The 56867-nt window shown below is 66.0% G+C and carries 52 protein-coding genes (1 of these 52 running past the window's edge); 31 read left to right on the top strand and 21 right to left on the bottom strand.

Annotated elements, in window-relative coordinates:
- The 3 genes from acs to AUL30_RS04010 form a co-directional block, all read right to left on the bottom strand.
- A protein-coding gene (acs, locus tag AUL30_RS04020; RefSeq protein ID WP_062226583.1) for an acetate--CoA ligase crosses the window boundary here: on the bottom strand, positions 1 to 285 show its 5' end (the start). Its footprint begins 1671 nt before the window's first position; 285 of the gene's 1956 nt are visible here — the first part of the coding sequence; it begins with the start codon at positions 283 to 285; the stop codon falls past the left edge of the window.
- A 133-nt stretch (positions 286 to 418) separates the two neighbouring features.
- A complete protein-coding gene (locus AUL30_RS04015; RefSeq protein ID WP_062226582.1) occupies positions 419 to 1468 on the bottom strand; it encodes an AI-2E family transporter in 1050 nt (349 codons plus the stop codon).
- 27 nt (positions 1469 to 1495) lie between these two features.
- Positions 1496 to 2239, bottom strand: coding sequence for a YggS family pyridoxal phosphate-dependent enzyme (locus AUL30_RS04010; protein ID WP_083507660.1), 744 nt, complete (start codon positions 2237 to 2239; stop codon positions 1496 to 1498).
- A gap of 145 nt (positions 2240 to 2384) precedes the next feature.
- On the opposite strand from AUL30_RS04010, the gene leuS reads away from it, so the two are divergent.
- The 3 genes from leuS to holA are packed head-to-tail and all read left to right on the top strand — an operon-like array spanning position 2385 to position 6639.
- A complete protein-coding gene (leuS, locus tag AUL30_RS04005) occupies positions 2385 to 5033 on the top strand; it encodes a leucine--tRNA ligase (protein WP_062226581.1) in 2649 nt (882 codons plus the stop codon).
- Positions 5020 to 5595, top strand: a complete 576-nt coding sequence (gene lptE, locus AUL30_RS04000; protein ID WP_192843006.1) for an LPS assembly lipoprotein LptE — start codon at positions 5020 to 5022, stop codon at positions 5593 to 5595. The genes leuS and lptE overlap by 14 nt, the downstream gene beginning before the upstream one ends.
- Positions 5596 to 5601: 6 nt before the next feature.
- Complete coding sequence (gene holA, locus AUL30_RS03995; RefSeq protein ID WP_062226579.1) at positions 5602 to 6639, top strand: DNA polymerase III subunit delta; 1038 nt, start codon at positions 5602 to 5604, stop codon at positions 6637 to 6639.
- A gap of 281 nt (positions 6640 to 6920) precedes the next feature.
- Here holA and AUL30_RS03990 read toward each other — a convergent pair whose 3' ends face one another.
- The 5 genes from AUL30_RS03990 to mnmE form a co-directional block, all read right to left on the bottom strand.
- On the bottom strand, positions 6921 to 7886 hold the full coding sequence (locus tag AUL30_RS03990) for a ParB/RepB/Spo0J family partition protein (RefSeq protein WP_062226578.1): 966 nt from the start codon (positions 7884 to 7886) through the stop codon (positions 6921 to 6923).
- A gap of 72 nt (positions 7887 to 7958) precedes the next feature.
- Positions 7959 to 8744, bottom strand: a complete 786-nt coding sequence (locus tag AUL30_RS03985; RefSeq protein WP_062226577.1) for a ParA family protein — start codon at positions 8742 to 8744, stop codon at positions 7959 to 7961.
- A gap of 77 nt (positions 8745 to 8821) precedes the next feature.
- Entirely contained in the window at positions 8822 to 9466 is a 645-nt protein-coding gene (gene rsmG, locus AUL30_RS03980) for a 16S rRNA (guanine(527)-N(7))-methyltransferase RsmG (RefSeq protein WP_244490708.1), read from the bottom strand.
- Positions 9450 to 11321, bottom strand: coding sequence for a tRNA uridine-5-carboxymethylaminomethyl(34) synthesis enzyme MnmG (gene mnmG / locus AUL30_RS03975; protein WP_062226575.1), 1872 nt, complete (start codon positions 11319 to 11321; stop codon positions 9450 to 9452). Before mnmG ends, rsmG begins: the two co-directional genes overlap by 17 nt.
- A 51-nt stretch (positions 11322 to 11372) precedes the next feature.
- Entirely contained in the window at positions 11373 to 12698 is a 1326-nt protein-coding gene (mnmE, locus tag AUL30_RS03970; protein ID WP_157069881.1) for a tRNA uridine-5-carboxymethylaminomethyl(34) synthesis GTPase MnmE, read from the bottom strand.
- 149 nt (positions 12699 to 12847) lie between these two features.
- Here mnmE and AUL30_RS03965 point away from each other — a divergent pair, with 149 nt between their 5' ends.
- Positions 12848 to 14854 carry a thioredoxin domain-containing protein gene (locus AUL30_RS03965; protein ID WP_062226573.1) on the top strand — a complete coding sequence of 669 codons (2007 nt, stop codon included), beginning with the start codon at positions 12848 to 12850 and terminating at the stop codon, positions 14852 to 14854.
- 65 nt (positions 14855 to 14919) lie between these two features.
- Here the strand turns inward: AUL30_RS03965 and rho are convergent, their stop codons facing one another.
- The 4 genes from rho to hemE form a co-directional block, all read right to left on the bottom strand.
- Entirely contained in the window at positions 14920 to 16185 is a 1266-nt protein-coding gene (gene rho, locus AUL30_RS03960) for a transcription termination factor Rho (RefSeq protein WP_039194969.1), read from the bottom strand.
- Positions 16186 to 16426: 241 nt separating this feature from the next.
- Positions 16427 to 16945, bottom strand: coding sequence for a gluconokinase (locus tag AUL30_RS03955; protein ID WP_244490707.1), 519 nt, complete (start codon positions 16943 to 16945; stop codon positions 16427 to 16429).
- A 45-nt stretch (positions 16946 to 16990) separates the two neighbouring features.
- Complete coding sequence (gene hemJ / locus AUL30_RS03950) at positions 16991 to 17497, bottom strand: protoporphyrinogen oxidase HemJ (RefSeq protein ID WP_062226572.1); 507 nt, start codon at positions 17495 to 17497, stop codon at positions 16991 to 16993.
- A 90-nt stretch (positions 17498 to 17587) separates the two neighbouring features.
- Positions 17588 to 18616 (bottom strand): uroporphyrinogen decarboxylase, encoded by a 1029-nt coding sequence (hemE, locus tag AUL30_RS03945; RefSeq protein WP_062226571.1) that lies wholly within the window; start codon positions 18614 to 18616, stop codon positions 17588 to 17590.
- A gap of 596 nt (positions 18617 to 19212) precedes the next feature.
- Between hemE and AUL30_RS03940 the strand changes: the two genes are divergently transcribed.
- From AUL30_RS03940 to dnaQ, 5 genes are all read left to right on the top strand, one after another.
- Positions 19213 to 19812 carry a Maf family nucleotide pyrophosphatase gene (locus AUL30_RS03940; protein ID WP_062226570.1) on the top strand — a complete coding sequence of 200 codons (600 nt, stop codon included), beginning with the start codon at positions 19213 to 19215 and terminating at the stop codon, positions 19810 to 19812.
- The gene (locus AUL30_RS03935; protein ID WP_062226569.1) at positions 19805 to 20656 is read left to right on the top strand and encodes a shikimate dehydrogenase; all 852 of its coding nucleotides are present in this window, start codon (positions 19805 to 19807) and stop codon (positions 20654 to 20656) included. The genes AUL30_RS03940 and AUL30_RS03935 overlap by 8 nt, the downstream gene beginning before the upstream one ends.
- A 2-nt stretch (positions 20657 to 20658) precedes the next feature.
- Positions 20659 to 21066 (top strand): DUF4440 domain-containing protein, encoded by a 408-nt coding sequence (locus AUL30_RS03930; RefSeq protein WP_062226568.1) that lies wholly within the window; start codon positions 20659 to 20661, stop codon positions 21064 to 21066.
- Positions 21067 to 21072: 6 nt separating this feature from the next.
- On the top strand, positions 21073 to 21669 hold the full coding sequence (coaE, locus tag AUL30_RS03925; protein ID WP_062226567.1) for a dephospho-CoA kinase: 597 nt from the start codon (positions 21073 to 21075) through the stop codon (positions 21667 to 21669).
- Positions 21670 to 21752: 83 nt separating this feature from the next.
- Complete coding sequence (gene dnaQ / locus AUL30_RS03920) at positions 21753 to 22484, top strand: DNA polymerase III subunit epsilon (protein WP_062226820.1); 732 nt, start codon at positions 21753 to 21755, stop codon at positions 22482 to 22484.
- A gap of 53 nt (positions 22485 to 22537) precedes the next feature.
- On the opposite strand, the gene secB is transcribed toward dnaQ, so the two are convergent.
- Together secB and AUL30_RS03910 are read right to left on the bottom strand one after the other, a co-directional pair.
- Positions 22538 to 23032: a protein-export chaperone SecB gene (gene secB / locus AUL30_RS03915; protein WP_062226566.1), complete on the bottom strand. Its 495-nt coding sequence runs from the start codon at positions 23030 to 23032 to the stop codon at positions 22538 to 22540.
- Between the two features lie 120 nt (positions 23033 to 23152).
- Positions 23153 to 23689 carry an FxsA family protein gene (locus AUL30_RS03910; protein WP_062226565.1) on the bottom strand — a complete coding sequence of 179 codons (537 nt, stop codon included), beginning with the start codon at positions 23687 to 23689 and terminating at the stop codon, positions 23153 to 23155.
- A gap of 166 nt (positions 23690 to 23855) precedes the next feature.
- Between AUL30_RS03910 and AUL30_RS03905 the strand changes: the two genes are divergently transcribed.
- The 3 genes from AUL30_RS03905 to AUL30_RS03895 are packed head-to-tail and all read left to right on the top strand — an operon-like array spanning position 23856 to position 25495.
- Positions 23856 to 24554, top strand: coding sequence for a Tim44/TimA family putative adaptor protein (locus AUL30_RS03905; RefSeq protein WP_062226564.1), 699 nt, complete (start codon positions 23856 to 23858; stop codon positions 24552 to 24554).
- Between the two features lie 15 nt (positions 24555 to 24569).
- Positions 24570 to 25118 carry a Smr/MutS family protein gene (locus tag AUL30_RS03900; RefSeq protein WP_062226563.1) on the top strand — a complete coding sequence of 183 codons (549 nt, stop codon included), beginning with the start codon at positions 24570 to 24572 and terminating at the stop codon, positions 25116 to 25118.
- Positions 25115 to 25495, top strand: a complete 381-nt coding sequence (locus AUL30_RS03895) for a helix-turn-helix domain-containing protein (RefSeq protein WP_062226562.1) — start codon at positions 25115 to 25117, stop codon at positions 25493 to 25495. Before AUL30_RS03900 ends, AUL30_RS03895 begins: the two co-directional genes overlap by 4 nt.
- 256 nt (positions 25496 to 25751) lie before the next feature.
- Here the strand turns inward: AUL30_RS03895 and AUL30_RS03890 are convergent, their stop codons facing one another.
- From AUL30_RS03890 to AUL30_RS03880, 3 genes are all read right to left on the bottom strand, one after another.
- Complete coding sequence (locus AUL30_RS03890; RefSeq protein WP_062226561.1) at positions 25752 to 27044, bottom strand: SAM-dependent methyltransferase; 1293 nt, start codon at positions 27042 to 27044, stop codon at positions 25752 to 25754.
- Positions 27045 to 27160: 116 nt separating this feature from the next.
- The gene (locus tag AUL30_RS03885) at positions 27161 to 27487 is read right to left on the bottom strand and encodes a DMT family transporter (RefSeq protein WP_062226560.1); all 327 of its coding nucleotides are present in this window, start codon (positions 27485 to 27487) and stop codon (positions 27161 to 27163) included.
- A 129-nt stretch (positions 27488 to 27616) separates the two neighbouring features.
- The gene (locus AUL30_RS03880) at positions 27617 to 27817 is read right to left on the bottom strand and encodes a DUF1674 domain-containing protein (protein ID WP_062226559.1); all 201 of its coding nucleotides are present in this window, start codon (positions 27815 to 27817) and stop codon (positions 27617 to 27619) included.
- 129 nt (positions 27818 to 27946) lie between these two features.
- Here AUL30_RS03880 and htpX point away from each other — a divergent pair, with 129 nt between their 5' ends.
- From htpX to purH, 5 genes are all read left to right on the top strand, one after another.
- On the top strand, positions 27947 to 28909 hold the full coding sequence (gene htpX / locus AUL30_RS03875) for a zinc metalloprotease HtpX (protein WP_062226558.1): 963 nt from the start codon (positions 27947 to 27949) through the stop codon (positions 28907 to 28909).
- Positions 28900 to 30312 carry an RsmB/NOP family class I SAM-dependent RNA methyltransferase gene (locus tag AUL30_RS03870; RefSeq protein ID WP_062226557.1) on the top strand — a complete coding sequence of 471 codons (1413 nt, stop codon included), beginning with the start codon at positions 28900 to 28902 and terminating at the stop codon, positions 30310 to 30312. The genes htpX and AUL30_RS03870 overlap by 10 nt, the downstream gene beginning before the upstream one ends.
- Positions 30313 to 30397: 85 nt before the next feature.
- Complete coding sequence (locus tag AUL30_RS03865) at positions 30398 to 32083, top strand: heparinase II/III family protein (protein WP_083507659.1); 1686 nt, start codon at positions 30398 to 30400, stop codon at positions 32081 to 32083.
- A gap of 75 nt (positions 32084 to 32158) precedes the next feature.
- Complete coding sequence (locus AUL30_RS19645) at positions 32159 to 32314, top strand: hypothetical protein (protein WP_157069878.1); 156 nt, start codon at positions 32159 to 32161, stop codon at positions 32312 to 32314.
- Positions 32315 to 32446: 132 nt separating this feature from the next.
- Positions 32447 to 34060, top strand: a complete 1614-nt coding sequence (purH, locus tag AUL30_RS03860; RefSeq protein WP_062226818.1) for a bifunctional phosphoribosylaminoimidazolecarboxamide formyltransferase/IMP cyclohydrolase — start codon at positions 32447 to 32449, stop codon at positions 34058 to 34060.
- A 68-nt stretch (positions 34061 to 34128) separates the two neighbouring features.
- Here purH and AUL30_RS03855 read toward each other — a convergent pair whose 3' ends face one another.
- Positions 34129 to 39006, bottom strand: coding sequence for an NAD-glutamate dehydrogenase (locus tag AUL30_RS03855; protein WP_062226556.1), 4878 nt, complete (start codon positions 39004 to 39006; stop codon positions 34129 to 34131).
- Between the two features lie 155 nt (positions 39007 to 39161).
- On the opposite strand from AUL30_RS03855, the gene AUL30_RS03850 reads away from it, so the two are divergent.
- The 13 genes from AUL30_RS03850 (at position 39162) to lpdA (ending at position 53552) form a co-directional block, all read left to right on the top strand.
- Positions 39162 to 39419: a hypothetical protein gene (locus tag AUL30_RS03850; protein ID WP_083507678.1), complete on the top strand. Its 258-nt coding sequence runs from the start codon at positions 39162 to 39164 to the stop codon at positions 39417 to 39419.
- Positions 39420 to 39435: 16 nt separating this feature from the next.
- Positions 39436 to 40332, top strand: a complete 897-nt coding sequence (gene pdxY, locus AUL30_RS03845; RefSeq protein WP_062226554.1) for a pyridoxal kinase PdxY — start codon at positions 39436 to 39438, stop codon at positions 40330 to 40332.
- A 65-nt stretch (positions 40333 to 40397) separates the two neighbouring features.
- Entirely contained in the window at positions 40398 to 41087 is a 690-nt protein-coding gene (locus AUL30_RS03840; protein ID WP_062226817.1) for a carbonic anhydrase, read from the top strand.
- Positions 41088 to 41207: 120 nt separating this feature from the next.
- Entirely contained in the window at positions 41208 to 41747 is a 540-nt protein-coding gene (locus AUL30_RS03835; RefSeq protein WP_083507658.1) for a protease inhibitor Inh/omp19 family protein, read from the top strand.
- Between the two features lie 78 nt (positions 41748 to 41825).
- Positions 41826 to 43013: a cell division protein ZapE gene (gene zapE, locus AUL30_RS03830; protein ID WP_062226816.1), complete on the top strand. Its 1188-nt coding sequence runs from the start codon at positions 41826 to 41828 to the stop codon at positions 43011 to 43013.
- Between the two features lie 225 nt (positions 43014 to 43238).
- Positions 43239 to 44201 carry a malate dehydrogenase gene (gene mdh, locus AUL30_RS03825; protein ID WP_062226552.1) on the top strand — a complete coding sequence of 321 codons (963 nt, stop codon included), beginning with the start codon at positions 43239 to 43241 and terminating at the stop codon, positions 44199 to 44201.
- 104 nt (positions 44202 to 44305) lie between these two features.
- Positions 44306 to 45493 (top strand): ADP-forming succinate--CoA ligase subunit beta, encoded by a 1188-nt coding sequence (sucC, locus tag AUL30_RS03820; protein WP_062226551.1) that lies wholly within the window; start codon positions 44306 to 44308, stop codon positions 45491 to 45493.
- 35 nt (positions 45494 to 45528) lie between these two features.
- On the top strand, positions 45529 to 46431 hold the full coding sequence (gene sucD / locus AUL30_RS03815) for a succinate--CoA ligase subunit alpha (protein WP_062226550.1): 903 nt from the start codon (positions 45529 to 45531) through the stop codon (positions 46429 to 46431).
- Between the two features lie 175 nt (positions 46432 to 46606).
- On the top strand, positions 46607 to 49606 hold the full coding sequence (locus tag AUL30_RS03810; RefSeq protein ID WP_062226549.1) for a 2-oxoglutarate dehydrogenase E1 component: 3000 nt from the start codon (positions 46607 to 46609) through the stop codon (positions 49604 to 49606).
- Between the two features lie 41 nt (positions 49607 to 49647).
- Positions 49648 to 50907: a 2-oxoglutarate dehydrogenase complex dihydrolipoyllysine-residue succinyltransferase gene (gene odhB / locus AUL30_RS03805; protein ID WP_062226548.1), complete on the top strand. Its 1260-nt coding sequence runs from the start codon at positions 49648 to 49650 to the stop codon at positions 50905 to 50907.
- A gap of 15 nt (positions 50908 to 50922) precedes the next feature.
- Positions 50923 to 51681 carry an SDR family oxidoreductase gene (locus AUL30_RS03800; RefSeq protein ID WP_062226547.1) on the top strand — a complete coding sequence of 253 codons (759 nt, stop codon included), beginning with the start codon at positions 50923 to 50925 and terminating at the stop codon, positions 51679 to 51681.
- 38 nt (positions 51682 to 51719) lie between these two features.
- Positions 51720 to 52124 (top strand): MAPEG family protein, encoded by a 405-nt coding sequence (locus AUL30_RS03795; protein WP_062226546.1) that lies wholly within the window; start codon positions 51720 to 51722, stop codon positions 52122 to 52124.
- Between the two features lie 18 nt (positions 52125 to 52142).
- Positions 52143 to 53552: a dihydrolipoyl dehydrogenase gene (gene lpdA / locus AUL30_RS03790; protein ID WP_062226545.1), complete on the top strand. Its 1410-nt coding sequence runs from the start codon at positions 52143 to 52145 to the stop codon at positions 53550 to 53552.
- Between the two features lie 65 nt (positions 53553 to 53617).
- Here lpdA and AUL30_RS03785 read toward each other — a convergent pair whose 3' ends face one another.
- Together AUL30_RS03785 and AUL30_RS03780 are read right to left on the bottom strand one after the other, a co-directional pair.
- Complete coding sequence (locus tag AUL30_RS03785) at positions 53618 to 54643, bottom strand: TraB/GumN family protein (protein WP_062226544.1); 1026 nt, start codon at positions 54641 to 54643, stop codon at positions 53618 to 53620.
- A 3-nt stretch (positions 54644 to 54646) separates the two neighbouring features.
- On the bottom strand, positions 54647 to 55621 hold the full coding sequence (locus tag AUL30_RS03780) for a tyrosine recombinase XerC (RefSeq protein WP_062226543.1): 975 nt from the start codon (positions 55619 to 55621) through the stop codon (positions 54647 to 54649).
- 153 nt (positions 55622 to 55774) lie between these two features.
- Between AUL30_RS03780 and AUL30_RS03775 the strand changes: the two genes are divergently transcribed.
- Complete coding sequence (locus tag AUL30_RS03775; protein ID WP_062226542.1) at positions 55775 to 56209, top strand: OsmC family protein; 435 nt, start codon at positions 55775 to 55777, stop codon at positions 56207 to 56209.
- Here AUL30_RS03775 and AUL30_RS03770 read toward each other — a convergent pair whose 3' ends face one another.
- Complete coding sequence (locus tag AUL30_RS03770; RefSeq protein ID WP_062226541.1) at positions 56210 to 56644, bottom strand: Fur family transcriptional regulator; 435 nt, start codon at positions 56642 to 56644, stop codon at positions 56210 to 56212. It abuts the gene before it with no gap.
- Positions 56645 to 56867: the final 223 nt, after the last annotated feature.

The raw sequence follows: 56867 nt of genomic DNA, 5'->3' as shown, positions 1-56867 counted from the left end.
CAGAATGGCGGTCTGGTCGCCGCGCGTGGCAAGGTGGCGGTCGATGCAGTTGGCCGAAACGTTCAATGTCCCGTCCTCGAACCACCGGATCGAGACATTGCCCGGCGCGAAGGAGGTGTCCTTCACCCGCGTATAGGGTTTGATCCAGTCGATCCGCTTGCCATGCTCGCCCCAGAACCCATCCGGGTCTGAGATGCTGCGCTCATACCACTCCTTGTACCGATCAGCGTCGAGAAGCGTATCCTTCTTCCATGCGTCCTTCGTGGCGACGACCGCGGACTCCATTCCATTCCTCCCGAATACAATTTCCACGGAGCATGCGCCCCGCCTGCCCGCCAATCTAGTGGCACCGGGCGGCTATGGGAATTGCCGGAAGCGCAATCGGCGCACTTGGCGTGGAGCAGTTTTGCGACAGGCGTCAGTCCTGTGCCTCGACGGGACCGCCCAGAACATCCTTCACATAGAGCTCATGCACGAGGGTCTGGAACACGGCCAGCATGGGCACGACGAGGATCAGGCCGAGTAGCCCGAACAGAACGCCGAACAGAAGCTGTGCGCCGACCATGAGTGCGGGCGCGATGGAGGATGTGAAGCGCTGGGCGATGGGTTCGGCCACATTGCTTTCCACGCCCTGGATCAGAAGGTAGACGCCAAGCGCCCAGAGGGCCATGTCCAGCCCTTCGGAGAAGGCGGCCAGCACGATGACGACGCCGGCGATGAAGGGGCCGATGGTGGGTATGAAGGCGAGGAACCCGGCCTGGAGCGCCAGGAGGAACGCATAGGGCATGCCGATCGCCCACAGTCCGATCCATGAGACGACGAAGACGATCAGCATGGAAATGCCGACCCCGGCGAGCCACAGCATCAGGGACCGTGCGGTCTTGCGCAGGACATCGTCCAGCCGCGTCCGCTTGTCCTTGGGCACCAGGCTGACGATCCCGCGGCGGTAAAGACCCGGTTGCCAGGAGACGAAGATCGCCAGGAAGAGCATGATGAAGATGTTGCCGAGGCCCCCCATGACGGAGAAGAGCGCCTGGCCGGCACTGGTGAAGACTCCGGCCGGATTGGGGAGCATGCCGGCAAGGCCACCGGCATCGCCATCCTCCGGAACCGGCAGCCCGCTGTCGCGCAGCATAGTGACGAAGCGGTCGAACTGCGTCGAAACGGCCGAGAAGAGTTCACTCGACTGCTGAACCAGGGCAACCCCGCCCCAGGCGATCGGCACCGCAAAGAGCGCGAAGATGAGAAGATAGGACAGGAGAAGGGCCAGCGGCCGTGGCAGCCCGATGTATCGGAAGGCTTCCGAAAAGCCGTGGAATATCGCCGCCAGAACCAGCGCGGCGAAAATGATGAAGATGGCCGAAGAACCGGCATACAGGGTCAGGAGCGCCGTCAGCATCGCCAGGACGATCGCCGTGACGATCACGGTGCGGCGCGCAAGTTCCGCATGGCTTGAACGGGTGAGCAAGGGCGCCGCCTTCCGGGGTGTCGTGTGTCAGCGCAGGGAGATAGGGCGCGCTGGCAAGGTGGCGACGGCGTGGCTCAGCCTTGTTTCACGTGGAACGCTCGGCAGCGCCGGCCGGTGCCCGAAGATCGCGCTGCCCACGCGCACGCTCGTCGCACCGAAGGCGACGGCGATCTCGTAGTCGCCCGACATGCCCATGGACAGGCGCTCGACCCTGCATTCGCGTGCAAGCTGGCGCAGCAGCGCGAAATGCGGGCCGGGATTTTCGTCGGCCGGGGGAATGCACATGAGGCCCTCGATCGCCAGGCCATGGACGCTGCGGCACCGTTCCACGAAGGCGACGGCGTCGCCCGGCGCGATGCCGGCCTTTTGCGGCTCCTCCCCCGTATTGACCTGGACATAGAGGCGCAGCCTGCGTTGCTGACGTTCCATCTCGCGGGCCAGTTCGCGGGCGATCTTCTCGCGGTCGACGGTCTCGATCACGTCGAACAGAGCGACGGCATCGCCGGCCTTGTTCGACTGCAACGGTCCGATCAGATGCAGTTCGAGGTCGGGATGGTCTTCCCGCAAGGCCGGGAACTTTGCTGCGGCCTCCTGGACCCTGTTCTCTCCGAAGATGCGGTGTCCGGCCTCCAGAAGCGGGCGGATCGCGTCGATCGGATGGGTCTTCGATACGGCGACTAGGCGAACGTCGCCGGCATCGCGGCCACTCTCGGCCGCGCAGGCGGCGATCCTGGCCCTGACATCCAAAAGCCGCGCGATCGCGTCACTCATATCCTGTCACCGTGCCTGAAGGTTGGGGCCCGTCCATAGCCGAGATTGGACCGGACTTGAAGCGTTCGCAGTGTTGACGGCACGGCGTGGGCATGGTGAAGCATCAGGGCCTCAATCGAATTGCTGGAAAGAACGCCGCTCCACCATGGCCATCGAACGCTATAACCCCCGCTCAGCCGAACCGCGTTGGCAAGAAGCCTGGTCTTCGGCAGGTCTTTTCGAGACCAGAGACGATGCCGCGGGGGAAAAATACTACGTCCTGGAAATGTTCCCCTATCCGTCGGGGCGGATTCATATCGGCCACGTCCGCAATTATGCGATGGGCGACGTGGTTGCACGCTACAAGCGCGCCAAGGGCTTCAACGTCCTGCATCCGATGGGCTGGGATGCCTTCGGCATGCCTGCTGAAAACGCGGCCATGCAGAACAAGGTGCATCCGCGCGAATGGACCTATGCCAATATTGCGGCCATGCGCGCACAGTTGAAGTCCATGGGCCTGTCTCTGGACTGGTCGCGCGAATTCGCGACCTGCGATGTCGATTACTATCACCAGCAGCAGATCCTGTTCCTGGACCTCTTGAAGGCCGGCCTCGCCTATCGCCGCAAGAGCAAGGTGAATTGGGATCCGGTGGACCGGACGGTCCTGGCCAACGAGCAGGTCATCGACGGCCGCGGCTGGCGCTCCGGCGCGCTCGTCGAGCAGCGTGAACTGACGCAATGGTTCTTCCGCATCACCGACTACGCGGACGATCTCCTTGCCGCGCTGGACGAGCTGCCGGGCTGGCCCGACAAGGTCCGCATCATGCAGAAGAACTGGATCGGGCGTTCGGAAGGCCTCATGCTGCGCTGGGGACTTCAGGACAATGAGCGCCTGTCGGTCGCGGAGATGTCGGGCGAAGGCGTCGGCCGGGAGGTGGAGGTCTTCACCACTCGGCCCGATACGCTCTTTGGCGCGTCCTTCATCGCGGTTGCGGCGGATCATCCGCTGGCGCGCGCCGCCAGCGCGACGGACCCGGCCCTGGCCAGCTTTATCGCCGACATCCAGCGCGGCGGCACGAGCACCGAATCCATCGAAACCGCCGAGAAGCGCGGCTACGACACCGGGCTACGGGCGATCCATCCGCTGGACCCGAACTGGACCGTGCCGGTTTATGTCGCCAATTTCGTGCTGATGGATTACGGCACTGGCGCCGTCTTCGGCTGCCCCGCGCATGACCAGCGGGATCTGGACTTTGCCCGTTCCTACGATCTGCCGGTACGCCCCGTCGTGCTGCCGCAGGGCGCCGATGCGACGAATTACACGATCGGCACGGAGGCCTTTACCGGCGACGGGCGCCTGTTCCATTCGGACTTTCTGGACGGCATGACGCCGGACGAAGGCTTCGAGGCCGTTGCGCAGCGCCTGGAGCAGCAGACGCTGTGGAATCGACCGCAGGCAACACGCAAGGTGAATTTCCGCCTGCGCGACTGGGGCATCTCCCGGCAACGTTACTGGGGCTGCCCCATTCCGGTCCTGCATTGCGACGCCTGCGGTGTGGTGCCGGAAGCGGTCGAGAACCTGCCGGTGGTCCTGCCCGACGATATCGACTTCGATACGCCGGGCAATCCGCTGGACCGGCATGCGCACTGGCGGCAGACGACGTGTCCGCATTGCGGCGGCCCCGCCCTGCGCGAGACCGACACGATGGACACCTTCGTCGATTCCTCGTGGTACTTCGCCCGCTTCACAGCCCCCCGCGCCGCCACGCCGACCGTGCCGGCCGTTGCGGATGCCTGGCTGCCGGTGGATCAGTATATTGGCGGGGTCGAGCATGCGATCCTGCATCTTCTCTACTCGCGCTTCTTCGCGCGGGCAATGAGCGCCTGCGGGCATATGGACGTCACGGAGCCATTCAAAGGCCTGTTCACGCAAGGCATGGTCGTCCACGAAACCTATCGCGACGGCCGCGAGTGGATCGCCCCGTCCGATATCACTATCGAGGAAGTCGACGGCACGCGCCGCGCGCGCCGACTGTCGACGGGCGAGCCGGTGGAGATCGGCCCCATCGAGAAAATGTCCAAGTCCAAGAAGAACGTGGTGGACCCGGACGACATCATCGCCTCCTACGGCGCAGATACGGCGCGCTGGTTCATGCTGTCGGATTCCCCGCCCGACCGCGACGTCATCTGGACGGAAGCCGGCGTGGACGGCGCCTTCCGCTTCGTCCAGCGCCTCTGGCGGCTGGTCAACGAGGCCGCGGAAGCGCTGGCGACCGAGCCGGCCGGTGGCGCCGAGGGCGGTGATGCGCAGGCAGCGCTCGGCATCCGCCGCGCGGCGCACCGCGCCGCTGCGGGCGTGGGCGACGACATCGAGCGGCTCGCCTTCAACAAGGCCGTGGCGCGGCTCTACGAACTGGTGAACAGCCTGTCGGCCGCCTTCTCGCAGCCCGGTTTTTCCACCGATGCCGCCCTGCGGAACGCGGGTCGGGAAGCCATCTCGATCCTGATACGCCTGGTTGCGCCCATGATGCCGCATCTGGCAGAAGAGTGCTGGCAGGTCATGGGGCTCGAGGGTCTGGTCGCGGCGCAGAGCTGGCCGGAGGCGGAGCCGGAACTGCTGGTGGACGACGAGATCGTCCTGCCCGTACAGATGAATGGAAAGAAGCGCGGTGACCTGCGCATCGCCAAGGATGCCGATGCGGCGTCCATCGAGGCGGCCGCACTCGCAATGGATGTGGTGCGCGATACGCTGGCGGGCGCAAGCCCCAAGCGGGTCGTCGTGGTACCTGGAAGGATCGTCAATGTCGTATACTGATGCCAAGCGCATGGCACGCGCAGGTCTGGCTGCCGGCGGCCTCGCCGCGCTGACGCTTCTGGCGGCCTGCACTTCGGGGCCCGCCTATGCGCCGCAGACCAGCACGCCGCAGACGCCGGACGTGTCCGGGCCGCCGCTCCTGTCCGAGCTGCGCGGCCGCGTCGCTGTGCGGGAGGCCAATTCGCGCACGGAACAGATATTTCGCAACGCGCTTCTGTTCCGCCTGAACGGCTCGGAACCGGTGCGCGATGCGCGCTACCAGGTTAATTACAGCATCACGGCGCTCGACTCCGTCACTTCGGTGGAGAGTGGGTCCGGCATTCCCTCGGCCGCCAGCTACCGCATGCAGGCGGACTACACGATCGTGCGCCTGTCGGACAATGAGACCATCGGCGCGGGTTCGCGCTTCAGCACCGTGCCCTATGACCGCAATTCGCAGCTCTACGCCTCGCAGAGCGCGGTGGAGGACGCCCGGGCGCGCGCCGGCAAGGAACTGGCCGAGCGCGTTGGCATGGCGCTCCTGCCGGTCCTGAAGCGGGAGCCCGGCGCCGGGATCAACTGACGGGCCATGGCACAGAAAAAGGCCGGAGAGGTCGACGCCTTCCTGTCACGACCGGACACATCCTTTCCGGTCGTGCTTGTCTACGGCCCGGATACCGGCCTCGTGTCGGAGCGGGCCGCACGGGTGGCGAGCCTGTCCGACGTGGATCCGGCCGATCCTTTCGCCAGCGTCGTCCTGATGGCGGACGAGCTGGAGAAATCCATCGGGCGCCTGTTCGACGAGGCGCGGACCGTGTCCATGTTCGGTGGACGCAGGCTCATTCGGATCAAGGGCGCGGGCAACGGCAAGGCGCTGGCTGAGGCGGTGACGGAGCTCGCCGCGGACCCGCCAGCCGACGCCGTGATCGTGATCGAGGCCGGCGAGCTGCGCAAGAACGCGCCCTTGCGCGTGGGCGTCGAGCGCGGCCGGGCGGCCATGGCGCTTCCCTGCTATCCCGATGAACAGCGCGGGCTGGACAAGCTCATCGACGAGGAGCTCGCCGCCGCGGGAACAAGCATCGACCGTGCCGGCCGCGACGCCCTGAAGGCCCGGCTCGGGGGCGACAGGCTTGCCTCACGCGGGGAAGTCCAGAAGCTGTGCCTCTATGCCCATGGGCAAGGCGCCATCACGCAAGCCGACGTGCTGGCGGTGGTGGGCGATGTTTCGTCCGAGACGGTCGAAGAAGCGGTGGATGCCGCCCTGGCCGGCGAGGCGCGCCGGCTGCCGCACCTCGTCGAGCGGCTGCAGGCCTCCGGCGTTTCGAGCTACCAGATCCAGGGGCCGCTCCAGCGCCAGTTCCAGCAACTCCTGTCCATGCGGCAGGAGATGGACGCACAGGGCAGCAGCGCCGCGGACATCGTGGCGCGACGCCGCGTCCATTTCAGCCGCGCGCCGGCCATGACACGCGCGCTGCAAAGCTGGACCGTCGAGGCGCTCGCGCGTTCCCTGGCCCGGATCGAAGCCGATATTTTGAAAAGCCGCAAGGAAGCCGCCCTGCAGCAGGTCATCACCTATCGGCTCCTGCTGGAGCTGAGCGTGGAAGCGGCGCGCAGCCGCGCACGTTGAGGCTAGCCCCCGCGGCCGTCCCGGCCGCCTCCGCGTTATGGCGCGTCGCATTAGCGCTGTGCGCTCTTAAACTGATACAGCCGGAAGGACGATTACGTGGGCCAGCTTCGCAACGGGCTTTCCCAAGACCCATGATACGCGGCTTGCCCGCCCCGGCGCTGCATCCGTCCGCCGGTACCGGCCGTCTGCGAGGCTATTGGGTCTAAGAGCGTGCTGCTTTGTACCGAACGCCGATGCGAATGGCGAAGACAGATCGGAGTACCGGGCCCAGCCGGACCAGATCATTCCGCCGTCGCGGAACCCCCTTGCAGGCGCCGGCAGAGCTCGTCCAACTGCTCGAGGGTCTGGAAGTCCAGCGTGATGCGCCCCCCCTCACCCTGTAGGTCGATCGTCACGACCATGTCGAGCGCCTCGGCAAGGAGGCGTTCCAAGGCGATCGTATCCTCGTCCTTCTGCCGGGCCACCTGCGGCTGAGCCACTGTGCCGGCCTTATCCGCCTTGCCCTTGCGGGGGCGATTGGCCGGTGCCGCCCCCTCACCGCGCGCCATCTGCTCGGCGTCCCGCACTGTCAGCCCCTGGCTGATCACCGTGCGCGCGAAACTCTCCGGATCCTCAACTCCAAGCGCAGCTCGCGCGGCGCCGGGGGAGATGTCCCCCCGCTGAACAAGCGCTCGCACACTGTCCGGCAGTTTCAAAAGGCGCAGGGTGTTGGCGACATGGCTTCGGCTCTTGCCCAGAATGTCGGCAAGGTCCGCCTGGGTGTAGCCATGCTCGTCGATCAGCATTTCGTAGCCGAGCGCTTCCTCGATGGCGTTCAGATCGGCGCGCTGGACGTTCTCTATCAGCGCGATCTCGAGCGATTCCCGGTCCGTGATATCCCGCAGGACAACGGGAACCTCTGTCAGCCCGGCCGCCTTGGCTGCACGCCAGCGCCGCTCGCCGGCCACGATCTCTAGCCCGGCCTGGCCCGGAACTTTGCGCACCAGGATCGGCTGCACGACGCCGTGGTTGCGGACAGAGGCGACGAGTTCGCCATGATGGACGTCGTCGAAGGTGCGGCGTGGGTTCTTCGGGTTGGGCACGAGGGAATCGACGGGCACCTTGCGCTCGCCCGCCTGCGGCGGCTGCGCGACGAAACCGCGGTTCACGCCGGCGGATGCCGCGTCCTGGGCGCTGCCATTCGGCGCTCCGCCGATCAGGGATGCAAGCCCCCGTCCCAGGCGTGCGCGCGACTTGTCTTCCCTCATGAGGTCCTCTTACCGTTGCAGTTCCGGGCGCCCGGCATTGAACATGACATTTGACCGACCGTGGGGCTGGCCCTATGCGGCCAGCATCTCACGCTCGCGCTGTATGACTTCCGAAGCCAGGCGGATATAGGCTTGGCTGCCCGAGCATTTCATATCGTAGAGAATGGCAGGCTTGCCGAAGGATGGGGCTTCCGACACGCGGACATTGCGTGGGATGACGGTCTCGTACACATGATCGCCCATATAGGTGCGCACATCCGCGACCACCTGCTCGGCCAGATTGTTGCGCCCGTCATACATGGTCAGGACGATGCCGTGCAGCGCCAAAGTCGGGTTCAGCGTATCGCGAACCTGTTCCACAGTCTCCAGAAGCTGGCTAAGCCCCTCCAGCGCAAAGAACTCGCATTGCAGCGGCACGAGGATCGAATCGGCCGCGGCCATTGCATTGATGGTCAGAAGGTTGAGCGAGGGTGGGCAATCCACCAGAACGAAGTCGAAGCGCGCCTGGGTCAGGCTGTGCTCATGCAGCGCATCGCGCAGGCGGTAGGCGCGCTCAGCGGCAGAGGCGATCTCCATCTCCACGCCAAGCAGGTCGAGCGTCGAGGGAACGAGCGCAAGGTTGGGAACGATCGTGTCCACTGCAGCCTGGCCGATGGAGGCGTAACCCAGGAGGACGTCATAGGACGAGCGCTCGCGCACGGCCCTTTCGACACCCAAACCGGTGGAGGCGTTCCCCTGCGGGTCCAGATCGATCAGCAGGGTTCGCTTGCCGATGGCTGCCAGCGCCGTGGCAAGGTTGATGGCGGTCGTCGTCTTGCCGACGCCACCCTTCTGATTGGCGATGGTGATGACGCGCATACGCCCCGGCGTGAAAGTGTCCACAGACTGCTCCGGTCACGACATCGATAGGGTGCCGAGTGTTTCACGTGAAGCATTCACGCAGCTTGCGCCGCGATGTTCGACAGCTCCAATATGACGGATTCGGCATCCGTTCTTGACGTATGCTTTACCATGTCGAACCGCCAATGGGCAGTGGCATCCTCGATTTCCACCGGATGCGTGCGGCCTTTTAGGAAATAGCAGTGGCCATCTGCCAGCAGCGCCGGCGCGACGTAGCCGCACAGCGCGTCCAGGGATGCGAGGGCGCGGGCGCTCACCGCATCGGCGCCTGCGATCACCGCTGACGCCTGCTCGATCCGGGTATGATGGACGGTCGCAGGAAGGGCGAGTTCCCGAACGACGTGCCGCAGGAAGGCGCATTTCTTGCCGTTGGCTTCCACCAGCGCCATGGACCGGCCCTCATCGTCCGCAAGGCAACAGGCAACGACGAGCCCCGGAAACCCCCCGCCGGAGCCAAGATCGACCCAGGCGCGACGGTTCTTGCCGATCGAATGGAGCCACAGTCCATCCTCGATATGGCGGGTCCAAAGGGTCGGCAGCGTCGAGGGTGCGACGAGGTTCATGCTCTTCTGCCATTGCCGTGTCAGATCGGCATAGGCGACCAGGCGGTCGCGGGTTTCACGTGAAACGTACCAGCGGGTCAGAACCTGCTGGGCGTCATCCTCAAGCGGCTTGGACAAGATCATGCTTTCTCAAGGCAACGAGGAGGATCGCCATGGCGGCCGGCGTCATTCCATCCATGCGCTGTGCTTCGGCAATGGTCGTCGGGCGACGCTTCGCCAGCTTCTGGGCGATCTCCGTCGACAGGCCGCGCAGAACGGCGAAATCGAAGTCCGACGGAATAGCGCGCGCCTCGTCCCGTTGCAGGCTAGCCAGGTCACGCCGCTGGCGATCGAGATAGACATCGTATGAAGCTTCGATCTCCACCCGCTCTGCAATGCGGCCGGATATGTTCGAAAGGGCCGGCCAAATCTGCGCCAGGCGCGCCAGCGAAACCTCATCCTGCGCCAGGAGTTGCCAGGCTGTGCGCCGACGGCCGTCTTGATTGATGCTGAGCCCATGCCGGGCCGCCTCGTTCGGCGTCAAGGCTAGGGACTTCAGCATATCTTCCGCCTGGCCTATGGCGGCCATATCGCGTTCGAAGACTGAGCGGCGAGCTCGGTCGATAACGCCGAGCGAGAGGCCGAGCGGGGTGAGCCGACGATCTGCATTGTCCGCCCGCAAGGACAGGCGAAATTCCGCGCGCGAGGTGAACATGCGATAGGGCTCGGTGATCCCGGTCCGCGTCAGATCATCCACCATAACGCCGATATAGGCCTGCTCGCGCCCCAGGATGATCGGGGCGGAACCGGCGGCTCGTGCCGCGGCGTTGAGCCCTGCCAGAAGCCCCTGCGCCGCGGCCTCCTCATATCCCGTCGTCCCGTTGATCTGCCCGGCCAGGAACAGGCCGGGTTGCTGGCGCAATTCCAGAGCGCGGGTCAACTCCTGCGGATCGACGTGATCATACTCGATGGCGTAACCCGGCTTCAGGATGCGCACCTGCTCCAGTCCGGGTATGGAGCGAAGGAAAGCCTCCTGCACATCCTCCGGGAGGGAGGTCGATAGGCCGTTCGGGTAGATCGTATCATCATCCAGCCCTTCTGGTTCCAGGAAGATCTGGTGCCCCTCCCGATCTGCAAAGCGGACGATCTTGTCTTCGATGGACGGGCAGTATCGGGGCCCCGTCCCCTCGATCCGCCCACCATACAGAGCGGACTTTGACAGATTGTCCCGGATGATCCGATGCGTCTCCGGCGTGGTCCGGGTGATGCCGCACTCGATCTGCGGGTTGGCCAGCTTCTCCGTCATGGTGGAGAAGAAATAGGGCTCGTCATCCGCCGCCTGCCGGTCGAGGCCCGACCAGTCGATGGTCCGGCCGTCCAGACGCGCCGGCGTGCCGGTCTTCAACCGCCCGAGCCGCAGGCCAAGCCGGGCCAGCGTGGCGGAGAGCCCAAGCGATGGCGCCTCCCCCACGCGACCGGCTGGAATCTGCTGCTCGCCGATATGGATGAGACCGCGCAGGAAGGTCCCCGTGGTGATGACCACATTGCCGGTGGAAAGCTGCCTTCCATCGGACAGAACGACACCCCGCACGGTCCCGCCGGCAATCTCCAGATCGAACACATCACCTTCGATGACGCTCAGGCCATCGCACTCCGCTATCGCCGCCTGCATGGCGGCGGCATAGAGGCGCCGGTCGGCCTGTGTCCGCGGCCCCCGCACGGCGGGACCCTTGCGTCGGTTCAGCAGTCGGAACTGGATGCCGGCCGCATCGGCCACCCGGCCCATCAACCCGCCTAGGGCATCGACCTCCCGGACGAGATGGCCCTTGCCGATCCCGCCGATGGCGGGGTTGCAACTCATGGCGCCGATCGTGTCGGCACGGTGGGTGATCAGTGCGGTCCGCGCGCCCATGCGCGCGGCGGCATGGGCCGCTTCGCAACCTGCATGCCCGCCGCCGATGACCACGACATCATATGTCAGCGCTTCGCTCATGGCGGTGTTTAAGCGCCCTCCCCGATCCGCTGTCAATGACCCGGCCCATCCCTACTTCCCGATGCAGAACTGCGAGAAGATCACGTCGAGCAGATCCTCCACGTCACGCTGCCCCACCAGCGCGCCGAGCCGCTGCGACGCCAGCCGCAGAAGCTCTGCCTGCACCTCCACCGGCAGGCCCGGTACCAGAGCCTCGTCCAGCATATGTGCCGTATCCTGCAGAAGGGCCCGATGGCGCGCCCGCGTGGGGACGACCGACGCGGTGGATCGCGTGGCAGCGCGTGCTCGCTCCGCAATGGCTTGGACGAGCGCGTCCAGGCCTGCCCCCGTCCGCACGGAAATGGCCAAGGCCTCGTTCGGTGCAGGGTTCACCAGGTCGCATTTGGTGGCAACCGACAGGATGGGAGAGTCTATGCCTGGCAAAAGGTCGGACGCATCGCCTTCCCCCGTTGCCGCAGGCCGCAGATGCAGGACGAGATGGGCTGAGCGCGCCGCTTCGCGTGCGCGCTCGATGCCCTGTCGTTCCACGGCGTCTTCGGTCTGCCGCAGTCCGGCGGTGTCGATCAGACGGACGGGCACGCCCGCAAGGTCCAACGACACTTCGATCCTGTCCCGCGTCGTTCCCGGAATATCGGAGACAATGGCCGCGTCACGATCCGCCAGCGCGTTCAATAGGCTGGACTTGCCCGCATTGGGCGGACCGACGATCGCCACCTGGAACCCGTCGCGCATGATCTCGCCGCCCTGGGCATTCTCCAGGTGATCACCGATCGCTTGGTGCAGTGCGTGCATTTCACGTGAAACATTGTGGGCGACATCTTCGGAGACGTCGTCCTCGTCCGAGAAGTCGAAGTCTGCTTCGAGCATGGCGCGGGCATGCGTCAAACGCTCCATCCAGTCTTCTACCACGCGTCGAAATGCGCCGCCGGCATGGTCCAGGGCCTGCTGCCTCTGCCCCTCCGTCTCGGCCGATAGAAGATCCGCCAGCCCTTCCGCTTCCGTCAGGTCGATGCGTCCATTCTCGAAGGCGCGCCGGGTGAATTCCCCAGCCTGCGCCAGCCGCAATCCCGGGCGCGACGTCAGCGCAGCCAGGACGGCCGCCACGACGGCCCTTCCCCCATGCAGGTGGAACTCTGCCAGGTCCTCCCCGGTCGCGCTCCCCGGGCCCGGAAACAACACCAGAAGCCCATGGTCGAGGATCCGGTTGCTCGTTGGATCCCGAAACCGCCTGAGGCTGGCGCGGCGCGGCGCAGGCAATGACCCGCTCAGGGCCTGTGCCGCGGCGAAGGCATCCGGACCAGACAGTCGCAGCACAGCGAGGCCTGCAGGAAGCGCACCGCTGGACAGTGCCACGATCGTATCGTCCATTTGGGTCATGGGTTCCGGTGCCATGCCGGACTGTCGGCGTCAATCGCATCGGCAACGGAGGGACGTTGTATAGCCAGCTAAGGTCTGTACTGGAACCTCCGGCACGGGCGCGGCTTGTAACCCTCGACGGGACGCGCGTCGACTTTGAAGGATACGATATGGATGGCAACCGGCTCGACCGGGCGCTCAGCCCTTACCTCTTGGATCATGCGGAGAACCCTGTTCACTGGTGGGAATGGTCTCCGGAGGCTCTCGAAGCAGCCAGGACACTGGATCGCCCCATCCTTTTGTCGATCGGCTACGCCGCCTGTCACTGGTGCCATGTCATGGCCCATGAGAGCTTCGAGGACCCGCAAACGGCGGAGGTGATGAATCGGCTCTTCATCAACGTGAAAGTGGACCGGGAAGAACGGCCTGATATCGACCAGCTCTACATGAACGCCTTGCATGCCATGGGCGAGCAAGGTGGCTGGCCGATGACCATGTTCCTGACACCGAAGGGCAAGCCGTTTTTCGGTGGGACCTACTTCCCGCCACGACCGGCTTTCGGCCGCCCGTCTTTTCGTCAGGTGCTCGAAAGCGTGGCCGCAGCCTGGGACGACAAGCGCAGTGGGATCGAGGACAGCGCGGACCGGCTGACCGACGGGCTTTCCCGTTTCCTTGGTCAGGAGGCGGTGCCGGCCGCCGACGAGGTCCCGCCGGTACGGATGGCCGACATGGCGGCCGCCGTGCTGCGCATGACCGACCCCCAGATTGGCGGCATGTCGGGCGCTCCGAAATTTCCCAATGCGCCCTATTTCGAGCTTCTGCTCCGGTATGGCTGGCCTTCGGGCGCTGCGCAAGCGCGGCAAGCCTTCCTGCGGACGATGACGAGCCTGTCGCAAGGCGGCATCTACGACCATCTGGGTGGCGGGCTGCATCGCTACGCCGTCGACGGAACCTGGCTCGTCCCGCATTTCGAGAAGATGCTCTATGACAACGGCCACTTCCTGCGCCACGCGGCCTTTGCCTACCGGGCGACCGGAGAGGCCCTCTTCGCGCGGCGGATCACCGAGACTGTCGCCTTCCTGGATCGGGAGATGACCGTGGACGGCGGCGGCCTTGCCGCGTCGCTCGATGCCGACAGCCTGGATGCCTCAGGCCGTCTGCACGAAGGCGCTTTCTACGCCTGGACCGAAGCGGAGATCGACGCGGAGCTCAAGGATGCCGCGCCCGCCTTGAAGGCGGCCTATGGCGTGACGCGGGAGGGCAATTTCGAAGGCGCCAATGTCCTCAACCGTCCCCTGCAGGAGGTGGATCCTGCCGACGCGCTGGAGGATGCACGCCGGCTGCTCCTGGCCGTGCGCGCTAGACGATCACCCCCCAAGCGGGACGACAAGGTCCTGGCGGACTGGAATGGCATTGCCATTGCCGGCCTGGCAGAGGCGTACCGTGCAACGGGCGACAGGCTGGCGCTGCAGCTTGCGCAAGGCGCGCTGGATTTCGTCTTCTCCGCGCTGATGGAGGACGGCCGCCTGTATCATGCCATACGCCAGGGGCGACGCTCGGGGCCGGCGCTGGCGGGCGATTACGGTGCCCTGATCGGTGCCTGTGTCAGCCTCTATGCCGTGACCGGGGACAGGACGCGGCTGGACCAGGCCGGCATTCTGGCCGATGGGCTCGAACGCTGGCATGCGGACGGCCAGGGCGGCCATTGGCTGACGGCCTCCGACTGCGAGGACATTCTCTTCCGCCTGCGCGGCGATCAGGACGACGCCATAACCTCCGCAACGGGCCTCGTTCTGGACGGCCTCGCCATGCTTGCGCAGGTCAGCACCGATCCACGCCACCTCGGCATGGCACGGGATGCGGCGATGAGCGCGGCCGGGCGGATCGGGGATAAGGACCTTGTCCTGCCGGGGATCGCGGTGGGGCTGGACAGGCTGGAACGCGGTTCGGAACTCGCCATAATCGGCGCCGGCAGCGTTGCTGACAGGATGCGCGCCACAGCCCTCGCCCGGCCGGACGCGAACCGGCTGGATCTCCTGGAAGGGACGACGGACGCGATGGGAGCCCCCGTCCCGACGGCGGATAGAGGGTATGCGCTCCTGTGCCGGCAGCAGAGCTGCCTTCCGCCCCTGCAGGATGCCGAGGCTCTCGAACAGGCGCTGACAACCAGCGGCTGAAAGGCAAAACGGGCGCGGGGTTGCCCCGCGCCCGTTCCGGCATGGCAGTGACGGCGACTGCCGGCTCATGTGTTCATGGAATCGAAGAAGTCCGAATTGGTCTTGGTCTGCTTCAGCTTGTCGATCAGGAACTCGATCGCATCCGTGGTTCCCATCGGGGCCAGGATACGGCGCAGGACGAAGATCTTCTGCAGGTCCTGGCGCGGTACGAGCAGGTCTTCCTTGCGCGTGCCGGATTTGAGGATATCCATCGACGGGAAGATGCGCTTGTCGGCGACCTTGCGGTCGAGCACGAGCTCCGAGTTACCGGTGCCCTTGAACTCTTCGAAGATGACCTCGTCCATGCGCGAGCCCGTATCGATCAGTGCGGTCGCGATGATGGTCAGCGAGCCGCCTTCCTCGATGTTGCGGGCGGCACCGAAGAAGCGCTTGGGGCGCTGAAGCGCATTGGCATCCACGCCGCCGGTCAGCACCTTGCCCGAAGACGGCACGACCGTGTTGTAGGCGCGGCCGAGGCGGGTGATCGAATCCAGAAGGATGACCACGTCGCGGCCATGCTCGACCAGCCGCTTGGCCTTTTCGATGACCATTTCGGCCACTTGGACGTGGCGCGTGGCAGGCTCGTCGAAGGTCGAGGAGACGACCTCCCCCTTCACCGAGCGCTGCATATCCGTCACCTCTTCCGGCCGCTCGTCGATCAGAAGAACGATCAGGTAGCATTCCGGATGGTTGGCCGTGATGGAATGGGCGATGTTCTGCAGGAGCACCGTCTTGCCGGTCCGCGGCGGCGCGACGATCAGCGCGCGCTGGCCCTTGCCGAGCGGAGCCACCAGATCGATCACGCGTGCCGACAGATCCTTGCGCGTGGGATCGGCGATTTCCATCTTGAACCGCTCATTGGGATAGAGCGGCGTCAGATTGTCGAAGTGGCTCTTGTGCCGGATTTTTTCCGGATCGTCGAAATTGATGGTGTTGACCTTCAGAAGCGCAAAATAGCGCTCCCCGTCCTTCGGCCCGCGGATGGGGCCTTCCACCGTATCGCCCGTCTTCAGGGAGAAGCGGCGTAGCTGGGACGGTGAAATGTAGATGTCGTCCGGCCCTGGCAGGTAATTCGCCTCGGGCGAACGCAGAAAACCGAAGCCGTCCTGCAAGACCTCCACGACACCTTCGCCGATGATTTCGACGTCCTGTGCCGCAAGTTGCTTGAGAATGGCGAAGAGAAGTTCCTGCTTGCGCAGGACGGAAGCGTTTTCGACACCGTTCTCTTCGGCGAAGGCGATGAGTTCGGGTGCGCTTTTGTTCTTGAGGTCCTGGAGTTTGATCTCAGGCATGGATTAGGAGCTCCGACCCCCGCAACCGGTCGGTTCGGACAGGGGTTATTCGATCAGGGGAAGATGACGCAGGCCGGAAACGCTGGGATGTCTGTTCGGCGATGCTGGCGGGCGGGCAACCCTCATGGGTTCCACGCCCTGAAAGGTGGGTCGTTCGCATATAGCCCCACATATGCGGGCGCGCAAGTCCCCTGCCCGCCTTCACTCCGCGCTGTCTGCTCAAGGGACAGCCGGCTCTCCATCAGCCCTGTTGCAGCGCGGCGATGGCCGCGGCGATGACCTTCTCGGGCGAGGCTTCGACGCTGACGACCGAACCAGCCTCCTCCGGCAGGAGCGGCTCGAGCGTCTCGTACTGGGATTTGAGGAGCGAGGCCGGCATGTAATGGCCCTTGCGCCGCGCCATCCGCTCGCCGATCACCTCGATCGGAGCGTCGAGCTCGATGAAGCGCACGTCGGCATCCGCTTCGCGCAGCACGTCGCGGTAGGCTTTCTTCAGGGCGGAACAGGTCACCACCACGCTGCGACCGGCCTCCGCCTCCCGCGTGATCCAATCACGGATCAGCCGCAGCCAGGGCGCCCGGTCTTCGTCGTTCAGCGGTATGCCGGCCGACATCTTGTCGATATTGGCCTTGGGGTGGAATTCGTCGGCTTCCGCAAAGACCCAGCCGAGCCGCTCCGCAATGCCCTTGGCCGTCGTCGTCTTGCCGACGCCGGACGGGCCCATCACGATGGCGGCGATCGGTCGGCTATGAACGGTCATGCAGGGCGTACTCCAGGCTGTTTCGTACGGGTTTGCGTGTCGGGGTCAGAACGGCTTGACCACGACCAGGATGACGATCGCGACCATCAGAAGCGTCGGAACCTCGTTCATGGTGCGCCAGAATTTGGCGCTCATCCGGTTCTCGTTGCGCTCGAAGCGGCGCTGCGATGCGGACAGGTAGCCGTGCACGCCGGACAGGACGAGGACCAGTGCGATCTTGGCGTGCAGCCAGCCGCCCTGGAAGGCGAAGGTGGACCAGGCAAGCCACAGGCCGGCGGCCCAGGTGACGACCATTGCGGGGTTCATGATCCCCTTCAAGAGGCGCCGCTCCATGATCTTGAAGGTTTGCGCCTGTTGCGAGGCCGGTTCGGACTGCGCGTGGTACACGAACAGGCGCGGCAGATAGAGCATCCCCGCCATCCAGGCGATGACGGCCAGGATGTGCAGCGCCTTGACCCAGAGCATGGCTTCGGGCGGGACGAGTGCAAAGAGCGCCACCACGAGGACGGCGCCAACGATCAGGGCATACAAGAGGGCACGGTTGCTCTTCATCACCACCTCCGGGCGCCGGCCAGACAAGACGGCGGCGCGCCGCCCACCTGTAGATCAGCAAGGCACTGAACGGAAGACAGCCTTCATGGTTTAGGACGCCTGCCCCCGGACGCGGCGCAGCAGCGCCTCGACATGGGCGATCGGCGCGTCGGGCGTGATGCCGTGGCCAAGGTTGAAGACGAGCGGCCCTGCCTTGAGCTCCGACAGGATGGCGTCGACGCCCTCGTCCAGCGCGGCCCCGCCCGCGATCAGCCGCAGAGGATCGAGATTGCCCTGAACGGCCCCGTCCTTCTGCAGCATGCGGGCCTGGGTCAGCGGAACGGACCAGTCGAGCCCGATCATGTTGACGCCCGTCTCGGCACGATAGGCCGACAGCATGCTGCCGGCTCCCTTGGCAAAGCCGATGATCCGGGCGTCCGGCACGGCCTGGCGCACGCGGTCGACGATGCGGCGGGTCGGCCCGATGCTGAAACGGCGGAAGCTCGCCTCGTCGAGGATGCCGGCCCAGCTGTCGAAGATCTGGACGCAGTCCGCGCCGGCGCGCAGCTGGCGAATGAGGTACTCGGCCGACATGTCTGCCAGGAGCGCCAGGAGCTGGTCCATGGCCTGCGGTTCGCGGTAGGCGAAAAGGCGCGCCGGCGCCTGGTCCGGCGTTCCACGCCCGGCGATCATATAGGTGGCGACGGTGAACGGCGCACCGCAGAAGCCGATCAGGGCTGTCTCCTGCGGCAGGGCTTCCCGCAGGCGGGCCACCGTGGCGATGACGGGCGCCAGATGCGTTTCGGCGCGGGTCGGATCCAGCCGGTCGATGTCGGCCACCGTCAGCGGGTCCATCCGGGGCCCTTCACCGGTCACGAAATGCACGTTGCGATCCAGCGCATCCGGAATGACCAGAATATCCGAAAACAGAATGGCCGCGTCGAAGCCGAAGCGCCGGATCGGCTGCAGGGTCACCTCCGTAGCGAGGTCCGGATTGTAGCACAGCTCCAGGAAGCTGCCGGCCGCGGCGCGGGTCTGCCGGTATTCCGGCAGGTAGCGACCGGCTTGCCGCATCAGCCAGACCGGCGGCGGATCGAGCGTCTCTCCGTCGATGGCACGAATGAGCCGGCGCGTCTGCATTGCGTTCTTCCAGTTCCGCTTGGCCGAGGGCGAGGCGTTTCCAACAGGTCCTCCCAGAAAAGAATCTCGATTGAATTGGATTCTGATTCTGTATGCCGGTGGATTGCAGGGATCCTCATTAGCCCGGGGTTAACCATGGATTTCAGGCCGGTAACATCCCTGCCGCGGTGCGGCAAGGAAAGGGTTTGGAAAACTGTGGGGGCAGCGGGCGATCGACATGTGTTTTCAAGGGCCTGCGCGGACAGGCGCATGATGCGGGCCTGTGGATCGTTGGGGGAAGTGCGCCGGACGTAAAGCCACTTATCCCCATTGTTCAAGATCGCGTCAGCACAAGCGCCGTCCCGGTCTTCTCTGTGGAGGAATCGGTGGTTTTCCCGGGAGGGCGGCAGGCACCGTGCAAGGCCGCCGATCCATCCAGTGATTCCCACAGCGTCGTCAGAATGTCGGGCATGCCGGGAAGGTTCCGCTTGCGCCGATCTGGAGAATCGAGTCCGCACCTCTGGAAGGGGCCGCCGGGTGCCGATAGATAGGACGACAGGGGCTCCCGTGGCGGGCCCGAAGGGGCTCGAAGCGGGCCCAATGGGGGGAGACGGTCCATGGATTTGCCCATCATCCTGGCTTCTGGCAGCGCACATCGCCGCGGCCTTCTGGCCAATGCCGGCATCGCGGTCGAAGTGTTGCCCTCCACCATCGACGAACGCGCCGTCGAGGATGCGCTGGACGCATCGGATGTCACGCCGGACGACGTGGCCGCCATCCTGGCGGAAGCCAAGGCCGTCGAGGTCTCGGAGCGCAGCCCGGGCCGCATTGTCCTGGGTGCAGACCAGACTTTGGCGCTGGGGGACGAGATCCTCCACAAAGTATCCTCGATGGAAGAGGCGCGCCGCACGCTCCTCAAGCTGTCCGGCAAGAGCCACCGCCTGCACAGCGCCTATGCGCTGGTGCGCGATGGTTCCGTCCTGCAGCGGCGCGTGGAAACGGCCACCATCACCTTCCGCGATCTGTCACCGGCCGCGATCGGCCATTACCTGGCGCGCGTGGGCGACACGGCCCTATCGAGTGTCGGCTGCTACCAGGTGGAGGGGCAGGGGCTCACCCTCATCGATCGGATCGACGGCGACGTCTTCACGATCATGGGCCTGCCCATGCTGCCGCTCCTCAACGATCTGCGGCAATTGGGGGCTTTGAATGACTGACGTTGCGGTGCCGGGTCCCGTCGCCTTCGTGACGGGTTGGCCGGTGTGGCATTCGCGTTCGCCACTGATCCATTCCACCTGGCTGGAACGCCATGGCCTCTCCGGGCGCTACGAGCGCGTTGGCGTGCCGCCGGAAGAGATCGAGGACTTCCTGGCACGCCTGCCGGACGGCCCCTATGTGGGGGGAAACGTCACGATCCCGCACAAGGAGGCCGCCTTCCGGGCCGCCCACCGGCTCGACGGGGCGGCCAAGGCCATCGGCGCGGTCAACACGCTGTGGCTGGAGGATGGCCGGCTGATCGGCGGCAATACGGATGCCTACGGCTTTTCCGCCAATCTGGACGATGGACTGCCGGGCTGGCGCTCGGCCGAGCAGGTGGTGGTGCTGGGCGCCGGCGGTGCGGCGCGCGCCATCGTCCATGCGGTCCTATCGGCCGGGGCATCGCGGGTCAGCATCGTCAACCGCAATCCCGAACGGGCGCGGCGTGTCGCCGAGGGCTTCGGGCCGGGCGTCTTGGGGCTTGGCCTCGGGGATGAAGCCCGCGCACTCGAAGCGGCGGACCTTGTCGTCAACACCCGCCCCGCGCAGGAGGACGGCGTGCCGCTGCCGGTGCCTGATCTCACCCTCCTGCCGGACCATGCCCTGGTGACCGACATCGTCTATGTGCCGCTCGAAACGCCGTTCCTGGCGGCCGCCCGTGCCCGTGGCCTCGTGACGGCCGATGGGCTGGGCATGCTGCTGCACCAGGCGGTGCCGGGCTTCGAACGCTGGTTCGGCTTGCGGCCGGGCGTGGACGCAGAGCTTCGCCAGACCATCCTGAACGATATCGAGAAGGGGCATTGACGATGATGGATACGGATCTGGGCGGGTCAATCACCGTACCGGCGGACGTACAATCGGTCCTCGACGCCTATGCGGCAGGCTTCGACGATTTCGACGCCGAGGCGGTGGCGGAGTGTTTCGCCTATCCGGCCACGCTGTGGCAGGGCGGCCGCGGCAATGTCTTCGACGACGAGGAAGACCTGATCGAGAATGTCGAAGCGCTCCTGGATATCTTCGAGCGGGAGGAAATCGTCCACTCGACCTTCCGGATCGAGGATGCCGCCTTCGGCCAGGACAGCGGCGCAGCGCTCCTGTCCTGGCGGCAGGAGCGCGCCGACGGGGAAGCTGCGCTGGAGTTCACCTGCCGCTACCTCTTCATCCGGGACGGCGAGGACGGCGCCTGGCGCATCGCCACGACGGTGACGGACTAGAGGCCGGTGCACATCCTCGGTCTGACCGGCTCCATCGGCATGGGCAAGAGTACGACCGCCGGCCTCTTTGCCGAGCTGGGCGTTCCCGTCCATTCCGCCGACGAGGCGGTCCATGCCCTCTATTGCGGGCCCGATGCGGCGCGGGTCGAGGCCCGCTTTCCCGGGGTCCTGAAGGATGGGCAGATCGACCGCGCGGCCCTGTCGAAAGCCGTGCTCGCAAGCCCGCAGGCGCTGCGGGACCTCGAGGCGATCGTCCATCCGCTCGTCCGGCAGGCCGAGGACGCATTCCTGACAAAGGCGCGGGAGGCCGGGGAGCCGCTCGTCGTCCTCGATATCCCGCTCCTGTTCGAGGCTGGTCGGGCAGACGATGTCGATTCCATTCTCGTCGTCACGGCACCGCTGGCGGTGCAGGAAGAGCGTGTCCTGCAGCGCCCGGGCATGACGGCAGAGAAGCTGCGGGCGATCCTGGCCCGACAGATGCCCGACAGTGAGAAGCGCCGCCGGGCCGACTATGTGATCGATACGGCGTCCGGGCTGGATGCGGCGCGCCACGCCGTCGCCGCCCTTGTCGCAAAGCTTGGGGTAGATCCGAAGAGGGGATGAAACCCGGCCGGCTTTGGCCTATGACGAAGCCGTCGCGGGCATATTTGTTCTGCGATGCGCGACGGTTCGGGGGAATGAGCGCCATGCGGGAAATCGTCTTCGATACGGAAACGACGGGCCTTGATTTCGATGCCGACCGGGTGATCGAAATCGGCGGTATCGAACTGTGGAACCACATTCCGACCGGGCGGGAATATCACTGCTTCATCCGCCCCGCCGGACGCCGGGTCGATCCCGGCGCCTTCGACATTCACGGCATTTCCGACGACTTCCTGAAGGATAAGCCGCTTTTCCAGGACATCGTCGAGGATTTTCTCGACTTCTTCGGCGGCGCCACGCTCATCGCGCATAATGGCAGCTTCGATATCCGCTTCCTGAATGCGGAGCTGCGCCGCGTCGGGCGGCCGGAACTCCCGGGCCATCTCCTGATCGATACGCTGCCCATGGCGCGGCGCAAGTTCCCCATGGCGCCGGCGACGCTGGACGCGCTCTGCTCCCGCTTCCAGATCGATACGTCCAGGCGCAACAAGCATGGCGCCCTGGTCGACTCCGAGCTCTTGGCGCAGGTCTATATCGAGCTGATCGGTGGCAAGCAGGCCGCGCTTGTCCTCGATCCGCAGGATCGCGGGGGCGGCGAGGGCGCGGCCGATCAGGAGATCGCGGCTGCGCGGCCCCGGCCGCAGCCCTTGGCGCCCCGCCTTTGCCCGGAAGAAGCGTCGCGGCACGCGCAGTTCGTGGCATCGCTGGGCGAGGGCGCCCTGTGGAACCGCTATCTGGGTGCACAGGCTGAAACGGCATCGGCCGAACAGGCATGAAAAAGGGCGCCGCGTGAACGGCGCCCGATAATGCTCCACCGAAGCGACAGCGCTTAGGAGGGCTGGACCTGCTGGCGGGCGCGCTCTTCGGCCATGCGCTGCTGGAACAGGACCGCAAAGTCGATCGGATCGACCATGAGCGGCGGGAAGCCGCCATTGCGTGTCACGTCGGCAATGACCTGCCGCGCAAAGGGGAACAGCAGGCGCGGGCACTCGATGAAGAGGACCGGCAGGATGTGTTCCTGCGGGAAGTTCTGCAGGCGGAAGACGCCGCCATACTGAAGCTCGACCAGGAACATGGCTTCGCTGCCTTCGCCGGCGCGGGCGTTCAGCGTCAGCTTGACGTCGTACTCGCCCTCCGAACCGTTGACGGGCAGGGCACTGACATTGACGCCGATATTGATGGCCGGAGCCTTGGTCTGTCCCCGCAGGACCGCCGGCGCATTGGGGCTCTCGAAGGAGAGATCCTTAATGTACTGGGTAAGAACGTTGAGGCTGGGCGCCGCTGCCGGGGCGGCCTGGCCGTTGGCCGTTTCGGTTTCGGACATCAAATTCCCTCATCTGCCGTTTGAGCGCTGGATCGGGGGATGCGCTATCACGCCCACCCGCAGGAGACAAGGCGAGCACTGTGAGGCCCGGCTGGCCGGGGCCTTTGGCAGCGTCGAGCGTCAGTGCAGGGTGCGGGGCGGGGTGTCGTCCTCGTCGGCGCCCGACCAGGGCGAACTGCCGCCATCCCGGCGCGTGAATTCGCCCTGCGACAGATCGATCACCTCCGCCGGCTGCGCTGGGTGGGCGGGGTGTCGGGCAGGGTGCCGGACCGTGCCCTGCGGTCCGGTGGCATAGCCCGACACGACCACACGCCCGCGAATGGACCGCCAGATCCAGTTGCGCACCGGCGGCAGGAAGAGAAGGAGACCGAACACGTCGGTCACGAAACCGGGCACCATCAACAGGATGGACGCAAGCACGATCATCGCCCCGTGCAGGATCGGCCCTTCCGGAACGATGCCGGCGCGCGCCTCCGCCTGCGCGGCGCGCAGCACGGAGAAGCCCTGGCGCCGCAGGAGCACGATGCCGAGGACGAAGGACAGGATCACGAGCAGGAGGGTCCAGCCGATGCCGATCTGGCTTCCGACCGCGATAAAGACGCCGATCTCGACGAGCGGCAAGGCGATGAAGCCGATAAGGAACAAGAGAGCGGGCATCCCGCGTTGTGTCTCCGTTGATGTTTTAAGGCCGGAGCGAACCTCCGGGCAGGGCAAAACTATACGATCCATTAGTTAGGGACGAGACTGCGTGATTTGAATGCCGTGCGGCCCGTGTCTATATGCATCAGAATAAACTTCGACGTGAAACAGGGGTCCGGTTGGCATGGGTTTTGGGACGATCTTCTTTATCGTGGTGACGGTGATCGTCCTCTATCAGCTCTGGACCGTGCTGGGCCGTCGTACGGGCAACGAACGGCCGCCCTATGACCCCTACAGCCGCGGCGGGGAGGGCGCGGCGCCGCAACAGCCCGGAAACGTGGTGACCCTGCCCAGCCGGCGCCTGCCGGATGCCGAACCGCCGGCTGATGTCTATGCGTCCATCGACAAGCTGGCGGAACCGGGCAGCCCGCTCAACAGCGAGTTGCGGCGCATCCGCGATGCCGATCCGTCCTTCGATCCGGCGCAATTCCTGGATGGCGCCAAGGCCGCTTATGAAATGATCGTGACCGCCTTTGCGGATGGCGATCGCAAGCTCCTGCGCAACCTCCTGTCGCCGGAGGTCTACCAGGGCTTCGAAGGCGCGATCGAGGATCGGGAGAAGCGCGGCGAAAAGATGCAATCTTCCTTCGTCGGCATCGATGATATCCAGTTTGCCTCGGCGGAGCTGAAGGGAACCGAAGCCTTCGTGACGCTGCGCATCGTCTCCCAGCTCATCTCCGCCGTGCTGTCGCCCAGCGGTGAGGTCGTCGACGGCGATCCGGAAGCGGTGGCCGAGGTTCGCGACGTCTGGACCTTCGCGCGTGACACCCGCTCGCGGGATCCGAACTGGAAGCTGGTGGAGACCGAATCCGAAGAAGGCTAAGGAACCGCCTTCGCCATGAAGCGTCGCCGCCTCCTGAACGAAGAGGACCGCCGGTTGTGGCTGGCCGTCGCCCGGACGACGGCGCCGATGCCGGGCCGCGCCCTGCCGCCGGAAGAGCCCGCACCCTTGCCCGCAATGGCGCATGCGCTGGACCTGTCGACAACGACCTCCCGCCTCGTCTCCGATGCCGGCGCCCCAGCTCCGGCCGAGCCGCGCGAGCGGCTCTCCAAGGTGCCGCAGGACCGGCTGGACCGTCCTGTGCGCCGCAAGCTCGGCAAGGGCCGCATCGAGATCGAGGATCGGATCGATCTGCATGGCAAGACGGAAGCCGTCGCCCATTACGCACTCCTGAATTTTCTGCGGAGCGCCCGCCAGGCGGGCTTGCGGCATGTCCTGGTGATCACCGGGCGCGGCGCGTCGCTCGGCTCGACCGGCGTCCTGCGGCGCGCCTTCCCGCACTGGATCGCCACGGAAGCCTTTCGCGGGCTCGTTTCCGGCTTCGACGTCGCCGAACGTACGCATGGCGGGGAGGGAGCCTTCTACGTTCGGCTCCGCAAGGGATGACGCCGTTCGGCGCCAGGGTGCGGGAGCTGCGCAAGGCCAAGGGTGTCACGCAGGCCGACATGGCCGCGGCGCTGGGCGTGTCCGGGGCCTATCTGTCGGCGCTCGAACATGGGCGGCGGGGCCGCCCGAGCTGGTACCTCCTGCAGCGCATGATCGGCTATCTCGGCATCATCTGGGACGAGGCCGAGGAACTGGAACGTTTGGCCGATCTGTCCCACCCCCGCATCACCGTGGAGACGGGTGGCCTGTCGCCGGAGGCGACCCTTCTTGCCAACCGCCTGGCGGATGGTATCGGCCGGCTTACCGCGGACGAAATCGAGCGGATCATGGCCATCCTCGATGCGGCGCCCGGAACCGGCAAACGGGAAACGTCATGATCCCCTTGCAGGGGCTTCGATCCTTCACCATCTTGGGTCTCATGTTCAACGCAGCGAAAGGAGGTGGTCCTATGTCGAGTGGTTTCCATTTGCCGGCAGGGCCGGAAGGTTCGAATATCACGCGGGAGCAGCCTTTCGCCTGATACCGCCTTCGCCGTTCCGGCAATTGCCGGGATGGACGGTCGTCCGGTCAAGTCCGGAATATCACGGGCCGTTCCCGCCATGCGGGGATGGCCTTTGCATGTCAGCCACCGGGTCAGTCGCGCGGGGCATAGAGGTCACGCCGCGTCGGTGGAACCTTGCTCGGCCCCTTCACCTTGCGGGATGCAAGCGTCTGCTGGATCAGGGCGTCTCCGCGCTCGAAGCTGATCGCGCAGCCGACCAGGTAGGCGATCCAGAGCCGTGCCCGCGGCTCGCCGATCATGGCGACGGCGGCGTCAAAATTGGCATAGAGCCGATGCGCCCACAGCGTCAGCGTCCGCGCATAGTGCTCACGCCACCCCTCCACGTCATGGACCTCGAAACCATAGGCTTCCAGCTTCTGGAGCGAATGGCCGATGAAATCCAGTTCGCCACCCGGAAAGATGTAACGCGTGATCGCGCGGTACTCGGCCGATTTGCGATGGAACTTGCGCAGGCTCTTCTTGGCCGGCCGGGTGATTGCGTGATGAAGATACAATCCGCCGGGCTTCAAGAGGCTGTGGACCGCGCCGAAATATTCGTCGTGATGCGCGAATCCGACATGCTCGAACATGCCGATGGAGGAGATCTTGTCGAAGACGCCCGTCAGCTCCTGGAAGGGCTTCAGCTCGATGGTGATCCGATTGGACAGGCCCGCGGCGGCAATGCGTTCGACAGCCAGATCGTACTGCGCCTGGCTCAGCGTCACGCCATGGCCGATGACGTCGTAATTCTGGACGGCATGGATGAGCAGGGCCCCCCAGCCGCTGCCGATATCCAGGAGCCGCTCACCGGGCTGCAGTCGCAGCTTGCGGCAGATCATATCCAGCTTGTCGTGCTGCGCTTTTTCGAGATCGTCGTGCCAGCCGTCGAAATAGGCGCAGGAATAAAGCATCCGCTGGTCGAGGAAGAGCCGGTAGAAATCGTTGGAGACGTCGTAGTGATACTGGATCGCCTCCCGCGTCGAGCCGCTCCGGCCCGCCCCGTCCGCAGGCGGCGCGGTGACGGTCTTGCCATGGCGCTTGAGGCGGTACAGGGCCGGCAGCGCCCGCGCCACCTGCCACTTGCTCAACTCCTTCAGCGCGACCTTGGTCTTGACCCGGCTCTTGACCCTGGCAAGGTCGAAGAGGGTCCCGTCCTCCAGGTCGATGGCCTTGTCCATCCAGAGTTCGACCAGCATTCCGATGTTCGGCCGGAACGCCAGATTGGCGAGCGCCGTCGGGTCCTTCAGGACGATGACGGGACCGGTCTCCGGCCCCAACCGTTCGCCCGTCCAGAGGCGCAGCGCGATGCTCGGCTGGAAGCTGCGATAACCATCGCGGATGATCTTCGCCAGTGCTCCGGCCCCCGGAACGTCATCCGTGCGCATCACCTCGTGTCTCACGTGAAACACTCCTGCTTGATAAGGACAACTGAGGATAGCATGACGAACGGCCCGCGAAAGGCCGGGCCGCGAAATCGATCAAATCGTCGCGATCAGGCCCGTCAGCGCGGCGCAGCGGAGGCGAGCTTCATGAGGACGATGCCGCCGACGATCATGGCAGCAGCCAGCAGGCGAAGCGCCGAGGCATCTTCCTTCAAGACCAGGATGCCGACCGCAAAAGCTCCGACGGCGCCGATGCCGGTCCAGATCATGTAGGCCGTGCCGAGGGGTAGGCTGCGCATGGAGATGGACAGAAGCCCGAAGCTCGCCGCCATGAAGACGAAGGTGGTGACGCTCGGCCACAGGCGTGTGAAGCCGGCCGATTGCTTCATGGAAAAGGCCCACACGATTTCGAGAAGGCCGGCGACGATCAAATACATCCAAGCCATGGATCACTCCCTGGCCGGGTCGTCCCGGTGATTGCGCCCGATGGGGGAGGTCGTCCTCGATCCGGTACGTATCACCGGATGGCGACGGATATGGTGATCGCAAACGGGGGGTCAAGCCCGGCCAAAGCGTCAGAAGTCGGAGGCGATGCCGTTCTTCTCCCAGTCGCCGTAGCGGACGGGCTCGGGCCCGTTGCGCCCGTTGACTTCCACCGGGCGGGCCGCGTCGTCCTTCTGCTCGGCGCGGCGTGCCTGCGCTTCGCGCAGCGCACGCTGCGCGGCGGGAGGCAGGTCCTCGAAGCGGCGCTCGGCGCCGGATGTCTCGTCGTTCATCGTCGTCCCTCCTGCGGTGGTACGGTCTGCCGGGCAGTGGCGCGCATATTGAAGCGGACTGCGGGTGATACCAGATTTCCAGCCAGGCATGATATCGTCCTGCCCTGTCCAACGGAGATACGTACGTCCATGAACATGCTCAAGACCGCCATGCTGATCGCGGTGATGACCGCCCTCTTCATGGGCGTCGGACTGTTGATCGGCGGACGTGGCGGCATGATGATCGCCTTCTTCGTCGCGCTGGCCATGAACATCGTCGCCTACTGGAACGCCGACAAGATGGTTTTGCGCATGCACCATGCGCATGAAGTGGATGAGCGCACGGCGCCCGACTACTACCGTCTTGTCCAGGGATTGGCGGCCAATGCCGGCCTGCCCATGCCGCGCGTCTATCTGATCGAGAACGATCAGCCCAACGCCTTCGCCACGGGGCGCAATCCACGCAACGCAGCCGTTGCGGCCACGACGGGCCTCTTGCAGCGGCTGACGCCGGAAGAGGTCGCCGGGGTGATGGCGCACGAGCTGGCGCATGTGGAAAACCGCGACACGCTCATCATGACCATTACGGCCACGCTGGCCGGCGCCATCTCCATGCTCGGCAACTTCGCCTTCTTCTTCAGTGGCAACCGCGACAACAACAACCCGCTCGGCTTCATCGGCGTGCTCGTGGCCATGCTGGTGGCGCCGTTCGCCGCCATGGTCGTGCAGATGGCCATTTCCCGCACACGGGAGTATTCAGCCGATCGACGTGGTGGCGAGATCGTCGGCAATCCGCTGTGGCTGGCTTCGGCCCTGGCGAAGATTTCCGCGGCGGCGGGACGGACCGTGAATGTCGATGCGGAGCGCAATCCGGCGACGGCCCACATGTTCATCATCAACCCCCTGAACGGGCAGCGCATGGATAATCTCTTCTCGACCCATCCCAATACGGCGAACCGCATTGCCGCCCTGCAGGCGCAGGCAGCGCAGGCCGGCACGGCAGCCGGACCGGCTTCCGGCGGCTTCCTGTCCGAGGCGCAGCGGCGCGGGCCGTGGGCGGGCCGCCCGGGCGCACCGTCGGCAGAGCGTGGCCGCAGGGGACCATGGGGTTGAGCGCCCCGGCCGGGAAGCGCTCCCGCAGCACACAGCCGCGTTCGGTGGATCCGCTGGAAGCCGAAACAAGGCCCGGCCTGCCGGCGCGCCAGGTGGCTGCGCGCCTCCTGTCCGCCGTCCTGGCCTCCCGCACCTCGCTCGATGCCCTGACGGACCGCCAGAACGGCCATCCCGATTTCCGCCGGCTCGATCCGCGGGACCAGGCCCTGGTCAAGGCCATCCTGGCCACCGCACTCAAGCGGCATGGCACCCTGGACGCAATTCTTGCCGAGCGTATCGACAAGCCCTTGCCAGGCAATGCCGGATTGCTGCGCAACATCCTGCATGTGGGCATGGCGCAGATCCTGTTCCTGGACGTGCCGGACTCCGCAGCCGTCGATCTGGCCGTGACGCACGCCAATCTCGACCCGCGCACACGGCGTTTCGCGGCGCTCGTCAATGCCGTCCTGCGCCGCGTCAGCCGTGAGCGGGACGCCTGTCTGGCGGCGTCGCGCCCCAGGCTGATCGACATGCCGGACTGGATGGTGGAACGGCTCCTGCCCCATTATGGCCGCGAGCGGCTCGAACGCATGGCGCAGGCGCATCTCAACGCCGCCCCGCTGGATCTGTCTGCCCGTGAGGATCCGGAGGGATGGGCGGACCGCCTCGGCGCACGCCTGCTGCCAACCGGAACGCTCCGGCTGCGCCCCGGCACGGCCGGCACGGTGGCTGCCTTGCCCGGTTTCGAAGACGGCGCCTGGTGGGTGCAGGATGCGGCCGCGCGCCTGCCGGCGCGCCTGTTCGGGCCGGTGGAGGGTCTGGCAATCGCCGATCTCTGCGCCGCGCCCGGCGGCAAGACGGCGCAGCTGGCCGCGGCCGGCGCGCATGTGACGGCGGTGGAACTGTCCCCCAACCGGATGCGGCGGCTGCAGGAAAACCTCGACCGGTTGAAGCTGCCGGTCACGACCCTGTCCGGCGATTTGCGGCGCCTGTCCTTCGCGGCGCCGTTCGACGGCGTGCTTCTGGATGCGCCCTGTTCCTCGACCGGCACGATCCGCCGCCATCCCGACGTGCCCTACGTGAAGTCGGCGGAGGAAGTGGACAAGCTCGCCGCCGTGCAGGCCGATCTCCTGGCGCATGCAGCCGGGCTCGTGCGTTCGGGTGGGCGCCTCGTCTTCTCCAACTGCTCGATCGACCCGGCCGAGGGTGAGGGCGTCGTGGACGCTTTCCTGGCGGCGCATGACGATTTCCAGCGGGAGCCCGTGCGCTCGGATGAAGTTCCCGGCCTGGAAGAGGCGATAGCGCAGAATGGCGATCTGCGGACGACGCCCGACATGCTGCCGGACGCGGATGCAGGCCTGGCGGGGCTGGACGGTTTCTACGCTGCACGCCTGATAAAGCGGGGAAACGCCCGCGAGGGTTAGGGAAACATTTACCTCGATTGCGGAAAATGTCGGCGACGAAAGCAGTGCGTCGCCGACAGGGGCGGAACGCATCGAGGGACCGGGCATGGCTGCGGAACTGGTTGACGACCCGCGATTGGTGGGCCTGGCGCTGAAGGAAGCCTGGCGGCGGCTGCGCCGTCTGGCGCGTGCGCCCTGGATTTCGATCCTGCCCGGGACGGGTCCGGACCGGATCCTCGCCGTCCCGCGTGAATTCCAGCATGGCGAGGTGTCCCGCGCCGAAGCCATCTATGCCGGGTCCTTCGAACTGGCCGGCCACCGCATCGACGTGACCGATACATCGCCCTTCGAACTGCGCGAAGCGCCGCAGCCCTGGCTGGAAGAGCTGTATGGCTTCCGGTGGCTGCGCCATCTTTCGGAAGCGCAGGACGCTCTGTGCGCCGAGAATGCGCGTGCGCTCGTCAATGATTTCATGCTCCTGCCACGCCGCCGCCGCGCCGCCTGCGCCGCTTTGCCAGCCGTCATGGCCCGGCGTACGATCAGCTTCCTGACCCATTGCCCCATCGTCATGGCGCAGGGCGACGACGAGTTCCGTGGCCGTTTCCTGGATCTGATGGCGGCGGAAGCGCGCTATCTGCGGCGGATTGCGCAGGACGTTACCGATGGCATGCCGCGCCTTCTGGTGCGCATCGCGCTGGCCTATGCCGCCCTGTGCCTTCCCGCGCACGGGCATCAGATCAAGACGGCATCGCAGCATGTGTCGGACGAGCTCGACCGGCAGATCAACGCGGATGGCGGCCACGTGTCCCGCAATCCGGAAGCGATCATCGACATACTGAGCCTGCTCCTGCCGCTGCGGCAGCTGTTCGGCCAGCGCCGCCAGCCCGTGCCGCGCAGCCTCCTGGGCGCTATCGACCGCATGCTGCCGGCACTGCGCTTCTTTCGCCATGCGGACGGGGCCATCGCCCTGTTCAACGGCGCCACCTCGGGCAGCCAGGGCCTGATGCTCTCGCTCCTGCGCTTCGACGAGACGCTCGGCGAGCCGGTGTCCCATATGCGGCAGACGGGATATCACCGCCTGGGGCAGGGCGGTTGCATCGTCCTGGCAGATGCGGGCGCAACACCCCCGGGCGCCCTGTCCGTGGATGCCCATGCCGGAACGCTGGCCTTCGAATTCTCGTCGGGCGCCCGGCGTCTGATCGTCAATTGCGGCGCGCCGCCCCGGGCCGACATCGCCTGGCGCCGTCTTGCCCGCACGACGGCCGCCCATTCGACGGTCACCGTGGCCGACCATTCCTCGTCCCGCTTCGCGCGTTCGGGGCTGATCGACCGCTTTCTCGGCAGCCCGCTCGTATCCGGGCCGACGCGCGTCAAGGCATCGCGCGAGGATCGGCCGGAAGGCCAGCTCCTCAGCATGGCCCATGATGGCTACCGCAGCCAGTTCGGCATCGTCCACGAGCGGGAGCTGTTCCTGGCGCGGGACGGGCGGCTCCTGGAGGGTGCGGACAAGCTCTTCCGCACAACCCGGCCTGGGCGCGCCCGCAAATCGAGCCAGGCCGAAGCGCAGTTGCGGTTCCATCTGCACCCCGATGTCGAAGCCGAGGCGGCCGGCAGCGGCATCCGCCTTTTCGCCGGCGGCGAGGTCTGGTGGTTCTTTGCCGATTGCAGCCCGGTCCTGGAGGATTCGGTGTTCCTGTCCGATCCCCGGGGCCCGCGCCGCACGCGGCAGATCGTCGTGACGCCCGGCGCCGCCCAGACCGAAGTGCACTGGCGCTTCGAACGGCGCATCTGACGGCGTCTTGCGTCTGCCCGGTTTGACTTGAGCGCGATCGGACTAATTACATCGGTCCAGGGCAGGAGCGCGGGCATGGCACGATCGATCACACTGGCATTCCTGCTCTGTGCCGCATCGGCGAGCCTGGCCGGTTGCGGCGGCATGAACCGCGCCGTCACCGTCGCCCCGCAGACCATGGACGACCTCGCCCGACAGACGGAACCCTTCCGCCAGGGACGCAGCCAGTAGCGTCCGGCTGTCGTCACGATTTGATTTGTGCCGCTTTTCCTCTATCAAGCCGCCATTCATCGGCGGCAGCACCTGCCGCATGACATCGCAACCAGTCCATCGCAGCGCGCCTGCGGTGAAACGGGGAACAGCATGGCCATTGCAGCAAATACCTTTCCGGCGCCCGACCGCAGGCGGATGCGGCGCGCGCTGATTTCCGTCTTCGACAAGACGGGCCTCGAGGACTTCGTCCGCGGCCTTGTGGGCCACGGTGTCGAACTCGTCTCCACCGGCGGCACGGCACGCGCGCTGACGGCGGCCGGCTTTACCGTGCGCGATGTTTCCGAGCTGACGGGCTTTCCGGAAATCATGGACGGCCGCGTCAAGACGCTGCATCCCTCCGTCCACGGGGCGCTGCTCGGCATCCAGGCGGACCCGGCCCATAGCGACGCCATGCAGCGGCACGGCATTGTCGGGATCGATCTCCTGGTGGTCAATCTCTACCCCTTCCAGGAAACGGTCGCCTCCGGCGCCGATGCCGCGACGATCGTCGAGAATATCGACATTGGCGGGCCGGCCATGATCCGCGCCGCGGCCAAGAACCATCCCTATGTCACGGTGGTGACCGATCCGGCCGATTACGCCGCGGTCCTGGATGCGCTGGAAGCGGGGGGCGGGGAAACGGGGCTCGATCTGCGCCGGCAGCTGGCGGCCAAGGCCTTCGGCCTGACGGCCGGATATGATGCTGCCGTATCGGCCTGGTTCGCCGCCTCGCTCGGGCAAACCACCCCCGGCCGGTTCAGCCTGAGCGGCCGACTGGCCGAAAGCCTGCGCTACGGCGAGAACCCGCACCAGGCCGCCAGCTTCTACCGCACGGGCGAGGCGCGGACGGGCGTGGCCACCGCGCGGCAGATCCAGGGCAAGGCACTGTCCTACAACAATATCAACGATACGGATGCCGCCTTCGAGCTCGTGGCCGAGTTCGACCCTGCGCGCACGGCTGCCGTCGCCATCATCAAGCATGCCAATCCCTGCGGCGTTGCCGAAGGCGACAGCATCCTGGAAGCCTACCGGCGCGCCTATGCCTGCGATACGGTATCGGCCTTTGGTGGGATCGTGGCGCTGAACCGGCCGCTGGATGCGGCCTCCGCCGCAGAAATCACCCAGATCTTCACCGAGGTGATCATCGCTCCGGGCGCCGATGCGGAAGCGATGGCGATCATCGCGGCCAAGAAGAACCTGCGCCTGCTCCTGACGGAAGGCCTGCCGGATCCGCGCGCCGCAGGGCTGATCGTCAAATCCGTTGCCGGCGGTTTCCTCCTGCAGGGGCGTGACAATGGCGTGGTCGACGATATCGATCTGCGTGTCGTGACGAAACGGCAGCCGACGGACGCCGAAATGGCGGATCTGCGCTTTGCCTTCCGTGTCGCCAAGCACGTGAAGTCCAACGCCATCGTCTATGCCAAGGACCTCGCCACGGTGGGGATCGGCGCCGGGCAGATGAGCCGGGTCGATTCGGCGCGCATCGCAGCGCGCAAGGCGGAGGACGCGGCCAAGGTTGCCGGCGGCGAGCCTTTGACCAAGGGCTCGGTCGTCGCATCCGATGCCTTCTTCCCCTTCGCCGATGGCCTTCTGTCCGCCGTCGAGGCCGGCGCCACGGCTGTCATTCAGCCCGGTGGCTCGATGCGTGACCCGGACGTCATCGCAGCAGCTGACGAGAATGGGCTGGCGATGGTCTTTACCGGCATGCGCCATTTCCGGCACTAGCAAGCGCGAAGGGGCCCGGCGACGCGCCGCCGGGCCCCCTCCATCCCGAACCCTTTCGGTGTGTGCCGCTACCCTGCCAGATCCATCAGCAAGCCTGCCGCCAGTGTCAGCCTTGCAACCGACGTTTCGCCCGTGCCGGCCAGTTCGGTGATCCGGTCGGCGATGCGGTCGACCTTGTCGCCTTCGGCAGCGGCCCAGGCGGCGACGGGGTCGTCGCTTTCGCCATAGCGCGTCAAAGCGAGGGTCGTCAGTTGCCGCCGCGCATTGGAAACATGGCTGCCCGCCCGTTCCAGGGCCAGCGTCTCATAATAATCGGCGGGCCGAAGGGACAGAAGGGCCGTCTCCAGCCGGCCGATCCGCAGGCGCTTCGTCATCTGGAAATAGGCCGAAAGGACACGAACCCCGGCCTTGCCCGTTTCACGTGAAACGCGCGCTGCGTCCGGGATCAAGCCGATAAGCGGCAACAGAGCCATGGTTTGCGACAGGCTGTCGTCGACGCCCTTGCCGCGCCAGCTTTCGAGACGTTCATCATACTTCAACTTCGCCCGGTCACTGGCGACGTCGAGAAGATGCGGCTCCATGTCGTGGCGCATGCGCCTGAGAGCCGAGACGGCCACCGAGGTTTCCGTATCTGCCGGCAGGTTGCGGACCATCCAGGCGGTGACGATCTGCAGGAAGCGGCAGGCTGCCTGGTACAACTCGTTCTGCACGGCGCCTGGCAGGCGTGTGTCGAATGCGTCGATGCGGCGGAACAGCGCCTCCAGTTCCAGCCCGTCATAGGCCACGATGAAGGCCCGGGTGACATGGCTGGCGGTGACACCCGTGGCGTCGGACATGGCGGTGGGGAAGGCGGGGCCGAGCCGGTTGATCGCCTCGTTGGCGATCAGCGTGGCGACGATCTCCCGCTTGAGCCGATGGTTGCGGATATCGGCCGCGAACGCGTCGCGCATGGCGCCCGGGAAGTAGGCGAGGAGCCGTGCGTCGAAATACGGATCGTCCGGCAGGGACCCGCCCGCCAGCTGATTGAACAGGTCGATCTTGGCATAGGCCAGAAGCACCGCAAGCTCCGGCCGCACGAGGCCGCGTCCCGATGCCCTGTAGTCCGCAAGCTCGCGGTCCGAGGGAAGCTGCTCGACGGAGCGGTCCAGTCGCTTCTCGGATTCGAGCCGCGCCATGAACCTCCCTTGCAGGGGCAGGCGGTCCGCTCCAGCCATCTCTTCGATGGAAAGGGCGAGCGTCTGCTCGTAATTGTTGACGAGCACGAGCCGCGCCACGTCGTCCGTCATGGCCGATAGAAGCCTGTTGCGATCCTCTCGGGACAGGCGCCCTTCGGCCATGGCGCTCTTGAGCGCGATCTTGATGTTCACCTCGACGTCCGAGGTGTTGACGCCGGCGGAGTTATCGATGGCGTCGGTGTTGATCCGCCCGCCCCGGGCGGAAAATTCGATACGTCCCTTTTGCGTAACGCCGAGATTGGCGCCTTCGCCGACCACACGGGCGCGCAGCTCGCGGCCAGTGACGCGGATGGCGTCATTGGCCTTGTCGCCCACATCGGCGTTGGTCTCTGCCTCCGCGCGGACATAGGTGCCGATCCCCCCGAACCAGAGGAGATCCACCGGCGCACGCAGAATGGCGGCGATGATTTCCGAGGGTGTGCCCGAGCGCTTGTCCCAGCCGATCGCAGCCGCTGCTTCCTCCGACAGGGTGATCCGCTTTTCGCGGCGCGAATAGACGCCGCCGCCTTGCGAAATCAACGTCCGGTCGTAATCCGCCCAGCTCGACCGCGGCATGTCGTAGAGGCGGCGGCGCTCATCGAGGGAGCGCGCGGCATCCGGATCGGGATCGATGAAGATGTCCCGATGGTCGAAGGCTGCCACCAGGCGGGTGTGACGCGACAGGAGCATCCCGTTGCCGAAGACATCGCCCGACATGTCGCCGCAGCCGACGACCGTGAAATCCGCCGTCTGGATATCGTGGTCCATTTCGCGGAAATGGCGCTTGACCGCTTCCCAGGCGCCGCGCGCGGTGATCCCCATGGCCTTGTGATCGTAGCCCGCCGATCCGCCGGAGGCGAAGGCATCGTCCAGCCAGAAGTTCCGCGCCATGGCGATGGCGTTCGCCGTATCGGAGAAGGTTGCCGTGCCCTTGTCGGCCGCCACCACGAAATAGGGATCCTGCGCATCATGACGCACGATGTCCTGCGGCGTGACGATTCCGTCCGGCGTGACCGTGTCGGTCAGGCTCAGCATGGAGGCGATGAAGACGATATAGGCCGCACGCCCGGCCTCGAACCAGGCATCGCGGTTGGAGGCGTCGGGCAGGCGCTTGGGATAGAAGCCGCCCTTGGCGCCCACAGGCACGATGACCGCATTCTTGACCTGCTGCGCCTTGACGAGGCCCAGCACCTCCGTCCGGTAGTCCTGGCTGCGGTCCGACCAGCGCAGACCGCCCCGCGCCACGCGGCCGAACCGCAGATGAACGCCTTCCACACGCGCGTCGAAGACGAAAATTTCGGCAAAGGGGACAGGCTGCGGCAGGCCTTCGATCCGGTGCGGATCGAACTTGAAGGCGAGTGCCGGGTGGACACGATCGGGCCGGCTGGCAGGATCGGCCGAAACGTCGGGCACGCTGTAATAGTTGGTGCGCAGCGTGGCGAGGATCAGCATCAGGAAGCGTTGCAGGACGCGGTCGTCCTCCAGCGTCGCAACGTCGTTCAGGGCAGTCCTCAGCGTGGCATAGATGCGACCCGCCCCACGTTCGCATGCGATCTGCGCCAGCGCGTCGCCATGCGTCGGGTCCGGGTCGGGCACGCGCGCCGACGCAGGGTCGAAGCTCTGCTCGAAGAGCGCAAAGAGCGTTTGCGCATAATGCGGATAGCGCCCGAGCGCTTCGGCGATGAAGTCCTGCGAAAAGGGCAGCCCGGCCTGGCGCATGTAGCGCGCATAGGCGCGCAGGACGTTGGCCTGGCGCCAATCCAGACCCGCCTCCAGGACAAGGCGGTTGAAGCCGTCATTCTCGATCCGTCCGTCGGAGACGGCCAGGAACAGGCTTTCCATCGCCGCTCCGCCGTCCTCCAGCGGGATCGGGCCGCCATTGCGCCGCACCACATCCATATCGTGCAGATGGACCAGGGATCCATCGGGCCGATACACGGTGAAGCTGCGCTCGTACTGCGCGGAGAGCCCCATATTGTCGAGGATGGGAACCCGCGTGGCCAGGGGGAGCGTATCGCCCAGCGTGTAGAGCTTCAGCCGCACCAAGCTGTCGGGATCGGCGGCCAGCCGGTAGAAGTCGATGGCGATCGGCCGGCCCGGTGACAGTTCGGCGATCTGCACCACGTCGCGCGCGGCATCCTGCGGTGAGGTGACCTCCCGGTAGCCATCCGGAAGGTTGGCGACGAGAGGGCGGAAATCGCCGGCCCGCCCCGTCTGGCTGGCGAGGGCCTGCCCGACATCGGTGGCCCAGTCCCGGCACAGCCGGGCGATGTCGGCTTCCAGAGCCTCGGTGTCGGGTTCGGGAATATGTCCATCCCGCCCCGAACGGCCAATGATGAAGTGGACCGAGGTCAGCGGTCCGTCCGAGATGGAGGGGTAGAAGGCCGAGACATGTCCGTCATAGGCCTGCGCCAGGAGCAAGCCGATCTCTTCGCGCAGACGGGTGTCGTAGCGCTGGCGGGGTACGTAGACGATGGCCGATACGAAGCGGTCGAAGGGATCGATCCGCGGCAGAATGCGCACGCGCGGCCGCTCGCTGAGCTCCATCATGATGGTAACGAAGCCTTCCAGCGTGTCGACATCGACCTGGAAGAGTTCGTCGCGCGGATAGGTCTCCAGAATGTTCAGGAGCGCCTTGGCCGAGTGGGACCCCGGCCGGAAATCCAGCCGCGCGATGACCCGCTCCGCCTTCTGGCGCAGATAGGGAATGGACAGGATAGACTGGTTGTAGGCGCTGGATGTGAACAGGCCGACGATCCGCAGTTCGCCGATGACGCGGCCATCTTCGTCCAGGCGCTTGATGCCGACATAATCCATGTAGACGCGCCGATGCACGAGCGAACGCGTATTGGCCTTGGCCACGATCAACGGTGTCGATGCGTCCAGGAAGGCGCGCATTTCCGGGCTGGTGACGAGGTCGGACCGTTCCTTGCGCAGGACGCGAACGTCGCGATCCCGCAGGATGCCGAGCTCGCTTCCGTCCACGCGGCTCAGACTGTCGCCTTCGGCGCCATGGGTATAGGCGAATTCCCGCATGCCGAAGAAGCTGAAATTGCGCTCTGTCAGCCAGTCGAGAAGCTGGATCGCCTCATCGTAGGTGGCCTTTTGCTCCGGATCGCCGATGCGTGCCGCGCTGCGCGTCAACGCCGCGACCTCCGCCCTGGCGCGGGCCAGCATGGCTTCGAAATCCTGGTTCACCAGGAGAACCTGGGACAGAATCTGCTCCAGCCGGTGCGCCAGGCGCTCGACGGCGTCCGGATCGGTCGGGATGTCGAGGGCGAACTGCATAAGGCTGACCCGGCCGGCCGCGTCCGGGCCGTCGGGTTGCGGTACGGCAAACTGCGCAACCCGCCCGGCATCGTCACGCCGGACGTCGAGGATCGGATGGGAGATGTAGTGGATGGACGGCATGGCATCGGCCACTTCCGCCACCGCGCTGTCGAAGAGGAAGGGCCGGTCGTCGTTGACGAGGGTGATGAGGAGCAAAGGCCGCCCGTCCAGCGCGAAGCCCTCCGGCTCCTCGGTGACGACCAGCGGCTCCCCGGACCGGTGCCGCGCCAGCGCCGCAGCCGCGCGGTCCGCCGCGATGGCCAGGGCACGCGGGGCGAAGGCGATGAGATCGGTCGCGGGCGGCCGGGCCAGAAGAAGCGGTACGAGACGATGCGCAGCCTGATCTGCCGGGGTCTCTGCGAGCACCCGCTCGATGATTGCACGCTTGGGTTGGGTCGCCATGATGGGGTCGTTTCCGGTGTTCGTCGTTATCGTTGCGGACCGTTGCCGGCGCGCTGCCCGACCCGGCCGATTATCCTGTCCCGATGCCTGGCTCGGGCCGTGACCCGGCGCGAAAGACATTGCCCCCGCGCGGGTTTTCCGTCACCCTGTCAGGCATGAAAAATCGTCAGACCGAGGTGGATCGGCAGCGGGAATCCGAGGCGATCCTGACGCGCATCCGCCAGGAAACCGAACCTCAGACGGGCGCCGGCGTGGAGCGCATGGTGACCGGCGCGCGGCGGCATTTCCTGGCCGCGGATGCCGATCAGTCGGACCGGATCGACGTCCTCGGCACACGGATCGGCCGCCTTGCCGGCTTCGGCTTTTTCCTGTTTCTGGTCGGCTCACTCGTCGTCACCTACCTCATGCCGTAACGCTCATATGGCGTCCATGACCCATCCTGACACCGCAGGCGCCGATAAACCGGCCGTCATTGCCATTTCCAGCCATGTCGTCCGTGGGACCGTCGGCAATCGCGCCATGGTCTTCGCGCTCGAATCACTCGGCTTCCCCGTATGGTCGGTGCCCACCGTGACATTGCCATGGCACCCCGGCCACGGACCCTCCACGCGCCTCGTCCCCGACGATGCCGGCTTTGCCGGTCTGATGCGGGATCTGGCGGCGTCCCCCAAGCTGCGGGAAGTCGGTGGCCTCGTGACCGGCTATTTCGGTTCGCCCGCGCAGGTGGAAGAGGCCGCCAGGCTCATCGAAGCGTTGAAGGCGGTCAACCCGGCGGCCATCGTGGCCTGCGATCCGGTCCTGGGCGATGGGACCGACAGCGGCGCGCATCTGTATCAGCCGGTGGAAACGCTCGCCGCCATCCGGGATCGCCTCCTCCCGCTCGCCGATATCGCCACGCCCAACCGCTTCGAACTGCAGTTTCTGACCGGGCTCGAACTCACGACGAACGTCCATCTGATCGAGGCCGCCGCGGCCCTCGGCCCGCGCCTGACCGTCGTCACTTCCGCCTTCCCCATGCTGCGCGGGGGGATCGGCAATCTCCTGGTGGACGGGTTTGCCGCCACTCTGGCCGAGCATCGACGGATCGAAGGCGCGCCCAATGGCATGGGGGATCTGACGGCTGCGGTGTTCCTGGCGCGGACCTTGAGCGGCGCATCCCCGGAGAAGGCCCTGCAGGCGACCACGGCGGCGGTATTCGAGATCCTCGCCCGCACGACCAAGCGCGGGGCGGACGAGCTGACGCTGGAAACCGATGCCGATGCCCTGAAATCTCCCATGGCCATGGTGCAGGTCCGCCGGCTCTCTACCCAGGGTGGGCGGCGCTGAAAACTGTGTGAAATTGGACCAAATACAGGTAGACCGCCCCACGGATCAGCTATGGAGCGATGACGATGGCCCTGTTGCCCGAACATCTTCTGACCGGTTACCGGCAGTTCATCGAAGGACGCTACCTGCAGGAAACGGAGCGTTACCGTTCCCTGGCCCGTGACGGACAGGCGCCCGATACGATGGTCATCGCCTGCTGCGACTCGCGCGCCGCACCGGAGACGATCTTCGGCGCTGCACCGGGCGAGCTCTTCGTGGTGCGCAACGTCGCCAACCTCGTGCCGCCCTACACGCCCGACGGGGAGTTCCACGGCACGTCCGCGGCGCTGGAATTCGCGGTGCAGGCTTTGAAGGTCAAGCACATCGTCGTGATGGGGCATGGGCGTTGCGGCGGCATCAAGGCAGCGCTGGCGGAAGATTCCGAACCTCTGTCCCCCGGCGACTTCATCGGCAAGTGGATGAGCCTGGTCGAGCCCGTCGCCCGGCAGGTCGGCGCGTCGGAGCTGATGACCGATGGCGAAAAGCAGACGGCTTTGGAGCGCATCTCCATCCGCCTCTCGATCACGAATTTGCGCAGCTTCCCCTGTGTGTCCATCCTGGAGGGCAAGGGCCGCTTGACGCTGCACGGCGCCTGGTTCGACATTTCGACCGGGGAATTGTGGGCGATGGACCCGGAGACGGGGGATTTCCAGCGCCCGCTCGTCGATGTGGACGTGAACGAGACGCGCCCGGATAGTGACCTGCCGGCAACATGATGCGCCCCAGCGCATGCCCGATGGGATGGCAGGGGCTTGCGAAGCGGGTTAAAGAACCATCTAGAACAGGATGTCGGGACCAGGTCGGCCGCGAGCCGGCGACGATAGAGGGATCGGTGCATGACTGAATGGATGAAGACGGGCGCAGCGTGCCTTGCCCTGGCCATGCTGGCCGGCTGTACGCAGACCGCCGGGCCGTCGCTGGGTGGCGGGGGCTACGGACAGCCCGCGCCCTTGACCGCAGCGCCGACCGGGCAGGTCTATTCGAACCAGCTCCCGCCGCCGCCGCCGCCGCCGGTGGCCGCCACCACGGCGCCCACCACCCCGATCGACCCCGCCGCCGGTACGCCGGGCGCGCCGACGCAGACGGCCTCCGTCGCTCCGGTGACGCGCGAAGGCCTGGTCGGCGCATGGCGCGTATCGGCCGGTGGTGGCAACTGCCAGATCTTCATGGCGCTGACCCAGTGGACCGGCGGCTACCGTGCCGCGTCGCGCGGGTGCCCGGGCCAGGTGGCCGACGTGTCGGCCTGGGACGTGTCCGGAAGCCAGGTGGTGCTCAAGGACAATACGGGCAACACCGTCGCCACGCTCAACAATAGCGGCGGCAGCCGTTTCGAGGGCACGACCTCCGGCGGAACGCAGATCAGCCTTTACCGCTGATCCTCTGGAATGGCGGCGCGCCCCGCGGCGCGCCGCACCTATCGCGTGCCGGCCGGCACGCCGCTCTCGCGAGGCTGCATGCCGCAGAAAGATGGATACGGCGTTGCCGGCGCTGAACGCGGCCCGGTACGGGCCGAGCTGGAACGCCGCATCCGCGACGGCGAGATTTCCCCGGACGAGATCCAGCGCCGCCTGGCCGATCAACTCGACAAGCTCGCGCGCGCCCTGAAGGACAGGACGCTGTCGTCCAAGAAGAGCGCGCTCGGATGGCTGTTCGGCGCCCGCCGGCCGGCAGAGCCGGTCAAGGGCCTGTACATCTACGGAGATGTCGGCCGCGGCAAGTCCATGCTCATGGACATGTTCTTTGCAAAGGCAGAGATCGGCGCCAAGCGCCGTGTCCACTTCCATGCCTTCATGGCCGACGTGCAGGACCGTATCAAGGCGCACCGCCTGGCCGTCAGCGAGGGGCGGGCGAAGGGCGACGATCCTATGCCCCCGGTGGCGAAAGCCATCGCGGCGGAGGCATTGCTTCTGTGCTTCGACGAATTCACCGTCACCGACATCGCCGACGCCATGATCCTGGCACGGCTCTTTTCCGCGCTCTTCGACGAGGGCGTGACACTGGTGGCGACCTCCAATGTCGCGCCCGACGACCTGTACCGCAACGGCCTCAACCGCGCGCTCTTCCTGCCCTTTCTCGGACTGTTGAAGACGCATGTCGCAATCTTCCAGCTCGACGCACCGACCGATTACCGCATGACCAAGCTGGACGGGGAGGAGCTGTACCTTACTCCCCTCGATGCCCGGACGGCGGAGCGGCTCGACCGGATCTGGGCCGGGCTTCGGGGTGGGCAGACCGAGCGGCCCTCCAGCGTGACCGTCATGGGCCGCACCATCGCCCTGCCGCGCTATGCCAATCGCGCGGCGCGCTTCCATTTCGACGATCTTCTGCGTCGTCCGCTCGGCCCGCGTGACTATCTGGAACTGGCGCGGCAGCTCGATACGATCGTGATCGAGAACATTCCCCGGCTGACGGTGGCCGAGCGCAACGAGGCCAAGCGGTTCATCATCCTGGTCGATGCCTTCTACGATGCCGGCAAGGATATCGTGATATCGGCAGCGGCCCCGGCCGAAGAACTCTACGATGCATCGACTGGAACGGAGGCCTTCGAGTTTGACCGGACCGTGTCAAGGCTGACGGAAATGCGCTCCCATGCTTACCGGGCGCACGGCCCCGCAGCGGCCCTGGCGGATTCTGCGCCATAAGCGCCACTGCGCTGCAAAAAATTCATTTGCTCAAGCGGACTCGTCCATTCCCTTTGACCATAACGCGAATTCTTATTACGTTTACGTAATCCCCCTAAGTTCTAAACGGTTGAATGTGTTGACTTTGTCGATCGACGCATTGTCATTGCGCGCAGGCACGGCTAAGCGAGGCGGCGACAGTGGCGGCAGTCCGGCAGCCGCGACACCGGTAGGGAACAGTTCAGAATGGCACGCTCGAAGATCGCACTCATCGGCTCCGGCATGATCGGCGGAACGCTCGCTCACCTGGCGAGCCTGAAGGAACTGGGCGATGTTGTCCTGTTCGACATTTCCGAAGGAACCCCACAGGGCAAGGCGCTGGACATCGCGCAGTCCGGCCCGGTCGAAGGATTCGACGCACGGTTGAGCGGCGCCAACGACTACGCGGCGATCGAGGGCGCCGATGTCTGCATCGTCACCGCCGGTGTGCCGCGCAAGCCCGGCATGAGCCGCGACGACCTTCTCGGCATCAACCTGAAGGTTATGGAGCAGGTCGGCGCCGGCATTGCGAAATATGCCCCCGATGCCTTCGTGATCTGCATCACCAACCCGCTCGACGCGATGGTCTGGGCGCTGCAGAAGTTTTCCGGCCTGCCCAAGGCCAAGGTCGTCGGCATGGCCGGCGTGCTCGACTCCGCACGCTTCCGGCATTTCCTGGCCGACGAGTTCAACGTCTCGGTCGAGGACGTGACGGCCTTCGTGCTCGGCGGCCATGGCGATACGATGGTGCCGCTGACACGCTACTCCACCGTTGCCGGCATTCCCCTCACGGACCTCGTCAAGATGGGCTGGCTCACGGCCGAGCGCCTCGAAGAGATCGTCCAGCGCACGCGTGATGGCGGCGCCGAAATCGTCGGCCTTCTGAAGACGGGTTCGGCCTATTATGCGCCGGCCGCCTCGGCCATCGTGATGGCTGAAAGCTACCTGAAGGACAAGAAGCGCGTCCTGCCGGCGGCCGCCGCGCTGAAGGGCGAGTATGGCCAGTCCGACATGTATGTCGGCGTGCCGGTGGTGATCGGCGCAGAAGGCGTCGAGCGGATCATCGAGATCGAACTGAACGGCGACGAGAAGGCGGCATTCGAGAAATCGGTGTCCTCCGTCAAGGGCCTGATGGACGCCTGCCAGGGCATCGCCCCCAACCTGAAGTAACCGACAGGACGCCGCAGCCGTGCCGCATGCGCGGCGGCGGCGTCCCATCGACCTGTCGCCCCTCCCTGTCGTCCTTGTGCGCGACATCTGAACCGGGACACCCCATGAACATTCACGAATATCAGGCCAAACAGGTTCTCAAGACCTATGGCGCCCCCGTCGCCGAAGGCGTCGTCATCACCGAGGCGTCGCAGGCTGCGGCTGCAGCCGGACAGCTTCCGGGCCCGCTCTTCGTGGTCAAGAGCCAGATCCATGCCGGCGGCCGTGGCAAGGGCAAGTTCAAGGAACTCGGCCCGGATGCCAAGGGCGGCGTGCGCCTGGCCCGCTCGGCGGACGAGGTCGTGGCCAATGTCAACGAGATGCTGGGCCGCACGCTCGTCACCGCCCAGACGGGCGATGCCGGCAAGCAGGTCAACCGCCTCTATATCGAAGACGGCGCCGACATCGACCGCGAACTCTATCTCTCGCTTCTCGTGGACCGGTCGGTCGGCCGCGTCGCCTTCGTCGTGTCGACCGAGGGCGGCATGGACATCGAGGCGGTGGCGCATGACACGCCCGAGAAGATCGTCACCGTGGCGATCGATCCGACGGCCGGCGTGACGGATGCCGATGTGGCCCGCATTTCGGATGCCTACGGCCTGTCCGGCGCCGCGCGCCAGGATGCGCAGACGCTCTTCCCGGCGCTCTACAAGGCCTTCGTCGAAAAGGACATGGCGCTTCTGGAGATCAACCCGCTCATCGTGATGACCGATGGGCACCTGCGCGTCCTCGACGCCAAGGTTTCCTTCGACGGAAACGCCCTGTTTCGCCACGACGATATCCGCGAACTGCGCGATACAAGCGAAGAGGACGCCAAGGAGATCGAGGCCTCCAAGTACGACCTCGCCTATGTGGCGCTGGACGGCGATATCGGCTGCATGGTCAACGGCGCGGGCCTGGCCATGGCGACGATGGACATCATCAAGCTCTACGGCAAGGAGCCGGCCAACTTCCTCGACGTCGGCGGCGGCGCCAGCAAGGAGAAGGTGACGGCGGCGTTCAAGATCATCACGGCCGATCCGAACGTGAAGGGCATCCTCGTCAACATCTTTGGCGGCATCATGCGCTGCGACATCATCGCCGAGGGCGTCGTGGCCGCGGTCAAGGACGTCGGCCTGACGGTTCCGCTGGTGGTGCGCCTCGAGGGCACGAATGTCGAGCTGGGCAAGAGGATCCTGAACGAGTCCGGGCTGGCGATCACCGCCGCGGACGACCTGGACGACGCCGCCCAGAAGATCGTGGCTGCGGTCTAGTAACGACCGACCTCCCGGAGTTCGAAAGAGAAACGATGTCCATACTCGTCAACAAGAACACGAAGGTCCTGGTCCAGGGCCTGACCGGCAAGACCGGCACCTTCCACACCGAGCAGGCGCTGGCCTATTACGGCACGCAGATGGTGGCCGGCATTCATCCTAAGAAGGGCGGGGAAACCTGGACCGGATCCAAGGGTGAGCAGCTTCCGATCTTCGCCAGCGTGGCCGAGGCGCGCGAGCGCACCGGCGCCGACGCATCGGTGATCTACGTGCCGCCGGCCGGCGCCGCGGACGCCATCATCGAGGCGATCGAGGCGGAGGTCCCCTTCATCGTCTGCATCACCGAGGGCATTCCCGTCCTCGACATGGTGCGGGTGAAGGCGCGGCTGGAAAATTCAGGCTCGCGGCTCCTCGGCCCGAACTGCCCGGGCGTCCTGACGCCGGAAGAATGCAAGATCGGCATCATGCCGGGCTCAATCTTCCGCAAGGGCAATGTCGGCATCGTGTCCCGCTCGGGAACGCTGACCTACGAGGCGGTCTTCCAAACCTCCAACGAGGGCCTCGGGCAATCGACCGCGGTCGGCATCGGCGGCGATCCGGTCAAGGGAACCGAGTTCATCGACGTCCTGGAAATGTTCCTAGCCGACGAAGAAACCCATTCGATCATCATGATCGGCGAGATCGGTGGATCGGCCGAGGAAGAGGCTGCCCAGTTCCTTGCGGACGAGGCCGGGCGTGGCCGCAAGAAGCCGATGGCCGGCTTCATCGCGGGCCGGACCGCTCCGAAGGGCCGCACCATGGGCCATGCCGGCGCCGTCGTGTCAGGCGGCAAGGGCGATGCGGAATCCAAGATCGCGGCCATGGAAGCGGCCGGGATCCGCGTTTCGCCCTCGCCGGCCCGCCTCGGCAAGACGCTTGTCGAACAGTTGAAGGGCTGACCATCGTCCGACCTTCGCAAATTGCCGGCCGAAGACCTATCTTTGGCCGGAATGCAGGCATAACCGGCGTGGCGGCGGCCACGCCGGCAGACGCGTAAGAGGGTTCCGTCCGGGAACCCGTCGCGAACGAACAATACGGGAGACGGCGCCGCGAAACGGCCGCCGCTGAGACGAGATGGCACGCAATCCGGCGAACGAGACCTTCGCGCTCACCTCTTTCCTCTACGGCGGCAACGCCGATTACATCGAGGAGCTCTATGCCGCCTATGAGCGCGACCCGGCATCGGTCGACGCGGAATGGCAGGCCTTCTTCCGCGACCTCAAGGACGACAAGGCGACGGTCCGCAAGAATGCGGAGGGCGCATCCTGGGCCCGGAGCAACTGGCCCATCGCGGCCAATGGCGAGCTCGTCTCGGCCCTCGACGGCGATTGGGGCCGCACGGAAATCCGCGTCGAAAAGAAAGTGCGCGAGAAGGCCCGCAGCGAGGGCGTCGAGCTGACCGATTCGCAGGTGAGCCAGGCCACGCGCGATTCGGTCCGCGCGCTGATGCTCATCCGCGCCTTCCGGGTGCGCGGCCATCTTCATGCCAAGCTCGATCCCCTCGGCATCGCCCAGCCGGAGGACGATTATAACGAGCTGTCGCCATCGGCCTACGGCTTCACCGAGGCGGATCTGGATCGCAAGGTCTATATCGACAACGTGCTTGGCCTGGAATTTGCCACCGTGCGCGAGATCGTCGACCTGTTGACGCGCACCTATTGCTCGACCATCGGCATCGAGTTCATGCACATCTCCAACCCGGCCGAAAAGGCCTGGCTGCAGGAGCGCATCGAAGGGCCGGACAAGGGCGTGGAGTTCACGCGGGAGGGCAAGCGCGCCATTCTGAACAAGCTGATCGAATCGGAAGGGTTCGAGAAGTTCCTTGACGTCAAGTTCAAGGGCACCAAGCGCTTCGGCCTGGATGGCGGTGAGTCCCTCATCCCCGCGCTCGAGCAGATCATCAAGCGCGGCGGACAGCTCGGGCTGAAGGAAATCGTCCTCGGCATGGCGCATCGCGGGCGCCTTAACGTCCTGTCGCAGGTGATGGCCAAGCCGCACCGCGCCATCTTCCACGAGTTCAAGGGCGGCTCCTACGCGCCGGACGATGTCGAGGGTTCGGGCGACGTGAAGTACCATCTGGGTGCTTCCTCCGACCGGGAGTTCGACCAGAACAGCGTTCACCTGTCGCTGACAGCCAACCCCTCGCACCTGGAGATCGTCAACCCGGTCGTGCTGGGCAAGGCGCGGGCCAAGCAGGACCAGCTCGGCGGCGGGCGCACGCGCACCGAACTCGTGCCGGCGGAAGTGCGCAACCGCGTGCTGCCGCTTCTGATCCATGGCGATGCCGCCTTTGCCGGCCAGGGTGTCGTGGCGGAATGCTTCGGCCTGTCCGGCCTGAAGGGCCACCGCGTCGGTGGCTCGATCCACGTCATCATCAACAACCAGATCGGCTTCACCACCAATCCGCGCTTCTCGCGTTCCTCGCCCTATCCGTCGGACGTGGCCAAGATCGTCGAAGCGCCGATCTTCCACGTAAACGGCGACGATCCGGAAGCGGTCGTCTATGCGGCCAAGGTGGCGACCGAATTCCGCATGACGTTCCACAAGCCGGTCGTCATCGACATGTTCTGCTACCGCCGCTTCGGCCATAACGAAGGCGACGAGCCGGGCTTCACCCAGCCCCTGATGTACCGCTCCATCCGCAACCACCCGACCACGCTCGAAATCTATGCCCGCAAGCTGATCGAGGAAGGCGTCGTCAGCCAGGACGAGGTGGACGAGCGCCGCACGGAATGGCGCAACCATCTGGATGCCGAGTTCGAGGCCGGCCAGTCCTACAAGCCCAACAAGGCCGACTGGCTGGACGGCGCCTGGGCGGGGCTGCGCCGCGCCGAAGACAATGACGAGCCGCGCAGCGGCAAGACGGCCGTGCCCCTGAAGACGCTCAAGGAGTTCGGCCGCCGCCTGACGGAGGTCCCGGCCGACTTCAACGTCCACCGGACCATCCAGCGCTTCCTCGACAACCGCGCCAAGTCCATCGAGACGGGCGAGGGGATCGACTGGGCGACGGGCGAGGCGCTGGCCTTCGCGACGCTCCTGGCGGACGGCCATCCGGTGCGCCTGTCGGGGCAGGATTCCGAACGCGGCACCTTCAGCCAGCGTCATTCCGTTCTCTACGACCAGGAGAACGAGAACCGCTACATTCCGCTGCAGAACATCGCCAAGGGCCAGGCCCTCTACGAGGTCATCAACTCGATGCTCTCGGAAGAGGCCGTGCTCGGCTTCGAATACGGCTACTCGCTGGCCGAGCCGAATGCGCTGACGCTCTGGGAAGCCCAGTTCGGCGATTTCGCCAATGGCGCGCAGGTCGTGGTCGACCAGTTCCTGTCGTCCGGCGAAGCCAAGTGGCTGCGCATGTCGGGCCTCGTCATGCTGTTGCCGCACGGCTACGAGGGGCAGGGGCCGGAGCATTCCTCGGCCCGTCTCGAGCGCTTCCTGCAGCTCTGTGCGCAGGACAATATGCAGGTGGCCAACGTCACCACGCCGGCCAACTACTTCCACATCCTGCGCCGGCAGATGATGCGCGATTTCCGCAAGCCGCTGATCCTGATGACGCCGAAGTCGCTGCTACGGCACAAGCGGGCCGTGTCCAACCTTGCGGAGTTTTCGGGTGAGGCGAGCTTCCACCGCCTGTTGCACGACGATGCCGAACGCGGGATCGGCACGGTATCGCTCGTCAAGGATGCCAGGATCCGCCGCGTCGTGCTTTGCTCGGGCAAGGTCTATTACGACCTTCTGGAAGAGCGCGAGAAGCGCGGCATCGACGACATCTACCTGATGCGCGTCGAGCAGCTCTATCCCTTCCCGGTGAAGGCCCTCATCAACGAACTCTCCCGCTTCAAGCAGGCCGAGATCGTCTGGTGCCAGGAAGAGCCCAAGAACATGGGTGCCTGGAGCTTCATCGACCCCTATCTCGAATGGGTCCTGGATCGGATCGGCACCGAAAAGCGGCGCGCACGCTATGCCGGGCGCCAGGCGTCGGCCTCTCCGGCGGCGGGCACCATGTCCAAGCATCTCAAGCAGCTCGAGGCCTTCCTCGAGGAAGCCCTCGGCAACGGCGATCAAGCGGCCTGAAGCCCCAATTCCGTCACGACCAAAGAGAAGACGAAACGTCCATGAGCACGCAAATCAAAGTCCCCACGCTCGGCGAGAGCGTCACCGAAGCGACGATCGGCCAGTGGTTCAAGAAGGCCGGCGACCGTGTGGAGCAGGATGAGACGATCGCCGAGCTCGAGACCGACAAGGTCACCGTCGAGGTCCCGGCCCCTGCGGCCGGCATTCTCGAGGAGATCGTCGTCAAGGAAGGCGAGACCGTCGAGGTCGGGGCGCTGATCGGCGTGATCGGCGAAGGCACGGGCGCTGGCGCTGCGCCGGCTGCCGCGGCAACGCCGGCCAAGCCCGCCCAGACGGAGCTGAAGGCCCCCAAGGAAGGGGCCGAGGACGGCTCGGACACGACGCTTCCGAACCCCAGCCACGACGATTCCATGCCGGCGGCGCCGTCGGCGCAGAAGCTGATGGCCGACAAGGGCGTCTCTTCGGCCGATGTGCAGGGCTCGGGCAAGCGCGGGCAGGTGCTCAAGGGCGATGTGCTCGACGCCATCGAAAAGGGCGTGTCCGCGCCGGCGGCGGCCGCCCCGGCCGCCAGCGTGCGCGCACCGTCCGGCCAGGGCGACGAAGCGCGTGAGGAACGGGTCAAGATGACCCGCCTGCGCCAGACCATCGCGCGGCGCCTGAAGGACGCACAGAACACGGCGGCGATGCTGACCACCTTCAACGAGGTGGACATGACGGCCGTCATGGAGCTGCGCAAGAAGTACAAGGACCTGTTCGAAAAGAAGCATGGCGTGAAGCTCGGCTTCATGGGCTTCTTCACCAAGGCGGTCTGCCATGCCCTCAAGGAGATCCCGGCCGTCAACGCCGAGATCGACGGGACCGACCTCATCTACAAGAACTTCGCCCATATCGGCGTCGCCGTCGGGACGGAAAAGGGCCTCGTCGTGCCGGTCGTGCGCGATGCGGACCGCATGGGCATTGCCGAGATCGAGAAGGAGATCGGCCGCCTCGGCATCGCCGCGCGGGACGGCAAGCTGTCGGTTTCCGACATGCAGGGGGGCACCTTCACCATTTCGAACGGCGGCGTCTACGGCTCCCTCATGTCGACGCCCATCCTGAACGCGCCGCAGTCGGGTATCCTCGGCATGCACAAGATCCAGGAGCGCCCGGTCGCCATTGGTGGAAAGGTCGAGATCCGGCCCATGATGTACCTTGCTCTGTCCTATGATCACCGGATCGTGGACGGCAAGGAGGCCGTGACCTTCCTCGTCCGCGTGAAGGATTCGCTGGAGGATCCCGAGCGTCTGGTCCTGGACCTCTAGGGCGGGACGAACGCCATGCACGGGAACGTCATGCTCGTCACGGGTGGCTCGCGCGGCATCGGCGCCGCGACGGCACACCTGGCTGCACAGGCCGGCTATGCCGTTCTCGTCAATTATGCTGCCGATGCCCGCGCGGCGGATGCGGTCGTGGCCGATATCCGCCGCCGGGGCGGCACCGCAGAGAGCGTGCGCGCCGATGTCAGCATCGAGGCGGATGTCGAGGCCATGTTTGCGGCGGCCGACGCCATGGGCCGCCTGCGCGTTCTGGTGAACAATGCCGGCGTGTTCGACCAGCCATCGCCTGTCGCCGAGATGAGCCTGGCGCGCATCGAGCGGAACTTCCGCATCAACGTCTTCGGCTCCTTCCTGTGCGCTGGCGCTGCCATCCGGCGCATGGCCGTGTCGCGCGGCGGGGCCGGGGGCGCCATCGTGAACCTGACCTCCGCCGCCGCAAAGCTCGGCGCCGGCGGGGAGAATGTGGATTATGCGGCGACCAAGGGCGCCGTCGACAGCTTCACCGTCGGCCTTGCCCGTGAGGTTGCGGCCGATGGCATCCGCGTGACGGCCGTGCGCCCGGGCATCATCGATACCGAGATCCACGCATCCGGCGGCCGGCCGGACAGGGTCGCGGACATGACCCCGAACCTGCCCATGCGACGCCCGGGAACGGCGGAGGAAGTGGCGCGCGCCATCCTGTGGCTGGCCTCGGACGATGCCGCCTATTCCACCGGTGCCATTCTCGACGTTTCCGGCGGCCGGTCGATCCTGCCCTGAGGTGCCACGGGCCCCACGCCTAAAGGAAGGAAGACGCCATGAGCGACGCTCCCCTGCCGACGGAACTCTTCGTTCTCGCCATGTCGGTCATTCTGCTGTTCGTGCATATCGGGCTGCAGGGGCGCCTTGCCACGCGTGAGCGGGGGCTGGACTGGAATACCGGCCCGCGTGACGGTGAGGCCAAACCCCTCGGCATAAAGGCGGGTCGCGCCGATCGTGCCTTGCGCAACTTTCTGGAGACCTGGCCGGCCTTTATCGCCCTGGCGCTCGCGCTGGCCGTCACCGGCCGCACCGGCGGCATCGCTGCCTTCGGCGCCTGGCTCTGGTTCCTGTGCCGGATCGCCTACCTGCCGCTCTATCTCTATGGCGTCCCTTATCTGCGAAGCGGCGCCTTCGCTTTGTCCTGCGTGGGGCTCTTCCTCATGCTCATCCGCTTTCTGTGAACTGACTGGATAGATCAAATGGCTGAAACCTTCGACGTTGTCGTGATTGGATCGGGACCCGGCGGCTATGTCTGCGCCATCAAGGCCGCGCAGCTTGGGCTCAAGGTCGCGGTGGTCGAGAAGCGGGCCACCTATGGCGGCACCTGCCTGAACGTCGGCTGCATCCCCTCCAAGGCGCTGCTGCACGCGTCCGAAATCTTCGCCGAGGCATCCCATTCCTTCGGCGCGCTCGGCGTGATGGTGGAGCCAAGGCTCGACCTCACCACCATGCTGGCCCACAAGGACCGGACGGTGAAGGCCAATGTCGACGGCGTCGCCTTCCTGTTCAAGAAGAACAAGATCACCGGCATTACCGGGGCGGGCCGGATCGTATCGGCCAGCGAAGTGGCCGTAACGGGAGCGGACGGCACGAGCCAGACCCTGTCCACCAAGGCGATCGTGATCGCCACGGGCTCGACGGTTGCCGGAATTCCGGGGGTCGAGGTGGCCTACGACGGTTCGGTGATCGTGTCGTCCGACGATGCGATCGGGCTGTCTGCCGTGCCGGAGCGCATGGTGGTGGTGGGCGGCGGCGTCATTGGCCTGGAGCTGGGCTCGGTCTGGTCGCGCCTCGGCGCGAAGGTGACCGTCGTCGAATATCTCGACAAGATCCTCGGCAGCATGGATGCCGAAGCCTCGTCCACGCTGCAGAAGCTCCTGGCCAAGCAGGGGCTGGAGTTCCGCCTGTCGAGCAAGGTGACGGCCGTCACGCGAGACGGCGCCAAGGGCAAGGTCACCTTCGAGCCCGTCCAGGGCGGCGCTGCCGAAACGCTGGAGGCGGACGTCGTGCTCGTCTCGACCGGGCGGCGTCCCTACACCGAAGGCCTCGGCCTGGAGGATGTCGGCGTGGCGCTGGACAAGGCAGGCCGGGTCGAGATCGACGGCCACTACGCCACCAACGTCAAAGGCATCTATGCCATCGGCGATGTGGTGAAGGGGCCGATGCTCGCCCATAAGGCCGAGGATGAAGGCGTTGCCTTGGCGGAAGTCCTGGCAGGTCAGGCCGGCCATGTGAATTACGGCGTCATCCCCGCCGTCGTTTATACCGCGCCGGAAGTGGCCTCCGTCGGCCGCACCGAAGAGGAGCTGAAGGCGGATGGCATCGACTACCGCACCGGCAAGTTCCCCTTCTCGGCCAACGGCCGGGCCCGGGCCATGCTCCAGACGGACGGCATGGTGAAGGTGCTGGCCGACAAGCGGACGGACCGCGTGCTTGGCGTCCATATTGTGGGGCATGGCGCCGGTGAGCTGATCGCCGAGGCGGCGGTGCTGATGGAGTTCGGCGGCTCGGCCGAGGATCTGGCTCGAACCTGCCACGCCCATCCGACCATGTCCGAGGCCGTCCGCGAGGCTGCCTTCGCCGCCTTTGCCAAGCCCTTGCATATGTAAGACCTGCCGGCAGAACCGGTTGTTCGACGGCCCGGCGCACCTTTCGGTCGCCGGGCCGCTGTCGTTCAGGGGCCGTCGGCGCGGGTTACCGTCCAGCCGGTGGCGCGCAACAGCGCGACCAGGCCCTCATCGCCGATCAGATGCTGCGCCCCGACGGCGATGAAGGCATTGCCGCGTGCCAGGATCGGTTCCATACGCTCGGCCATCAGGTGGTTGCGGCGGCGCACGATACGCTCGTCGAAAGCTTGCCAGACCTCGGCCGCGCCTTCGGGCGTCGTGCCGCTCGGCGCCAGATGCTCCACCGCCGGCACGATGGCGGCGATGCGGCCCGCCAGATAGAGCTGCGTCATCGTCTCGAACAGGTCCGGCATGATGTCGATATGACTGAGCGTGGACATGAGCATCTCGGCCTGGGTTTCGAGCGGCAGGGAGGCCAGGGCTTCGAGCTGCTCCTGCGCGCTTTCCAGCCCGCTGAGCGTCTTGCCCTGGCGCAATGCGGCGTCGGCCAGCGCCAGGTCCAGGATCTGCTCCCCTTCGGCCAGGCGCGCCTGCTCGCAGGCCGGCATCATCAGGCTCGTCGCCAGGAACCAGGGCTGCAAGGTCTGGACGGACGCCGCAGGCGTTCCTGCCGCGTCGAGCCGCCGGGCGAGTTCCGCCCGGTCCCCTTCGGGGAGGTAGTCACCGACGACACGGCCGCGCGGCAGGCTCATCAGGTCCGGCCGGGCCATGAGCGTGGCAGCGATCCGGTCTGGATCCGACAGTTCTGTGCTTTCGATGACGATCTCGTCGGCCGCATCGAAGGCCGCCCGGGCGCTGTCCGGAAGGCGGGTGACGCGCGCGTCTGTCAGATGCAGCGTCCCGAACAGGTGGCTTGCCGCCTGTCCCGGCTTCTCGATTCGCCACAGGCGGCCCTTGCCATTGGCCTGCGCCGTCGCCTCGGCGTCGATCGCCGCGCGGGCGCTGGCGTCGAGTGTGGGCAGAAGGTCCCGGCCCGGCGTGCAGTCCGTCTCGGCCCGGACTTCGGACCCCAGGCAGCACACCAGCACGGCGACGAGACCGAGCGGTGTGGACCAACGGAAGCGCTCGAGCATGGGTTACGTTCCTTCTGTGGCAGCCCCGCGCCGGGCGAATGCCCGGGGATGTGCCTGCCGGTGAATGGCGGCCAGGCGCGCGGCGTCCACGCTGGTATAGACCTGGGTCGTCGAAAGGGAGGCGTGGCCGAGGAGATCCTGGATCGTGCGCAAGTCCCCGCCGCCGGCCAAGAGATGCGTGGCGAAGGAATGCCGAAGGGCGTGCGGCGTCGCATTGTCCGGCAGGCCGAGAAGGCCGCGCAGCCGGGCCATCTCGGCCTGGATGATCTGCGGGCGCAGCGGCCCGCCGCGGGCGCCCCGAAACAGCGGCTTGTCTGCTGGCAGGCTGTAGGGGCAGAGCGCGCGGTACTGTGAGACGGCGGCGTGGACGGCCGGCAGGATCGGCACGAGCCGTTCCTTGCCGCCCTTGCCGCGGATGCGCGCCGCACGCGCGGACGGATCCGTCAGGGCGTCTCCGGGCAGGTCCAGCGCTTCGGAAATGCGTAGGCCGCAACCGTAGAGCAGCGTCAGCACCGCGACATTGCGGGCGGAAAGCCAGGGCTCCGTGGCCATGGCGCCTGCCTCCTCCGTCACGCTGACCGCATCGGCCGGCGTCAGCGGCCGGGGGAGCGAGCGGGGTTGGCGCGGGGTGCGTGCGGCACGCAGCGCCGCGCCCGAGGCGAGGCCCTGGCGTTCCAGATGGGACACGAAGGAGCGCAGCCCTGCCAAGCCTCTGCCCAGCGTGCGGGCGCCCGCGCCGTCCTGGCGGCGCGCGGCCAGGAAGGCGCGGATATCGGGCTGCGACAGATCGGCCAGATCCGCCAATCGGACCGGGCGCCCGAGGTGCCCGGTCAGGAAGACGAGAAACTGGCGCACATCGCGCTCATAGGCTTCCAGCGTGTGCGCAGCCATGCCCCGGCCACGGTCGAGCCGATCCAGCCAGTCGGCCTTGTGGGCGAGAAGCCCGGCATCGCCGTGAACGAGAATCTCACTCTGCATAGGGGCCTGCCATCCGAGGTTCGCAAAGGTGGAGAATCACCGCCAAAGGTTGCCATTTTCGAAAGCGTGGTCTGGAAGCGGCTGCCCTGGTTCCCATCTTCTGCACCGACACGCCGCCACGGGACGTGGCGCTTGCAATATGGGAGACCGCGCATGAAACGCCATTCTACCGCCATCTGGAACGGCTCGCTCGGCGAGGGCAAGGGAACGCTGACAACGCAGTCCGGCGCCCTCGACGCGCAGGGCTATTCCTTCAAGGCTCGCTTCGAGGACGAAAACGGCAAATCGGGGACCAACCCGGAAGAGCTTCTGGCCGCGGCCCATGCCGGCTGCTTCGCCATGCAGCTCTCGCACTTTCTGGCCGAAAACGGCACCCCGGCGGACGAGCTGAAGGCCCGGTCCGTGGTCACGGTGGAGCAGGCCGATGGCGGCTTTGCCGTCCGTTCCTCCGCCCTCACGCTGGAGGGCAAGGTTCCCGGCATCGACGATGCGACATTCCAGGAGCTGGCCACCAAGGCCAAGGAAGGATGCCCGATCTCCAAGGCGCTCGGGGCCATCGACGTCACCCTGGATGCCAAGCTGGTCTGATCAATCGTCCTTGCGCCTGCGGCCATAGAGCTCCAGGCGGTGGAATACGATCTCATAACCGAGGCGCTCGGCAATCTCCTGCTGCAGCGCCTCGATCCGTTCGGAGTGGAACTCGACCACCTGGCCGGTATCCATGTCGATCAGGTGGTCGTGGTGCTGCCCGGCGGCCTGCTCGAAGCGCGAGGGCCCGCCTTCGAAGGCATGGCGGTGGATCGCCCCCTTCTCCTCCAGAAGCTTCATCGTCCGGTAAACGGTCGACAGGGAAATGGCGGGATCGATCGCGGCCGCCCGCCGATAGATCTCCAGCGCGTCGGGATGGTCCGTATGACCGGACAGGATCGACAGGATCACCTTGCGCGGACGCGTGATCCGGACCCCGGCGTCGCGCAGGACGGTCTCGTAATGGGATGGAGCCTGGTTGTGTGACGCGCTCATGAGGAAACCTCTTACTTCCTTCGAACGCGGAAGGGAATTCCACCCCGAATCTGCGCCCCTGATTCCGGAATCAGGCCGTCTCCCACCCCGTGATTCGTCTAGCCGTGACAGGGGGATGACGAAGACGCAGGGAACCAAGTTGCTGAATTCATGCGCTTTTTGCGAAAAGTTCGGGCAGCCCGGTTTTTTCCAGTTGACGTTTTGGGTTCGTGGGACCTATAAG

It is taken from the genome of Aureimonas frigidaquae (genome assembly GCF_001463905.1).
Classification (GTDB): domain Bacteria; phylum Pseudomonadota; class Alphaproteobacteria; order Rhizobiales; family Rhizobiaceae; genus Aureimonas; species Aureimonas frigidaquae.
This window is presented reverse-complemented; position numbering and strand designations above follow the sequence as displayed.

Coding starts and splice junctions, on each gene's coding strand:
- AUL30_RS04010 (WP_083507660.1), bottom strand. CDS start 2,239: ATGAGTGACGCGATCGCGCGGCTTTTGGATGTCAGGGCCAGGATCGCC.
- leuS (WP_062226581.1), top strand. CDS start 2,385: ATGGCCATCGAACGCTATAACCCCCGCTCAGCCGAACCGCGTTGGCAA.
- lptE (WP_192843006.1), top strand. CDS start 5,020: ATGTCGTATACTGATGCCAAGCGCATGGCACGCGCAGGTCTGGCTGCC.
- holA (WP_062226579.1), top strand. CDS start 5,602: ATGGCACAGAAAAAGGCCGGAGAGGTCGACGCCTTCCTGTCACGACCG.
- AUL30_RS03990 (WP_062226578.1), bottom strand. CDS start 7,886: ATGAGGGAAGACAAGTCGCGCGCACGCCTGGGACGGGGGCTTGCATCC.
- AUL30_RS03985 (WP_062226577.1), bottom strand. CDS start 8,744: ATGCGCGTCATCACCATCGCCAATCAGAAGGGTGGCGTCGGCAAGACG.
- mnmG (WP_062226575.1), bottom strand. CDS start 11,321: ATGAGCGAAGCGCTGACATATGATGTCGTGGTCATCGGCGGCGGGCAT.
- mnmE (WP_157069881.1), bottom strand. CDS start 12,698: ATGACCCAAATGGACGATACGATCGTGGCACTGTCCAGCGGTGCGCTT.
- AUL30_RS03965 (WP_062226573.1), top strand. CDS start 12,848: ATGGATGGCAACCGGCTCGACCGGGCGCTCAGCCCTTACCTCTTGGAT.
- rho (WP_039194969.1), bottom strand. CDS start 16,185: ATGCCTGAGATCAAACTCCAGGACCTCAAGAACAAAAGCGCACCCGAA.
- AUL30_RS03955 (WP_244490707.1), bottom strand. CDS start 16,945: ATGACCGTTCATAGCCGACCGATCGCCGCCATCGTGATGGGCCCGTCC.
- hemJ (WP_062226572.1), bottom strand. CDS start 17,497: ATGAAGAGCAACCGTGCCCTCTTGTATGCCCTGATCGTTGGCGCCGTC.
- hemE (WP_062226571.1), bottom strand. CDS start 18,616: ATGCAGACGCGCCGGCTCATTCGTGCCATCGACGGAGAGACGCTCGAT.
- AUL30_RS03940 (WP_062226570.1), top strand. CDS start 19,213: ATGGATTTGCCCATCATCCTGGCTTCTGGCAGCGCACATCGCCGCGGC.
- AUL30_RS03935 (WP_062226569.1), top strand. CDS start 19,805: ATGACTGACGTTGCGGTGCCGGGTCCCGTCGCCTTCGTGACGGGTTGG.
- AUL30_RS03930 (WP_062226568.1), top strand. CDS start 20,659: ATGATGGATACGGATCTGGGCGGGTCAATCACCGTACCGGCGGACGTA.
- dnaQ (WP_062226820.1), top strand. CDS start 21,753: ATGCGGGAAATCGTCTTCGATACGGAAACGACGGGCCTTGATTTCGAT.
- secB (WP_062226566.1), bottom strand. CDS start 23,032: ATGTCCGAAACCGAAACGGCCAACGGCCAGGCCGCCCCGGCAGCGGCG.
- AUL30_RS03910 (WP_062226565.1), bottom strand. CDS start 23,689: ATGCCCGCTCTCTTGTTCCTTATCGGCTTCATCGCCTTGCCGCTCGTC.
- AUL30_RS03905 (WP_062226564.1), top strand. CDS start 23,856: ATGGGTTTTGGGACGATCTTCTTTATCGTGGTGACGGTGATCGTCCTC.
- AUL30_RS03900 (WP_062226563.1), top strand. CDS start 24,570: ATGAAGCGTCGCCGCCTCCTGAACGAAGAGGACCGCCGGTTGTGGCTG.
- AUL30_RS03895 (WP_062226562.1), top strand. CDS start 25,115: ATGACGCCGTTCGGCGCCAGGGTGCGGGAGCTGCGCAAGGCCAAGGGT.
- AUL30_RS03890 (WP_062226561.1), bottom strand. CDS start 27,044: ATGCGCACGGATGACGTTCCGGGGGCCGGAGCACTGGCGAAGATCATC.
- AUL30_RS03885 (WP_062226560.1), bottom strand. CDS start 27,487: ATGGCTTGGATGTATTTGATCGTCGCCGGCCTTCTCGAAATCGTGTGG.
- AUL30_RS03880 (WP_062226559.1), bottom strand. CDS start 27,817: ATGAACGACGAGACATCCGGCGCCGAGCGCCGCTTCGAGGACCTGCCT.
- htpX (WP_062226558.1), top strand. CDS start 27,947: ATGAACATGCTCAAGACCGCCATGCTGATCGCGGTGATGACCGCCCTC.
- AUL30_RS03870 (WP_062226557.1), top strand. CDS start 28,900: ATGGGGTTGAGCGCCCCGGCCGGGAAGCGCTCCCGCAGCACACAGCCG.
- AUL30_RS03865 (WP_083507659.1), top strand. CDS start 30,398: ATGGCTGCGGAACTGGTTGACGACCCGCGATTGGTGGGCCTGGCGCTG.
- AUL30_RS19645 (WP_157069878.1), top strand. CDS start 32,159: ATGGCACGATCGATCACACTGGCATTCCTGCTCTGTGCCGCATCGGCG.
- purH (WP_062226818.1), top strand. CDS start 32,447: ATGGCCATTGCAGCAAATACCTTTCCGGCGCCCGACCGCAGGCGGATG.
- AUL30_RS03855 (WP_062226556.1), bottom strand. CDS start 39,006: ATGGCGACCCAACCCAAGCGTGCAATCATCGAGCGGGTGCTCGCAGAG.
- AUL30_RS03850 (WP_083507678.1), top strand. CDS start 39,162: ATGAAAAATCGTCAGACCGAGGTGGATCGGCAGCGGGAATCCGAGGCG.
- pdxY (WP_062226554.1), top strand. CDS start 39,436: ATGACCCATCCTGACACCGCAGGCGCCGATAAACCGGCCGTCATTGCC.
- AUL30_RS03840 (WP_062226817.1), top strand. CDS start 40,398: ATGGCCCTGTTGCCCGAACATCTTCTGACCGGTTACCGGCAGTTCATC.
- AUL30_RS03835 (WP_083507658.1), top strand. CDS start 41,208: ATGACTGAATGGATGAAGACGGGCGCAGCGTGCCTTGCCCTGGCCATG.
- zapE (WP_062226816.1), top strand. CDS start 41,826: ATGCCGCAGAAAGATGGATACGGCGTTGCCGGCGCTGAACGCGGCCCG.
- mdh (WP_062226552.1), top strand. CDS start 43,239: ATGGCACGCTCGAAGATCGCACTCATCGGCTCCGGCATGATCGGCGGA.
- sucC (WP_062226551.1), top strand. CDS start 44,306: ATGAACATTCACGAATATCAGGCCAAACAGGTTCTCAAGACCTATGGC.
- sucD (WP_062226550.1), top strand. CDS start 45,529: ATGTCCATACTCGTCAACAAGAACACGAAGGTCCTGGTCCAGGGCCTG.
- AUL30_RS03810 (WP_062226549.1), top strand. CDS start 46,607: ATGGCACGCAATCCGGCGAACGAGACCTTCGCGCTCACCTCTTTCCTC.
- odhB (WP_062226548.1), top strand. CDS start 49,648: ATGAGCACGCAAATCAAAGTCCCCACGCTCGGCGAGAGCGTCACCGAA.
- AUL30_RS03800 (WP_062226547.1), top strand. CDS start 50,923: ATGCACGGGAACGTCATGCTCGTCACGGGTGGCTCGCGCGGCATCGGC.
- AUL30_RS03795 (WP_062226546.1), top strand. CDS start 51,720: ATGAGCGACGCTCCCCTGCCGACGGAACTCTTCGTTCTCGCCATGTCG.
- lpdA (WP_062226545.1), top strand. CDS start 52,143: ATGGCTGAAACCTTCGACGTTGTCGTGATTGGATCGGGACCCGGCGGC.
- AUL30_RS03785 (WP_062226544.1), bottom strand. CDS start 54,643: ATGCTCGAGCGCTTCCGTTGGTCCACACCGCTCGGTCTCGTCGCCGTG.
- AUL30_RS03780 (WP_062226543.1), bottom strand. CDS start 55,621: ATGCAGAGTGAGATTCTCGTTCACGGCGATGCCGGGCTTCTCGCCCAC.
- AUL30_RS03775 (WP_062226542.1), top strand. CDS start 55,775: ATGAAACGCCATTCTACCGCCATCTGGAACGGCTCGCTCGGCGAGGGC.
- AUL30_RS03770 (WP_062226541.1), bottom strand. CDS start 56,644: ATGAGCGCGTCACACAACCAGGCTCCATCCCATTACGAGACCGTCCTG.